Annotated in this window: 66 protein-coding genes and 5 pseudogenes (2 of these 71 only partly in view); 53 read left to right on the top strand and 18 right to left on the bottom strand. The window is 51.7% G+C overall.

Going from position 1 to position 55,235, the window contains the following annotated elements; all coding sequences use genetic code 11:
• A protein-coding gene (locus N438_RS05110; protein WP_116696168.1) for an ATP-binding cassette domain-containing protein crosses the window boundary here: on the top strand, window positions 1-766 show its 3' portion. Its footprint begins 248 nt before the window's first position; the window shows 766 of its 1,014 coding nt (coding positions 249-1,014); its start codon lies beyond the left edge, outside the window; the stop codon is at window positions 764-766.
• The gene (locus tag N438_RS05105; RefSeq protein WP_004892563.1) at window positions 759-1,427 is read left to right on the top strand and encodes a methionine ABC transporter permease; all 669 of its coding nucleotides are present in this window, start codon (window positions 759-761) and stop codon (window positions 1,425-1,427) included. The genes N438_RS05110 and N438_RS05105 overlap by 8 nt, the downstream gene beginning before the upstream one ends.
• Before the next feature lie 44 nt (window positions 1,428-1,471).
• Here N438_RS05105 and N438_RS05100 read toward each other — a convergent pair whose 3' ends face one another.
• The 3 genes from N438_RS05100 to N438_RS05090 form a co-directional block, all read right to left on the bottom strand.
• The gene (locus N438_RS05100) at window positions 1,472-2,671 is read right to left on the bottom strand and encodes an amino acid aminotransferase (RefSeq protein ID WP_046621253.1); all 1,200 of its coding nucleotides are present in this window, start codon (window positions 2,669-2,671) and stop codon (window positions 1,472-1,474) included.
• Window positions 2,672-2,709: 38 nt separating this feature from the next.
• On the bottom strand, window positions 2,710-3,324 hold the full coding sequence (locus N438_RS05095; RefSeq protein WP_002902402.1) for a YitT family protein: 615 nt from the start codon (window positions 3,322-3,324) through the stop codon (window positions 2,710-2,712).
• A gap of 250 nt (window positions 3,325-3,574) precedes the next feature.
• Window positions 3,575-4,054 carry an Lrp/AsnC family transcriptional regulator gene (locus N438_RS05090; protein WP_008805158.1) on the bottom strand — a complete coding sequence of 160 codons (480 nt, stop codon included), beginning with the start codon at window positions 4,052-4,054 and terminating at the stop codon, window positions 3,575-3,577.
• Between the two features lie 334 nt (window positions 4,055-4,388).
• Between N438_RS05090 and N438_RS05085 the strand changes: the two genes are divergently transcribed.
• Window positions 4,389-5,765, top strand: coding sequence for an amino acid permease (locus tag N438_RS05085; protein WP_064142435.1), 1,377 nt, complete (start codon window positions 4,389-4,391; stop codon window positions 5,763-5,765).
• Between the two features lie 235 nt (window positions 5,766-6,000).
• Window positions 6,001-6,750, top strand: coding sequence for a hypothetical protein (locus N438_RS05080; protein WP_008805156.1), 750 nt, complete (start codon window positions 6,001-6,003; stop codon window positions 6,748-6,750).
• A gap of 115 nt (window positions 6,751-6,865) precedes the next feature.
• On the opposite strand, the gene N438_RS05075 is transcribed toward N438_RS05080, so the two are convergent.
• From N438_RS05075 to N438_RS05065, 3 genes are all read right to left on the bottom strand, one after another.
• On the bottom strand, window positions 6,866-7,060 hold the full coding sequence (locus N438_RS05075) for a hypothetical protein (protein ID WP_008805155.1): 195 nt from the start codon (window positions 7,058-7,060) through the stop codon (window positions 6,866-6,868).
• Between the two features lie 236 nt (window positions 7,061-7,296).
• A complete protein-coding gene (locus N438_RS05070; protein WP_116696150.1) occupies window positions 7,297-8,415 on the bottom strand; it encodes an oxidoreductase in 1,119 nt (372 codons plus the stop codon).
• The gene (locus N438_RS05065) at window positions 8,378-9,121 is read right to left on the bottom strand and encodes a DeoR/GlpR family DNA-binding transcription regulator (protein WP_023322501.1); all 744 of its coding nucleotides are present in this window, start codon (window positions 9,119-9,121) and stop codon (window positions 8,378-8,380) included. The genes N438_RS05070 and N438_RS05065 overlap by 38 nt, the downstream gene beginning before the upstream one ends.
• A 278-nt stretch (window positions 9,122-9,399) precedes the next feature.
• Between N438_RS05065 and zntB the strand changes: the two genes are divergently transcribed.
• The 3 genes from zntB (at window position 9,400) to dbpA (ending at window position 12,285) form a co-directional block, all read left to right on the top strand.
• Window positions 9,400-10,383: a zinc transporter ZntB gene (gene zntB, locus N438_RS05055; RefSeq protein WP_008805152.1), complete on the top strand. Its 984-nt coding sequence runs from the start codon at window positions 9,400-9,402 to the stop codon at window positions 10,381-10,383.
• Window positions 10,384-10,699: 316 nt separating this feature from the next.
• Window positions 10,700-10,894: a hypothetical protein gene (locus N438_RS28960; protein ID WP_049245597.1), complete on the top strand. Its 195-nt coding sequence runs from the start codon at window positions 10,700-10,702 to the stop codon at window positions 10,892-10,894.
• A gap of 14 nt (window positions 10,895-10,908) precedes the next feature.
• On the top strand, window positions 10,909-12,285 hold the full coding sequence (gene dbpA, locus N438_RS05045) for an ATP-dependent RNA helicase DbpA (RefSeq protein ID WP_046621257.1): 1,377 nt from the start codon (window positions 10,909-10,911) through the stop codon (window positions 12,283-12,285).
• 45 nt (window positions 12,286-12,330) lie between these two features.
• On the opposite strand, the gene ttcA is transcribed toward dbpA, so the two are convergent.
• The 10 genes and pseudogenes from ttcA to N438_RS05000 form a co-directional block, all read right to left on the bottom strand.
• On the bottom strand, window positions 12,331-13,266 hold the full coding sequence (gene ttcA, locus N438_RS05040; protein ID WP_004203988.1) for a tRNA 2-thiocytidine(32) synthetase TtcA: 936 nt from the start codon (window positions 13,264-13,266) through the stop codon (window positions 12,331-12,333).
• 48 nt (window positions 13,267-13,314) lie between these two features.
• The gene (locus N438_RS05035; RefSeq protein ID WP_064168416.1) at window positions 13,315-14,553 is read right to left on the bottom strand and encodes a site-specific integrase; all 1,239 of its coding nucleotides are present in this window, start codon (window positions 14,551-14,553) and stop codon (window positions 13,315-13,317) included.
• Entirely contained in the window at window positions 14,554-14,766 is a 213-nt protein-coding gene (gene xisR, locus N438_RS05030) for an excisionase family protein (protein ID WP_004179593.1), read from the bottom strand.
• Window positions 14,767-14,830: 64 nt separating this feature from the next.
• Complete coding sequence (locus tag N438_RS05025; RefSeq protein WP_023282473.1) at window positions 14,831-15,070, bottom strand: DUF4060 family protein; 240 nt, start codon at window positions 15,068-15,070, stop codon at window positions 14,831-14,833.
• Window positions 15,071-15,110: 40 nt separating this feature from the next.
• Window positions 15,111-16,270: pseudogene (locus N438_RS05020) on the bottom strand (RecT family recombinase).
• Window positions 16,233-19,493: a RecE family exodeoxyribonuclease gene (locus N438_RS05015; protein WP_116696148.1), complete on the bottom strand. Its 3,261-nt coding sequence runs from the start codon at window positions 19,491-19,493 to the stop codon at window positions 16,233-16,235. The pseudogene N438_RS05020 and the gene N438_RS05015 overlap by 38 nt, the downstream one beginning before the upstream one ends.
• Before the next feature lie 137 nt (window positions 19,494-19,630).
• Complete coding sequence (locus N438_RS05010) at window positions 19,631-19,786, bottom strand: YdaE family protein (RefSeq protein ID WP_023282477.1); 156 nt, start codon at window positions 19,784-19,786, stop codon at window positions 19,631-19,633.
• An 8-nt stretch (window positions 19,787-19,794) separates the two neighbouring features.
• Complete coding sequence (locus tag N438_RS05005) at window positions 19,795-19,986, bottom strand: YebW family protein (protein WP_004179600.1); 192 nt, start codon at window positions 19,984-19,986, stop codon at window positions 19,795-19,797.
• Window positions 19,983-20,096 (bottom strand): annotated as a pseudogene (locus N438_RS28715) (hypothetical protein); the annotation flags it as partial. The gene N438_RS05005 and the pseudogene N438_RS28715, both read right to left, overlap by 4 nt.
• A 406-nt stretch (window positions 20,097-20,502) precedes the next feature.
• On the bottom strand, window positions 20,503-21,255 hold the full coding sequence (locus tag N438_RS05000) for a S24 family peptidase (RefSeq protein WP_023282478.1): 753 nt from the start codon (window positions 21,253-21,255) through the stop codon (window positions 20,503-20,505).
• Window positions 21,256-21,296: 41 nt separating this feature from the next.
• Here N438_RS05000 and N438_RS04995 point away from each other — a divergent pair, with 41 nt between their 5' ends.
• The 17 genes and pseudogenes from N438_RS04995 (at window position 21,297) to N438_RS27800 (ending at window position 34,002) form a co-directional block, all read left to right on the top strand.
• On the top strand, window positions 21,297-21,530 hold the full coding sequence (locus N438_RS04995) for a hypothetical protein (protein WP_023282479.1): 234 nt from the start codon (window positions 21,297-21,299) through the stop codon (window positions 21,528-21,530).
• A 17-nt stretch (window positions 21,531-21,547) separates the two neighbouring features.
• The gene (locus tag N438_RS04990; protein WP_023282480.1) at window positions 21,548-22,084 is read left to right on the top strand and encodes a toxin YdaT domain-containing protein; all 537 of its coding nucleotides are present in this window, start codon (window positions 21,548-21,550) and stop codon (window positions 22,082-22,084) included.
• Between the two features lie 343 nt (window positions 22,085-22,427).
• Complete coding sequence (locus N438_RS04985) at window positions 22,428-23,348, top strand: replication protein (RefSeq protein ID WP_080895640.1); 921 nt, start codon at window positions 22,428-22,430, stop codon at window positions 23,346-23,348.
• A complete protein-coding gene (locus N438_RS04980; protein ID WP_080895639.1) occupies window positions 23,345-24,037 on the top strand; it encodes a replication protein P in 693 nt (230 codons plus the stop codon). Before N438_RS04985 ends, N438_RS04980 begins: the two co-directional genes overlap by 4 nt.
• 1 nt (window position 24,038) lies before the next feature.
• Window positions 24,039-24,284: a transcriptional regulator gene (locus N438_RS04975; protein WP_116696147.1), complete on the top strand. Its 246-nt coding sequence runs from the start codon at window positions 24,039-24,041 to the stop codon at window positions 24,282-24,284.
• Window positions 24,285-24,293: 9 nt separating this feature from the next.
• Window positions 24,294-24,377 (top strand): annotated as a pseudogene (locus N438_RS29065) (transcriptional regulator); the annotation flags it as partial.
• A 387-nt stretch (window positions 24,378-24,764) separates the two neighbouring features.
• Entirely contained in the window at window positions 24,765-25,751 is a 987-nt protein-coding gene (locus N438_RS04960; protein WP_243414552.1) for a hypothetical protein, read from the top strand.
• A 1-nt stretch (window position 25,752) separates the two neighbouring features.
• The gene (locus N438_RS04955; RefSeq protein ID WP_065800877.1) at window positions 25,753-26,364 is read left to right on the top strand and encodes an NADAR family protein; all 612 of its coding nucleotides are present in this window, start codon (window positions 25,753-25,755) and stop codon (window positions 26,362-26,364) included.
• Between the two features lie 398 nt (window positions 26,365-26,762).
• On the top strand, window positions 26,763-27,899 hold the full coding sequence (locus tag N438_RS04950; protein WP_065800600.1) for a tail fiber domain-containing protein: 1,137 nt from the start codon (window positions 26,763-26,765) through the stop codon (window positions 27,897-27,899).
• Window positions 27,899-29,758 carry an S-type pyocin domain-containing protein gene (locus N438_RS28710; protein ID WP_050484056.1) on the top strand — a complete coding sequence of 620 codons (1,860 nt, stop codon included), beginning with the start codon at window positions 27,899-27,901 and terminating at the stop codon, window positions 29,756-29,758. The genes N438_RS04950 and N438_RS28710 overlap by 1 nt, the downstream gene beginning before the upstream one ends.
• A 9-nt stretch (window positions 29,759-29,767) precedes the next feature.
• Complete coding sequence (locus N438_RS04940; protein ID WP_023282492.1) at window positions 29,768-30,022, top strand: colicin E3-like toxin immunity protein; 255 nt, start codon at window positions 29,768-29,770, stop codon at window positions 30,020-30,022.
• A gap of 235 nt (window positions 30,023-30,257) precedes the next feature.
• Window positions 30,258-31,073, top strand: coding sequence for an antitermination protein (locus tag N438_RS04935; protein ID WP_080895635.1), 816 nt, complete (start codon window positions 30,258-30,260; stop codon window positions 31,071-31,073).
• A gap of 252 nt (window positions 31,074-31,325) precedes the next feature.
• Window positions 31,326-31,952, top strand: coding sequence for a YagU family protein (locus N438_RS04930; RefSeq protein WP_065800602.1), 627 nt, complete (start codon window positions 31,326-31,328; stop codon window positions 31,950-31,952).
• A 576-nt stretch (window positions 31,953-32,528) separates the two neighbouring features.
• Window positions 32,529-32,924 carry a phage holin family protein gene (locus N438_RS04925; RefSeq protein ID WP_165818785.1) on the top strand — a complete coding sequence of 132 codons (396 nt, stop codon included), beginning with the start codon at window positions 32,529-32,531 and terminating at the stop codon, window positions 32,922-32,924.
• On the top strand, window positions 32,911-33,192 hold the full coding sequence (locus N438_RS04920) for a phage holin family protein (protein WP_008806056.1): 282 nt from the start codon (window positions 32,911-32,913) through the stop codon (window positions 33,190-33,192). Before N438_RS04925 ends, N438_RS04920 begins: the two co-directional genes overlap by 14 nt.
• A complete protein-coding gene (locus N438_RS04915) occupies window positions 33,192-33,818 on the top strand; it encodes a glycoside hydrolase family 19 protein (RefSeq protein ID WP_065811852.1) in 627 nt (208 codons plus the stop codon). The genes N438_RS04920 and N438_RS04915 overlap by 1 nt, the downstream gene beginning before the upstream one ends.
• A gap of 7 nt (window positions 33,819-33,825) precedes the next feature.
• A complete protein-coding gene (locus N438_RS27800; protein WP_165818784.1) occupies window positions 33,826-34,002 on the top strand; it encodes a hypothetical protein in 177 nt (58 codons plus the stop codon).
• A 21-nt stretch (window positions 34,003-34,023) separates the two neighbouring features.
• Here the strand turns inward: N438_RS27800 and N438_RS04910 are convergent, their stop codons facing one another.
• A complete protein-coding gene (locus N438_RS04910) occupies window positions 34,024-34,206 on the bottom strand; it encodes a hypothetical protein (protein ID WP_080895633.1) in 183 nt (60 codons plus the stop codon).
• Between the two features lie 85 nt (window positions 34,207-34,291).
• On the opposite strand from N438_RS04910, the gene N438_RS04905 reads away from it, so the two are divergent.
• The 22 genes and pseudogenes from N438_RS04905 (at window position 34,292) to N438_RS04805 (ending at window position 48,607) form a co-directional block, all read left to right on the top strand.
• Window positions 34,292-34,576 (top strand): hypothetical protein, encoded by a 285-nt coding sequence (locus tag N438_RS04905; RefSeq protein ID WP_032735912.1) that lies wholly within the window; start codon window positions 34,292-34,294, stop codon window positions 34,574-34,576.
• Between the two features lie 97 nt (window positions 34,577-34,673).
• Window positions 34,674-34,946: a hypothetical protein gene (locus N438_RS27795; protein WP_080895631.1), complete on the top strand. Its 273-nt coding sequence runs from the start codon at window positions 34,674-34,676 to the stop codon at window positions 34,944-34,946.
• Window positions 34,947-35,416: 470 nt separating this feature from the next.
• Window positions 35,417-35,629: a hypothetical protein gene (locus tag N438_RS27460; protein WP_133246601.1), complete on the top strand. Its 213-nt coding sequence runs from the start codon at window positions 35,417-35,419 to the stop codon at window positions 35,627-35,629.
• A 209-nt stretch (window positions 35,630-35,838) separates the two neighbouring features.
• Window positions 35,839-36,038 (top strand): annotated as a pseudogene (locus N438_RS28705) (hypothetical protein).
• Between the two features lie 122 nt (window positions 36,039-36,160).
• The gene (locus N438_RS04890; protein WP_243414551.1) at window positions 36,161-36,496 is read left to right on the top strand and encodes a TonB family protein; all 336 of its coding nucleotides are present in this window, start codon (window positions 36,161-36,163) and stop codon (window positions 36,494-36,496) included.
• 148 nt (window positions 36,497-36,644) lie between these two features.
• Window positions 36,645-36,890, top strand: a complete 246-nt coding sequence (locus tag N438_RS04885; protein WP_023304777.1) for a DUF2560 family protein — start codon at window positions 36,645-36,647, stop codon at window positions 36,888-36,890.
• 349 nt (window positions 36,891-37,239) lie between these two features.
• Window positions 37,240-38,244 (top strand): terminase small subunit, encoded by a 1,005-nt coding sequence (locus N438_RS04880; RefSeq protein WP_080895629.1) that lies wholly within the window; start codon window positions 37,240-37,242, stop codon window positions 38,242-38,244.
• On the top strand, window positions 38,222-39,526 hold the full coding sequence (locus N438_RS04875) for a terminase family protein (RefSeq protein ID WP_116696145.1): 1,305 nt from the start codon (window positions 38,222-38,224) through the stop codon (window positions 39,524-39,526). Before N438_RS04880 ends, N438_RS04875 begins: the two co-directional genes overlap by 23 nt.
• A 4-nt stretch (window positions 39,527-39,530) precedes the next feature.
• Window positions 39,531-40,955 (top strand): DUF4055 domain-containing protein, encoded by a 1,425-nt coding sequence (locus tag N438_RS04870; RefSeq protein ID WP_116696144.1) that lies wholly within the window; start codon window positions 39,531-39,533, stop codon window positions 40,953-40,955.
• Window positions 40,939-42,051, top strand: coding sequence for a phage minor head protein (locus tag N438_RS04865; protein WP_004184466.1), 1,113 nt, complete (start codon window positions 40,939-40,941; stop codon window positions 42,049-42,051). The genes N438_RS04870 and N438_RS04865 overlap by 17 nt, the downstream gene beginning before the upstream one ends.
• A gap of 106 nt (window positions 42,052-42,157) precedes the next feature.
• On the top strand, window positions 42,158-42,922 hold the full coding sequence (locus N438_RS04860) for a DUF6651 domain-containing protein (protein ID WP_024359389.1): 765 nt from the start codon (window positions 42,158-42,160) through the stop codon (window positions 42,920-42,922).
• 87 nt (window positions 42,923-43,009) lie between these two features.
• Window positions 43,010-44,146, top strand: a complete 1,137-nt coding sequence (locus N438_RS04855; protein WP_116696143.1) for a P22 phage major capsid protein family protein — start codon at window positions 43,010-43,012, stop codon at window positions 44,144-44,146.
• Window positions 44,147-44,186: 40 nt separating this feature from the next.
• The gene (locus N438_RS04850; protein WP_110228730.1) at window positions 44,187-44,399 is read left to right on the top strand and encodes a hypothetical protein; all 213 of its coding nucleotides are present in this window, start codon (window positions 44,187-44,189) and stop codon (window positions 44,397-44,399) included.
• Between the two features lie 3 nt (window positions 44,400-44,402).
• Entirely contained in the window at window positions 44,403-44,813 is a 411-nt protein-coding gene (locus N438_RS04845) for a hypothetical protein (RefSeq protein ID WP_048324643.1), read from the top strand.
• Between the two features lies 1 nt (window position 44,814).
• On the top strand, window positions 44,815-45,198 hold the full coding sequence (locus N438_RS04840; RefSeq protein WP_116696142.1) for a glutamate 5-kinase: 384 nt from the start codon (window positions 44,815-44,817) through the stop codon (window positions 45,196-45,198).
• Window position 45,199: 1 nt separating this feature from the next.
• Window positions 45,200-45,751 carry a hypothetical protein gene (locus N438_RS04835; protein ID WP_012967909.1) on the top strand — a complete coding sequence of 184 codons (552 nt, stop codon included), beginning with the start codon at window positions 45,200-45,202 and terminating at the stop codon, window positions 45,749-45,751.
• A complete protein-coding gene (locus N438_RS04830) occupies window positions 45,748-46,140 on the top strand; it encodes a phage tail terminator-like protein (protein ID WP_116696141.1) in 393 nt (130 codons plus the stop codon). The genes N438_RS04835 and N438_RS04830 overlap by 4 nt, the downstream gene beginning before the upstream one ends.
• A gap of 23 nt (window positions 46,141-46,163) precedes the next feature.
• Window positions 46,164-47,096, top strand: a complete 933-nt coding sequence (locus tag N438_RS04825) for a phage tail tube protein (protein ID WP_116696140.1) — start codon at window positions 46,164-46,166, stop codon at window positions 47,094-47,096.
• A gap of 39 nt (window positions 47,097-47,135) precedes the next feature.
• The gene (locus N438_RS04820; RefSeq protein ID WP_026005925.1) at window positions 47,136-47,618 is read left to right on the top strand and encodes a hypothetical protein; all 483 of its coding nucleotides are present in this window, start codon (window positions 47,136-47,138) and stop codon (window positions 47,616-47,618) included.
• Window positions 47,619-47,785: 167 nt separating this feature from the next.
• On the top strand, window positions 47,786-47,947 hold the full coding sequence (locus N438_RS04815; protein WP_116696139.1) for a hypothetical protein: 162 nt from the start codon (window positions 47,786-47,788) through the stop codon (window positions 47,945-47,947).
• Between the two features lie 137 nt (window positions 47,948-48,084).
• Window positions 48,085-48,309 (top strand): ribbon-helix-helix protein, CopG family, encoded by a 225-nt coding sequence (locus N438_RS04810; RefSeq protein ID WP_116696166.1) that lies wholly within the window; start codon window positions 48,085-48,087, stop codon window positions 48,307-48,309.
• Window positions 48,302-48,607, top strand: a complete 306-nt coding sequence (locus N438_RS04805; RefSeq protein ID WP_116696138.1) for a hypothetical protein — start codon at window positions 48,302-48,304, stop codon at window positions 48,605-48,607. The genes N438_RS04810 and N438_RS04805 overlap by 8 nt, the downstream gene beginning before the upstream one ends.
• Window positions 48,608-48,642: 35 nt before the next feature.
• On the opposite strand, the gene N438_RS04800 is transcribed toward N438_RS04805, so the two are convergent.
• Entirely contained in the window at window positions 48,643-49,113 is a 471-nt protein-coding gene (locus N438_RS04800; protein WP_243414549.1) for a hypothetical protein, read from the bottom strand.
• Between the two features lie 162 nt (window positions 49,114-49,275).
• On the opposite strand from N438_RS04800, the pseudogene N438_RS28700 reads away from it, so the two are divergent.
• From N438_RS28700 to N438_RS04765, 7 genes and pseudogenes are all read left to right on the top strand, one after another.
• A pseudogene (locus tag N438_RS28700) lies at window positions 49,276-49,467 on the top strand (DNA translocase FtsK); the annotation flags it as partial.
• 719 nt (window positions 49,468-50,186) lie between these two features.
• Entirely contained in the window at window positions 50,187-50,690 is a 504-nt protein-coding gene (locus tag N438_RS04790; protein WP_080876410.1) for a type VI secretion system-associated protein TagO, read from the top strand.
• A 178-nt stretch (window positions 50,691-50,868) separates the two neighbouring features.
• Window positions 50,869-53,466, top strand: a complete 2,598-nt coding sequence (locus N438_RS04785; protein ID WP_116696136.1) for a hypothetical protein — start codon at window positions 50,869-50,871, stop codon at window positions 53,464-53,466.
• Window positions 53,467-53,549: 83 nt separating this feature from the next.
• Window positions 53,550-53,885, top strand: coding sequence for a hypothetical protein (locus tag N438_RS04780; RefSeq protein WP_116696135.1), 336 nt, complete (start codon window positions 53,550-53,552; stop codon window positions 53,883-53,885).
• 314 nt (window positions 53,886-54,199) lie between these two features.
• Window positions 54,200-54,673: a hypothetical protein gene (locus tag N438_RS04775; protein ID WP_023159427.1), complete on the top strand. Its 474-nt coding sequence runs from the start codon at window positions 54,200-54,202 to the stop codon at window positions 54,671-54,673.
• Window positions 54,660-55,142, top strand: coding sequence for a DUF1833 family protein (locus N438_RS04770; protein ID WP_040199617.1), 483 nt, complete (start codon window positions 54,660-54,662; stop codon window positions 55,140-55,142). The genes N438_RS04775 and N438_RS04770 overlap by 14 nt, the downstream gene beginning before the upstream one ends.
• 10 nt (window positions 55,143-55,152) lie before the next feature.
• A protein-coding gene (locus N438_RS04765; RefSeq protein WP_023341367.1) for a hypothetical protein crosses the window boundary here: on the top strand, window positions 55,153-55,235 show its 5' end (the start). 298 nt of this gene lie beyond the right edge of the window; the window shows 83 of its 381 coding nt (coding positions 1-83); it begins with the start codon at window positions 55,153-55,155; its stop codon lies beyond the right edge, outside the window.

The raw sequence follows: 55,235 nt of genomic DNA, 5'->3' as shown, positions 1-55,235 counted from the left end.
TATCGGCATGATCTTTCAGAATTTTAATCTGCTGAATTCGAAAACCGTTTTCCATAACATCGCCATCCCGCTGATTTTACAAGGCCGCGACAAGGCCTTTATCCAGGCGCGGGTGGCGGAACTGCTGGCGTTCGTCGATCTGAGCGACAAAATCCACAGCTACCCTAATGAGCTGTCGGGTGGACAAAAGCAGCGGGTCGGTATTGCCCGGGCGCTCGCCACCAACCCGTCGGTGCTGCTGTGCGATGAAGCCACCTCGGCGCTCGATCCCCACACCACGGTGCAGATCTTACTGCTCTTGCAGGAGATTAATCGCCGCTATGGCATCACCATCGTACTGATCACCCATGAGATGTCGGTGATCCAGAAAATCTGTCACAAGGTGGCGGTGATGCAGGCGGGCCGTATCGTTGAGCAGGGGACGGTTTTCGACCTCTTTGCCCAGCCGCAGCATCCGGTAACGGCCAGTTTCGTGCAGTCGGTGGTGCACGATCGTCTGCCGCAGCGGGTGGAGTCGCTCCTGCAGCGCGATAACGGCGCCCGGGCTATACGCCTCGAATTTATCGGCGCGACGGCGCAGCAGCCGATCATTAACCACCTGATCCGCGAGTATGCTGTCGAGGTGAATATCCTGTTTGCCAGCATGTCTGAAGTTCAGGGCCGGATTCTGGGATTTATGATTGTGCAACTCCTCGGCGAGCCTGACGAAACCGACCGCGCCATCACCCATCTGGCCGATGCAGGAGTGAAAATCACCCATGTTTGATCTTATTGATACCGCCATTACCGGCGATCAGTTTCTGCTGGCGCTGCATGACACGCTGATTATGGTCGCCGTCTCGCTGGGCTTTGGCGCGCTGATCGGCGTACCGTTAGGGATTGTGCTGGTGGTTTGCCGTCCCGGCGGCATCGTGGCCAACCCGGTGGTGCATCAGGCGCTGAATCCGCTGATTAACGTGCTGCGTTCGCTGCCGTTTATCATTTTGCTGATTGTGATCCTGCCCTTTACCCGACTGCTGGTGGGCACCACTATCGGCACCGCGGGGGCCATCGTGCCGCTGATCGTTTTTGTCGCCCCCTACATTGCCCGGCTGGTGGAGAGCTCACTGCTGGAGGTGGATGAGGGGATCCTCGAAGCCGCGGATGCGATGGGCGCAACCCCCCTGCAGACGGTCTGGCATTTTATGCTGCCGGAGGCGGCAGCGTCGCTGATTCTGGCCCTTACCACGGCGACCATCGGCCTGCTTGGTGCGACCGCCATGGCAGGAACGGTGGGCGGCGGCGGTATTGGCGACCTGGCGATCACCTATGGCTATCAGCGCTTCGACGCCTTTGCCACCCTCACCACCGCCCTGGTGCTGATTGTGATTGTCCAGCTCATTCAGACGCTGGGCACCCGCCTGGCTCGCCGACTGCGTCGCGAATAACCGTCGTCCCGCCGCGGGGTAACCGCGGTTCGCGGGACAGCGGCTTAGCGCGTGGAGACCGCGGCAAAGGCATGGGCGACTCGCGCAATATTCCCGTGGTTGAGCCCGGCCACGCAGACCCGACCGCTGGCGATCAGGTAAATGCCGTGCTCTTCACGCAGGATGTCCACCTGCCGGGTGCTAAAGCCGGTATAACTGAACATGCCGCGCTGGGTCAGCAGATAGGAAAAATCACCCTCCGGCTGGGCGGCCTGCAGGGCCGTCACCAGCGCGACGCGCATGGCGCTGATGCGGGTGCGCATGGCTTCCACTTCTTCCTGCCACAAGGCGTTCAGCGCGGGAGCGTTGAGCACCTGCGATACCACCTGGGCGCCAAACCCCGGCGGGCTGGAGTAGTTGCGCCGCACGGTGGCTTTCAGCTGGCCCAGCACGCGCCCGGCGATATCGGCATTGTCGCAGACCACTGACAGGCCGCCAACCCGCTCGCCATACAGCGAAAATATCTTGGAAAACGAGTTGCTGACCAGCGCCGTCAGCCCGGCGCTGGCGATGGCGCGAATGGCATAGGCATCCTCGTCCAGTCCGCGGCCGAAGCCCTGGTAGGCGATATCAAGGAATGGGATCAGCTCCCGGGCGATCAGCACCTCAATCACGCGATCCCACTGCTCGCGGGTGAGATCGGCCCCCGTCGGGTTATGGCAGCAAGGGTGAAGCAGCACAATGCTGCGCGGCGGCAGCTGCTGGAGGGCGGCGAGCATAGCGGGGAAATTCACCCCGCGGGTGGCGCTGTCGAACCAGGGATAGGTATGTACCTCAAAGCCGGCGCCGGCAAAGATGGCAACGTGGTTCTCCCAGGTTGGATCGCTGACCCAGACCGCGGAGTCGGGGAAGTAGCGCTTGAGGAAATCAGCGCCCACCTTTAGCGCGCCGGAGCCCCCCAGCGTCTGGATGGTGGCGATGCGTCCGGCACGCAACGCCGGATGATTGTCGCCAAACAGCAGGGTCTGGACCGCACGGCGATAGGGCGCCAGCCCCTCCATCGGCAGATAAAGGCTGGCCTTTTGCTGCTGACTCTGCAGCCGGTCAGCGGCCTGACGGACCGCCTCCAGCTGGGGAATAATGGCCTGCTCGTTATAGTACAGCCCGATGCTGAGGTTAACTTTGTCTGCCCGGGGATCCTGTTGAAAGGCTTCCATCAGCGACAGGATAGGATCGCCCGCATAGGCGTCAACGTTCTGAAACACAGTGGTTACTCCTGAAATGACCGTCAAAGGTGAAGCCATTACACCGCGTAGCGTCCGGGACGGTGGTTCATGGCGATAATCGAATTCAAAATCACGGCGCCGAGGATAGAGACCAGCAGCATCGGCAGGCTTACTACCCACAGCGAGGCGGTGACGATGCAGGCGTCAACCACCATCTGGAATTTACCGGCGCGGATGCCGCTTTTGTCCTGCAGATAGAGGGCCAGAATATTAACGCCGCCGAGGCTCGCTTTATGGCGAAACAGCACCACAAAGCCGATGCCGACCATGATGTTGCCGAAGAGGGTGGCGTAATAGGGGTTCAGGCGATCGACATGAATAAAGTAACCGTGCAGGTCAGAGAACAGGGACACCAGTCCGACCGCGCAGAAGGTTTTCAGCGTGAAGGCGGCGCCCATCCGCCGGACGGAGAGCCAATAGAAAGGCAGGTTAATGACGAAGAAGACCACGCCAAACGGCAGGTGGGTGGCATAGTGGATCAGAAAGGCCATACCTGCCGTTCCGCCGGTCAGGGCGCCGGCCTGGCGAAATAAAATAATGCCAAAGGAGATCATCAGCGTGCCGAACAGCAGCGCCAGGGTATCCTCCAGCCAGGTGTGGGTCAGTTTTTCGGGGGAAAGGATATTATCCATAAATAAGCACTATCTTTTCGTTAACAAGGATAAGTCCTTGTTTGCAAAAATCGCACCAGAGGAGGGGGCCGGGCGATCGTTTGCGGAAAAAACAGGCGCTATTCAGCCTAACGTATTGTTATGCCAAAAATAGAAAATTGCACGACTCATGCGATTTTCTGCAATCCATTGCGCAAACCGTGCAAATTATCACGCTGTGATGCATTGACTAACCCTGCGTTTGCACCAGCGCAGGGCATCATGCCCTGATTCAGCGCAGCGGATCCGGGCCCGGCATCAGTTGGCCATTCTCTTTAAGGCGGTTGAGTATCACCGCGGTTTTCAGGTGGGCGACCCCTTTGTTTTGCGCCAGAATATGGCTGATCAAATGGCTCAGACCGGGCAGGTCCGGGACCGTCACCCGCAGCAGATAATCGGCGTCGCCGGTGGTTTTCCAGGCATCCAGAATGGCGTCCACTTCACTGAGCATCTGGTGAAAGCTCTCCACGCATTGCGGGGTGTGATTCAGCAAGCGCACTTCTATCAGGCCCAGCATTTCCTGCCCGGCAGCATCCGGCGCCAGCCGCGCATGATAGCCGAGGATAAGCTGCGCCTGTTCAAGGGCGATGCGGCGCCGTGAACACTGGGAGGCGGACAGGCCGATGAGATCGCTCAGTTCCTGATTGGTCAAACGGCCATTGGCCTGCAGCAGGGTGAGAATTTTCAAATCATAGTCGTCGATGTTGTACATGGTGGCCACTAATGGAACGTCAGAGTGATTAACAGCCTAACAGCTTTTTGCCCGCCGTGAAGTCTGACGACAGGGCGGCGACGCCGGCGCACCAAAACGGGTCAGCTTTATGCATGAGAAGGCTGTTTTTCTCATGATATGTGCAATTTCAGGCGGTTTATTGCGCGTTATGTTTGGCCTGGCGGCGCATGACTCACGCCCCAGAACAGACGGATAAATAATATTTTAATAAAATTCAATATATTGCTCTTGCTCTTATGGCGGGATGCTGCGCCCTGGCCTGAAAGTTGCTATCGCCGAAGGTGACTTTTTTACAGACAGGGGCAGGTCAGAGATGACAACGCAGCAAGAGCATCAGTTAAAACGTGGGTTAAAAAACCGCCACATCCAGTTGATCGCCCTCGGGGGCGCGGTCGGCACCGGACTGTTTTTAGGTATCGCGCAGACGATCCGTATGGCAGGCCCCTCGGTCCTGCTGGGCTACGCCATCGCCGGAGCGATCGCCTTCTTCATCATGCGACAACTTGGCGAGATGGTGGTAGAGGAGCCGGTGGCGGGGTCGTTCAGCCATTTCGCCAACCGCTACTGGGGGCCTTTCGCCGGGTTTATGTCCGGCTGGAATTACTGGGTGTTGTATGTGCTGGTGAGCATGGCGGAGCTGACGGCGGTGGGGATCTATATTCAGTACTGGTGGCCGGAAGTACCCGCCTGGCTGTCGGCGGCGATCTTCTTCGTGGCGATCAACGCCATCAACCTGACGAATGTCAAAGTGTATGGCGAGCTGGAGTTTTGGTTCTCGATTGTCAAAGTGGCCGCCATCATCAGCATGATCGCCTTTGGCAGCTATCTGTTATTTAGCGGCCACGGCGGCCCGGCGGCGACGGTGGCCAACCTGTGGCAGGACGGGGGATTTTTCCCTAACGGTATCACGGGCTTAGTAATGGCGATGGCGGTAATCATGTTCTCCTTCGGCGGGCTTGAGCTGGTGGGGATCACCGCGGCGGAAGCCGACGAACCGCATAAAACCATTCCCAAAGCCACCAACCAGGTGATCTACCGTATTCTGCTGTTTTATGTGGGTTCGCTGGCGGTCCTGCTGTCACTCTATCCCTGGCGTAACGTCGTGGAGGGGGGTAGCCCCTTTGTGCTGATCTTTCATGCCATTGACAGCAATATTGTGGCCAACGCTCTCAATCTGGTGGTGCTCACCGCCGCGCTGTCGGTCTACAACAGCTGTGTGTACTGCAACAGCCGGATGCTGTTCGGCCTGGCTCAGCAGGGCAATGCTCCGCGGGCGCTGCTGCGGGTTAACCGCCGGGGGATCCCGTTGACCGCGCTGGCGGTATCTGCCGTCGCCACGGCGCTTTGCGTGGTGATTAACTATGTGATGCCTGGTAAAGCGTTTGGCCTGCTGATGGCGCTGGTGGTGGCGGCCCTGGTGATTAACTGGGCGATGATCTGCATCACCCATCTCAAGTTTCGTCGCGCTATGCAGCGGGTCGGGAAGGTAACGGCCTTCCAAAGCCTCGGCTATCCCCTGACTAACTGGCTGTGCCTGCTGTTTCTCGCCGGGATCCTCGTGGTGATGTATCTGACTCCCGACATCCGCATCTCCGTCTGCCTGATCCCGGTATGGCTGCTGATCCTCGCCGCAGGCTATCTGCTGCGGAAGAAAAGCGCCCCGGCGCTGGTGGCGATGAAAGAAGGTTAATCGCCAACACCCTGCCGGGCGGCAGGGTGATATTCTCATCGTGAAAATAACGTCAATACTTCTAGTGGATTTTATAATTCCTATAAATGATAACCGGACATGTTAATCTGGGAATAGATGACATGAACATGCTTTTTATTGATCTTGCGTGGCGCTTTGGTAATATCCCGACGGCATTCAGGTTTATTTTATAATGCCACCGAATGGAATAGTAAAATACATAATGGAGTATGGGATGAAGCATGTTCATAAACTGGTCTGGATAGGCCTGTTCGTCAATATTATTATCTGTTTTGTCGCGCGAAATTTATTACTCGATGAAGGACAGCTGAACTTTCATCATCGGGCGGACAGCATGTGGTCCTGGCTGGTGCTCGCTCTGTTTATCGCCGTGGTGGTTCAGGCCGTCAGTATTATGTTGTCGGGCCGCTATCCTTATCTGGCCATCGTGCTGGCGTTTATTGGCGGTATCGTGATGGTGCCCGCCAGCATGATCTTTCTGGTTGGCTGTATGTTCAGCTTTCAAACGCGGATTAACGCCGGTTTTACCCCGTGGCGGTCAACAACCGGGGCGATGGGCCGCGACGATAATCACCAGCTATTAACCTTTAATGCATCCGGTTTTTATCCGCAGGGGGCGCTGGCGCTCATCGCCGGCATTATTATCTTAATGATTGGCATGGGTATTGGCGGGGTATTTATTGCCGCCGGCATTGTTGCGCTGTGCAATGGCTATCGTCTGCAGAATCGGGTGGTGATTGGCGTGAGCGGCGAGTCGATGATATTTACACCGGGGCTCTATGCCGATACCTACGTTATTCCGTTAGGTGACGTTGTGCTGGCTGAGCGCGGGAATAATGATGCGAAAGTTCGGCTACGGATCCGTTCCAGCGGCAGAAGCTTCACGTTGCGTAAAAAACTGCTCGCCGGCGATAACGTTAATGATGCCTTCGCCGCCATTCTGGCCAAACTGTCCACGGTTTAAGGCCGACGGGGAAGGGAAGCCGCCAGGAGAGAAACACCTGGCGGCGAAAGCGTGGGTTAGCATGCGCGTTCATCGCGCCAGCCTGCACCCACGCCCTACAACACCAGGTTGCATGTTAATCCACGTTGGTAAAATAATCGCGCGCGGCGGTCTCGACGCGTTTCGCATCCAGCCCGGTCTTCTCAGTGATCTGTTCGATAAACGGTTTAAATTTCTCGTCCATCACGTTACCCCCGTCCCAGTGGGCGACGTAAAATTTGCACTGATAGCGATAAAAATGGAGAGTGGTATCTCCTAACGTGTAGTACATGAGCTTCTCCTGTCCATTAATGCGGTCGCCGCGTCCACAGCGTCAGCAACCCTTTTCTCATCACGATCGATCTGCTCTCTATCCTCCTCCCAATTGGCTGAAATTTCCAGCGGTGCTTTGCGCTATAAAGCAGGATAAAAGAGGGTTAGATTGCGGACGAGTAGTGATTTTTTCTGAAATGGAACGGAGGAACCGGTTACCTGCGGGATGCGCAGATAACCGGAGAGCAGGCAGGATTAGCGCAGCGCGTTGCGCTCGTCGTCGGTCAGGTCCAGGGTCTGCACCATGCCGCTTTCTGCAGCGCGCACCGCCGCTTCCAGAACGGCCATTACCGCCAGCGCTTCAATCGGCGGCACCGGATTGGCGATCTGACCCTTCAGCACGTCGCGGATCTGCATATAGTACTGGCGCTGATCGCCCTGCGGGGTGGCCTGAGAGTGGGCCTGCAGCGAGGCGTCATAGATCACCAGCTTGTCATCATCCTGACCCCAGCCGGCGCTTCCGGGCTCCACGCCCGCCAGCAGCTGGCTCTCCTGCTGGTCGGCCCGCGCTTTGATAACGCTGCCTTTATCGCCGTGCACGGTGAAGCGCGAGGAGCCGCCCGCGACCAGCATGCTGCAGTGCAGGATCGCTTTATGCGCCGGGTAGTTTAATACCACATGCGCCCAGTCGTTGATCTCCGCGCCGTCGCGCAGGGTGGCGATATTGCCTTGTACCGACTGCGGCAAACCAAACAGCTGCAGCGCCTGGTCGATCAGGTGGGGCCCCAGATCGAACCATAAACCACTGCCCGGGACGTTCTGCTCACGCCAGCGGACGCGGACTTCCGGACGGAAGCGGTCAAAATGCGACTCGAAGTGTTTCACCGTGCCAATGGCGCCCTGCTCAATGACCTGACGGATCCCCTGGTAGTCGCTGTCCCAGCGGCGGTTATGGAAGACCGAGAGCAGGCGCTGTTTCTCCTCAGCCAGGGCGATCAGCTCCCTGGCTTCCTGCATATCGAGGGTAAAAGGTTTATCCACCACCACATGCTTGCCGGCGTTCAGCGCCAGGCGGGCCAGCGGCGCGTGGGTGGCGTTGGGGGAGGCGATGACCACCAGATCGACATCCGGATGCTGAACCGCTGCCTCCGGGGAAGCGATGACCGTGACATCCGGCAGGTCGCGTTTGACTTTCTCTTCATCGCGCGAGGCGACGAACGCCAGATTCAGACCCGGCACTGAACGGATAAGCGGCGCGTGGAAGGTCTTACCGACGAAGCCATAGCCAATCAGGGCGATATTTATTGTGTTGTTACTCATCAGGTTCTCCACGCGGTTAAGCGTCAGCAATGTGTACAGAGAGGGCGGGGTCATCCCCCAGCTCAGCCCAGGGACGATCAAGAAAAAGATGGTGAATATCGCTGAGCCCGGCCACCAGCCACGGCTCGCAATGGTTGACTTTGGTATGGTCTGCCACCAGCCAGTGCTCTGCGCTGGCGGCCAGCATGGCGCGCTTCACGTCAGCATCGGCCTCCTGGCTGGCGCTCAGCCCCAGCCCGGCATGAAGCGCGCAGGCGCCGAGAATGGCGATGTCGGCCCGGTAGCGGGCGACCAGCGACAGCGTAGCGCTGCCGGCGAACAGCCGCTGTTCACTGTCCCACTGGCCGCCAAGCAGGATCAGCTGGATATCGGTACGGTCGCTAAACAGCTGGGCGATATCCAGCGAAGGCGTGATCACGGTCATCGGCCCTTTAAGCTGAGCGGCGACCGCCAGCACCGTGCTTCCGGCGTCGAGAAACAGCGTCGAGCCGAGGGGGATGCGCGCGGCGACCTGCTGACCCAGGCGCTGCTTGGTCTGGGGGAGCAGGGCGTTTCGACCCTGGCGCGTCATCGCCGGGACGTTAAGAGCGATGGCGCCGCCGTGGTTTTTCTGCAGGACACCCTGTTTTTCCAGCTCGCTCAGATCCCGGCGAATGGTATCGGCCGAGACCTGTAGCCCTTCGACCAGTTCGCTGATGCTTAGCTGGCCGTTTTCACTCAGCCTGTCGAGGATGTGTTTTTGTCTGGCGAGCTTATGCATGGCAAGCGACTCCGCAAATTAACGCAATAAACAGCATAATACAGCAATGAGTGGCAAAATAAACCGCAAAAAGACGCATTGAGATCGGCAAAACGGGAAGAACTTGATTTCACTACGCTTTAACGTTAAATGAGGAGTGCAGCGCGACCCGGGGCGAAAGCGCTTTTTAATGAAGCTATTAGCCCTACTTACCGGGCAATAAAAAGCGAAAAAGCGCGCTTTCGCGTACCTTATAGAGAGTGCGCGCAATGTGACAGGTATGGATTAACGGAGGTTGAGTGGACGCGATTAAAGGCTCGGAGTTGCAAATACCGGACGCGATCTTCGCGTGGGTGCTCGACGGGCAGGGGGGCGTGAAGCCGCTCACCGATAACGATATTATCGACAAAGACAAGCCCTGCTGGCTGCATCTGAATTATACCCACAGCGACAGCGCCGACTGGCTGGCGGCCACCCCGTTGCTGCCCAACAACGTGCGTGACGCCCTGGCGGGGGAGAGCACCCGGCCACGGGTGACGCGGATCGGCGACGGGGCGCTGATCACCCTGCGCTGCATTAACGGCAGTACCGATGAGCGTCCCGACCAGCTGGTGGCGATGCGTCTGTATATGGACGAGCGGCTGATCGTCTCCACCCGTCAGCGCAAGGTGCTGGCGCTGGACGATGTGCTGGGTGACCTGAAGGAGGGCAATGGCCCGACGGACGGCGGCAGCTGGCTGGTGGAAGTCTGCGATGCGCTGACCGATCATGCCAGCGAGTTTATCGAACAGCTGCACGACCGCATTATCGACCTGGAAGATGACCTGCTTGACCAACAGGTGCCACCGCGGGGTTTTCTCGCGCTGCTGCGTAAGCAACTGATTGTGATGCGCCGCTATATGGCGCCGCAGCGCGACGTTTACGCCCGACTGGCCAGCGAGCGGCTGCCGTGGATGAGTGACGATCAGCGGCGGCGGATGCAGGATATCGCTGAGCGGCTGGGGCGCGGTCTGGATGAGATCGACAGCTGTATCGCCCGGACGGCGATCATGAGCGACGAGATCGCCCAGATTATGCAGGAGTCGCTGGCGCGGCGGACCTACACGATGTCGTTGATGGCGATGGTGTTTCTGCCCAGCACCTTTTTAACCGGCCTGTTCGGCGTCAACCTTGGCGGGATCCCGGGAAACAGCTGGCATCTGGGGTTTAGCCTCTTCTGCCTGATGTTAGTTGTTGTCATCGGTGGTGTTGCGTGGTGGTTACATCGCAGTAAATGGTTGTAAAGAATCGCCTTTTAGCGGCCGCATTGCCGGGAAAACCCGGCAATGTTTGAGCGAAATCAATAAACCACCTACCCATTCAGGGCAATATCTCTCTCGCAGGTGAATGCAACGTCAAGCGATGGGCGTTGCGCTCCATATTGTCTTACTTCCTTTTTTGAATTACTGCATAGCACAATTGATTCGTACGACGCCGACTTTGTTGAGTCGGCTTTTTTTTTGCGCTCTCCGGACCAGCTTCTACGCTTACTAAGACACCCGACGGTCTTCAGGCCGTTAAGCCTGCGGGTACGCCCGTATTACTCTCCGGGAGGCCTCTATGCATTACGCTTCAGGGCTGACAGCCCAGTCTATCCCCATCTCACCCGAGCCGAACGATCCGGCTCCTTTACCCGACCCACGACCGCGTCCGCAGCCGCAGCCCGATCCGCCGCCTGACGAAGAGCCGATTAAATTGTCGCATCAGGCGCGGAGATCTGCGAGGATACGCGCCTGCAGATTGTCCGTCCTTTAATACGAGAATACATTGTGACCGCTTTTTCTACCCTGACTGTTTTACCTGCCGCCCAATTAGCCAACCTTAATGAGCTGGGTTATCTGTCGATGACTCCGGTTCAGGCCGCCGCCCTGCCGGCGATCCTTGCGGGGAAAGATGTGCGCGTGCAGGCAAAAACCGGCAGCGGAAAAACGGCCGCATTCGGGCTGGGTCTGCTGCAGCATATCGATCCGGCGCGCTTTGAGACCCAGTCGCTGGTGTTGTGTCCGACCCGCGAGCTGGCCGATCAGGTTGCCGGTGAGCTGCGTCGCCTGGCGCGCTGCCTGCCGAACATCAAGATTCTGATGCTCTGCGGCGGGCAGCCCTTTGGCGCCCAGCGAGATTCACTCCAGCACGCCCCGCATATCATCGTCGCCACCCCGGGCCGTCTGCTCGATCATCTGCAGAAGGGGACGGTCTCCCTTGACGCGTTGCAGACCCTGGTGATGGATGAAGCGGACCGCATGCTCGATATGGGCTTCAGCGACGACATCGACGAGGTGATCCGCTTCGCGCCGGCTGACCGGCAGACCCTGCTGTTTTCCGCCACCTGGCCCGCGGCAATCGCGGCGATCAGCGGCCGGGTACAGCGCAATCCGCAGACAATTGAGATCGACACTGTCGATGCGCTCCCGGCGATTGAGCAGCAGTTCTTTGAAGTTTCCCGCCACGGTAAGATTGCCCTGCTGCAGCGCCTGCTCAGCCAGCATCAACCCGCATCCTGTGTGGTGTTCTGCAACACCAAACGCGATTGCCAGGCGGTCTGCGATGCGCTCAACGCCGCCGGGCAGAGCGCCTTGTCGCTGCACGGTGATCTCGAGCAGCGCGACCGCGATCAGACGCTGGTGCGCTTCGCCAACGGCAGCGTCCGGGTTCTGGTGGCGACCGACGTCGCCGCCCGCGGCCTCGACATCAAATCCCTCGCGCTGGTGGTGAACTTCGAGCTGGCCTGGGATCCGGAGGTGCATGTTCACCGCATCGGCCGTACCGCCCGCGCCGGCGAACAAGGGCTGGCCATCAGCTTCTGCGCGCCGGAAGAGGCGCAACGCGCCACTATCCTGGCCGACATGCTGCAGCTTTCCCTGAACTGGCTGCCGGCGCCGACGGGCAACACCACCATCGCGCCGCTGACGGCGGAGATGGCCACGCTGTGTATCGACGGCGGTAAAAAGGCGAAAATGCGCCCGGGAGATGTGCTGGGAGCCCTGACCGGGGATATGGGTTTTGATGGCGCCGATATCGGTAAAATTACCGTCCATCCGGCTCATGTCTATGTGGCGATCCGCCAGAATATGGCGCAGAAGGCGTATAAGCAGTTACAAAATGGCAAGATTAAGGGCAAAGCCTGCCGCGTTCGACTGCTGAAGTAAGGGCAGGTTAGTGCGTCTCAGGCGGCTGCCTGAGACGCGTGAGGGTTACTTCACTTCCACCACGTTCAGACGCAGTTCATCGAGACGGGCGTCTTCTTCTTCGGGCTGCCAGCCGGCAGGCTGCAGGGGAATCTCTTCCCGGTCAAACGCCAGATCGCCACCGTCCACCACCTCGGAGCCGTGGGTGATACCTTTAAAGTCAAACAGATTGACATCGCTCAGATGCGAAGGCACCACGTTCTGCATCGCGCTGAACATGGTTTCAATGCGCCCAGGATAACGCTTATCCCAGTCGCGGAGCATATCGGCGATCACCTGACGCTGCAGATTTGGCTGCGAACCGCACAGGTTGCACGGAATAATCGGGAAGCCTTTGGCCTGGGAGAAGCGCTCGATGTCCTTTTCGCGGCAGTACGCCAGCGGGCGGATGACGATGTGTTTGCCGTCGTCGCTCATTAGCTTCGGCGGCATCCCTTTCATTTTGCCGCCGTAGAACATATTCAGGAACAGCGTTTGCAGGATGTCATCGCGATGATGGCCGAGGGCGATCTTGGTCGCCCCGAGCTCGGTGGCGGTACGGTAGAGGATGCCGCGACGCAGGCGAGAGCACAGCGAGCAGGTGGTTTTCCCTTCCGGGATCTTCTCTTTGACGATGCCGTAGGTATTCTCTTCGACAATCTTGTATTCCACGCCCAGCTGCTCAAGATACGCCGGCAGAATATGCTCCGGGAACCCAGGCTGTTTCTGATCGAGGTTCACCGCCACCAGCGAGAAGGAGATGGGCGCGCTTTTCTGCAGATTACGCAGGATCTCCAGCATGGTATAGCTGTCCTTGCCGCCAGAAAGACAAACCATAATGCGGTCGCCCTCTTCAATCATATTGAAGTCGGCAATCGCCTCACCGACGTTGCGGCGCAGACGTTTCTGCAGCTTATCGATGTTGTATTTCTCTTTCTTTGTAAGTTCTTGATTTTCTTGCATTGTTAACATTCTCAAAATCTAAAAGGGGCATATAGGGGGCAAGACGTGTTAAAGCCCAAGCCGGGAATTCAACATAGAAACCTGGTCGCCGTTCATCTCTTCTATCCATGTACTATAAACGTCGTACACCATTTGCGCGTTTTCATGCCCCATCTGATTGGCTATAAAAGACGGGTTTGCGCCAGCCGTCAGGAGCCAGCAGGCAAAAGTATGCCGCGTATGGTACGGATTCCTGCGGCGAATGCCAGCGCGTTTTACTGCAGCTTCCCATCTGCTGCCTATGCTGCTGTGCGAATAGCAGGGTTTTTGCTCGCCTTTCCGTCTCCGCGGCATGAAAACAAATCGCAAATTCTGTTCCTCGCTTGAGCCGTATTCCCTGTGGTGAAACGTGATAGTGGATACCGGATGTCCAGCTGTCAGTTCATGCTGCGCTTTCAGCGCGTCCAGGGCAGGGCCGAGCAATTGTATCGTCCGGTTTCCTGCCGCTGTTTTTGGTGGGCCGAACATGCCGTTTGCTGTCAGATTCCGGCAAACGTGTATCACGCCCTTATCCAGATCGACATCTTCCCATGCCAGAGCCGCCAGCTCACCATGCCGCACACCAGAATAGACGGCGAATTTCCACATGTTCTGGCTTTGGCCTCGTTCACTTGCCATGAGGGCTGCAAATTCCTCTCTTGTAAGTGGGTCAGGTTTAGCCCTTGTTTTACGTAGGCTTTTTACGCTCTCAAATGGTTTATGTTGGATAAAACCCGACATGTACGCAAAATTCAGAATAGAGCACAGTAAAGAAACATAATTGTTGACAGTCGAAACTGTTCTGCCTTTTTTATTTTTACGCTTGTTTTTTGAATAGAAGGTTTCTCCTGTTAGCAATTCGTTTCTACAATTAAGAACGTCACTATATCCAATAGCAGTGAGCATAGTGTTTCCGTTCATGATTTTTATTATTGTATCAACCTGGGATTTTGTTTTCTTTAGAGTATTGGCGCTGATTTCAGTTTCTTTAATTTTAAGCCACAGTTCACACAGTTCATGAAATGTGCTCACCTGTAACGTGGTGTTAATCGCTACTGCCTTTTTGGATGAGGGGAATCGACGCCCGTAATCAAATTCCCCCATGTTTATTTCGCTGGTAATTACCGCTCTTAAATTACCAGCTTTTTTTATGTTTGCGGGGCTTACAATCCACCCCTTTAACACTTCGCGGCAGCGCTTACCTTTATACATAAACCAGACGCATATTCTGTTACCACGAATCTCCACGCCTGTAGGTAGTGTTGCCATTTACGAATCCCGGATAAATTTATTAATTTCCGGATAGTTGTACCAGGTAGTTCCGCGCAAAGTTTTTTCGCCAGAAGGGGAAACTCTTTTGAAGTGAACGCCTTCTATCCAGGCTCCTTGTCGGTAACTTTCAATCTGCCGGGCTCCAAGGCCAGTTCGTGCCATCAGAGCCTTTTCAACCATCCACTCTTCATTAAAAATGATCTGCGCCATATAAACCTCTCTGGCGACATGCCGAGTATAAGCATGCGCGCCGTAGTGGATTGATAATTCGTTATCAGGCGACCTGCCCGGGGAGGGCTCTCAACCGGCGCATGCCGGTCATAGCCGTGGCCACGTAACTCGCTTTACGGTTCACCACCTCCACCCAGACCTTTACTCCTTCAATCTGCACCGTATACGTCTCTTTCATCTGGCTGCGTCCGTAATCGCCGTAACGTTCTACGTGCTTAGCCAGCGCCGCATCGCACGCCTGGCGGCCCAGAGGGGAGTGTTTGCTCCGATTAATCAATCGCATATACATTCCTTAATCGGGAGAGTTTCCCCTCCCAAGCTGGTTAGCCCACGTATTCCGGTTTCATGTCGTCCAGGGTGATGCGGAACTGGTCATACAGTTCATCACCGAGGTGGCGTTTCGCGCCGTTGAGAATGCCTTCAGCTTTAGCGAACAGTTCGACGGCTTCCGGTTCTCCGGGATTAGGTAGAGAGTTGATCGCGGCCTCAACTTTGTTTCTGGCGTCAACCATGAAATAACGCTGCACGGCTTTACCTTTCAGCTCGGTGAAGAGAACAGTGCCCAGCACAGCTTTCTCTTTATCCAGATCCGCCCTGATGGCTTTTGCTGCATCGACCGATTCGGCGCGCTCAATGCGGTCACGGAAATCATCTGCCAGGGAATCAATATTGAGAGCTGAATCCTGCGCGCTGGTGGTGATGTCTGTTCCGCTGGCGATCTCTGCCACAGACATTCTTTGCGCCGGCGTCGGGTTTATTTCTCGCTCGGTCCTTTGTTCAACTTCATCCGGGCTGTAAACACCCAGGATGACTTCCGGGCAATACAGCCGCGCCCAGTATTTCACGCCCAGATAAGCGATTTGCTGTTTCGGGTTAGAAACCCACAAAGGAGAATTACGTGTGACGACTCCAGAGAGATAAAGTGGCTCCCCCCAGGTGATTTCTGATTCACCGCGCAGAATCGCGCCGACCTGGACGAATAACCCGATTTCGTCCTCATCTGTCCAGCCTCGTACACGCTCAGTGACATTGTATTTCCCGTTTTTGCCGTGCTTTTCCCGGGTGACCTCTTGAGTCCTGGTGCAGCGCTCCCAGTCGCCGCCGTAACGATAGTGAAAGCGGCCATGAATGGCGCTTGAGCTGGCGATTACCGCATTGACTAACTGGGCTTCATACCCAAGCACACCGTTTACCAGATGCGTTTTTTGCGCTACTGCGTAGGGATTCATGCCCCATTGCATTGCCTGCATAACGATCGCCATGCAATCGGCTGGTTTACCCGCGAGGTGTGCAGGTACCGTCACCTGAGAATCTGCCATCAGGTTTGCAAATGCCGTTAGCTGGCCGAGCGCCTGCACGTTGAAGATGGTGTTACTGGCAGAAATGGTATTTGGAGCCTGTTGCTCAGTGGTAACAATATTGGTGTTTTCCATTGTCATATCCCCTTATGCCTGTACGCGCAGTGCTTCGAGACGGCGCACATCAAAATCGTTGAGTTCTTCGGCGTAATCCTCAGTAATCGGCGCCGGCCAGTCGCCAGTGTCGAAACCGTTCGCAATGGCGCGCATAGCTTTGCGGTATTCCAACATGCCGAGTTCCAGTAGTTCTTCGGATGCCTCGATGATGGCGATCCAGTGGTAGTTCTCGTCTTTGTTGACGAATATCCAGAAGAACTGGTCAAGGGCTGCGGTTTCGCAGTACATAGCCGCGCTCAGGTGGTAATCGCGCTCGATGATTTCCCGGTGCAGTTTCGCGCGTAGGCCTTCCTGCTTGATGTTCCACATGCTGATGGTTTTAAGGTCTGCACCGATGCGCAGGCCACCCATGTCTATCTCAAGGTCAGGACGCACGCGAACTTCCAGCCCGGTTTCCTCATCAATGCCGAAATAGCTCACCTCGACGGCACGGCTCGGGTGCGTCAACAACTTGCCGGCGGTCGGGTGATTCAACAGTGCTTTTTGAATGGCCAGTGCCGTAGCCAGCTGCTGGCGGGTAACCAGCACTTTTCCTTCCGGGTTTTCGCGCCATGCATCCAGTAACTCATCGGCAAACACGGCATCCGGTTTAACCGATTTCACGGCCTGAATCAGATCCGCCTTAGTACCTGATACTTTCAGCGGCTGCGACTTCTGCACTTCCTGAGCAACCATGTCAGGATTGATAATCGCCAGTTGCTCCAGCATGGCATCACGACTTCCGCTGGTTTTAACTGGTGAGGGCTTCTGCATTTCCTGAGCAACCAGATCCGGATTAATGATTGCCAGAGTTTCCATCAGCGTTTCCCGGCTGCCACTGGTTTTGAGCTGTGGCGGCAGGGTGGCGTTAAATTCCTTGATACAGGCTTTCATTGCAGATGCGGTCTGTTTCTGGCCTTCTTCAATGCGCTGGAAATCAACTGGCAGAGACATGTAGCTCTGTCCTGTTTCGTTGATATCGTTCCCCAGAGCGGTCTGCGCTGGCAGACTAGCGTTGTGTTCTTCAATGAGTGCTTTGATCTCATCGGTGCTGAGGGGGGCGATCAGGCTGGCGTTGTGCGCCTCCAGCAGCGCCTTGATGTCGTCAGCACTCAACAGCGGCGGTAGCCCGTTGTTGTATTCGTCGATAAACGCGCGGATCGTCGCAGTCGTGGTGAAGGCGCCTTCCGGGATTTCCGGCTCGATGCTGAATTCTTTTTCCAGCTGCTCAGGCTGCAGCGCCAGTGCATGCACCAGGTTGCCCATATCCAGAACAGGGGAGCGTACCTTCTGGATGGTTTTGGATACGTGGCGCGCCTCGAAATACATCAGCGATACCCGGGCATCTTTAACCATCGTGGAGCTGATGCCGTTAGCGGCGTGGTAGACCTCATTTGGCACACCTTCATATCGACCAGGCTCGAAATACTCCGGCCATGCTGGCGCTGCTTGTTCAGCCTCTTCCTCTTCATCGCTATGAGCACTCTCGGAAACCTGGCTTTTCAGCTCTTCGGCGGTAAGATCCGGGCAGCGTTCAGCCAGTATTTCTCTCATGTTCACGGCAGTTGTTTGCGCAGGAGGTTCATCAGCGCCTTCGCCTGCTGATACCGCATTATCATTTTCGTCTTCGACCGGCTGAGCCGTTTCCATCTGCACATTGCTGGTGGTTTCCCCGGAATTAGCTGGATGTAATTTTTCTTCTGCAGCGCGCTGGCGCGCCTGGTCCACGATAGAAAGTGCTGGTGCTGGTGCTGGTGATGTCTGGCTATCCATCAGACCATCAATCGAAAAAACACCATTGCCCATGTTTGAAACTTCAGGCTGTTTGGGCTTGGTCAGGTCTTCGGTTATCCACTTCGGATCCGTGGGGTCACTGATACCTTCGACATATTCGCCACGTTCGGCGGCCAGAACCTGATTAGCGTCAGGTCGTTTCTTTTGAGCTTCTTTCACAAGTTCGGTGCCAATTACCTGAAAGTCAGTTGGGAGAGTTTCCAGGTCAGGCACATCTTCATCTCCATCGATAGCCTTTTTCACAGCGTCCAGAGTGACGGCGGCAGATGAAACATGACCGGCTTTTTCAAGCGTCTCAGCAGAAGGGACGTCATGCTTATGCTCGGTCAGGTTCGCATTGATATAGGTCTGCAGGCTTACAGGGAAATGGTGAATATCGCTGGTGGCGCCACGAATAAGGGCAAAAATGGCTGCGCGTGAATAATCCAGGATGCCTGCGACCTTGCGCAGCGCTGCAGACCATTCCTTGAACGGACTTTCTTTCTTCTGGACTATCTCTTTGGCCCGGCGGTGAATTGATGCCGGGAAATTGTAGATATCGAAATCCATCGGCATTGTGGCCAGAGCTATTTCTACATCGAGCGTATCAAGGGTATGGGTGTAGTCAGGATTGCGATCGGTTTTATTAGCGCCGCCAGCATTCGTACCTGCATCAGTTTTCATAACTGAAGAAATACAGTTACCGGCAGCCCATTCCCTGGTGAGAATGCCGCGGTCAATCGCGTTCGTGGCGAACCACAGCTTTGCAAACTGGATACGCTTGCCGAGCTCATGCCGTTTCCCTTCGGGGAAGACTTTTTTATTGGCACTTGTGAATTTCCAGAGTGCCGGCATATCGTATTTTTTGATTTCAGGAATATTCTCGGCGGCCAGAATCAGATCCTGGACGGCAGCATTATCAGTGTCCATTTCAAGAACTGACAGCTCCTGCCGGTGAGGCATGCTGATATGATAAACGTGACTTTCTTCGGCCATATACTGCGCCAGCAGCTGAGCGCGAAAGGGGAGTTCTGCCACGTTAAAAAGCGCGCTCGAATCGTCCTGGTATTCATCGCTACCGAAAGTTTCCACGGTCTCACCTTGTGCCGCGTCGCCAGTAGTATTGGCATCAACCAGCACGCCACTAACGGGCTCAGCGGATACTCCGGCATCATCGATGTGATGATCCGCAGGCGCCTGACCTGGCTTCAGAGCCCAGGTGCGGCCATCATCGCCGAGCTGGTAGCGTTCGCACCATGAGTAATTGAGAACGCCTTCCGCTGGTAGGTCATTGAATACCGGGAAATCGGTGCGAATTGGTTTTTGATAGTCTTTGCCGCGGCCTGTTTCGATCCCAGCGTCTTCCAGATCGACGTCCAGTTGTAGAAGGGCGCGAGCTTCTGATTTATTAGTGCGCCAGATTACGGCATCAGCTTTACCCGATTTTTGAGTCGCTTTTATCAGATAAAAATATTCCATGTGATAGCCTCTATTTTGGATGTAGAATCCCCCGGGCCATTGGTAGCGCCCATTCAGGGTGGTCATTGGTTTTGGTAATTTCCGGTGTAACTTTGGTCGGTGGCACCGGACGTACAGCCCGCTTCGGCGGGTTTACGTTAGCCCTCGTGAGCCATCTGGTCGTGAGAGGCGCAACGTTCTGAGCAATACTCTTTTTCTTTCCGTGCGAGCTGGTTCCCCTGGAGGTACAACAGGGTGCTTACCACTGGTTTTCCCTCGATAGCTTTGCGGCAATAACCGCATTTCTTCTGCATTCTTCCCCCTACATTTGCACCGTGAACCCTGCCGGATGCTCGTCCAGTACACCTTTCAGCGGATAACATTCAGCTTTCACATGTTGCTCTTCTGCAGCTGCCTTGCAGTCATTCTCAGTGTCGTAAACGCCGAGCAGGACATCCTGATTACCGCCCGTCAGCATGCTGACGGTGAGAACCAGAGCGAACATCGTGCTCATGAAGGGTCTCCTTTTTGCGCGAGCATGTAGCACACCCGGCGGATGAAAGCTGACAGCGGACTTAAACGAACAGCCTGCTGACGAGCGGGTTTGCGTGCGAAATCAATCATGTAAATAACTCCCTCAGTGCGCAGAAAAGCGCGATCCAGATGAAGAGCCCAATTACTGCTGAAATGACCATGGCTATGATGCCTTGCTTACTCATTTCAACCTCAGCCATTACGTGGCCAGCGGAACAAGAAATACTTCTGCGCTTAATGTAAGACGGTGGATGGCCGTCGGTTGTTATCACCGAGTCCTCTCGGCTTGACTCTAATTACTACATATCTGTGATGTTGCAACGTGGTAAATTTAGCGTGTCGCTAAATTTCACGCAATAGCAAAATGCTAAATTATCTGGTGTGTTGTTTTAGCGTATTGATTAATAATGGATTTAAGTTCTGTCGATAACGAGGAGGGACATTGAGGAGACAAAAAAGCCCGCGCAAAGGCGGGCTAAGGAGTCCAAATAGGAGTTTAGGGAATATTCAGAATTTTAGCGTCAACGACAACCCCAATGATTTTGCAGTTGCCGTTAACTTCGATCATCGGATAAGCAGGGTTAAGGGGTTTTAGAAAGCGTCTGCCAGCATCGATAACTAGTTTCTTAAAAGTAGCTTCATTATCGCCATCTAGTTTGGCAACCACTAATTTTCCATTTCGAGGCTCTACTTCAGGATCTACCAGAATAGCAGCCCCTTCAGGTATGCTCAGACCTGCAGGAGAGGTCATTGAATCTCCTTTTACATCCAGCCAGAAGGAGTCCTCAGAGCATACAACAGTCGTATCGTACCAACGATCGATCGCTCGTCGGTGATATGGTTCTACAGCTTCCATCCATTGCCCCGCGCTTACCCAGCTGATTACAGGATAACTTCCTTTCGTCTCATTCAATCCTCGAAACGAAACGTTCGAAGATGTTTCTTTGGCATGTAAAACATCCATCCAGCCAAAAGGCAGATTAAGCGCAGACTCAATTTTGCGGGCCATCTTATCGCCAATATTGCGATGAGGATTTGGACCCAGAAGCTGGCTAAGAGCTGCCGGGCTTGTCTCAATGAGTTCGGCGAACTGTGCCTTTGTCATTCCAGACTCGCTCTGGCGCTTCTCGTACAGAGATTCCAGGTTGGCTTTTCTGATTTCTTTATTTTCCATCCCTGCATTGTTGTCGTTTTTAGCAAAATGATAAATGCGCAAATTGCTAAATGTTGCTTGCGTAGTATTTAGCATAAAGCTAAACTCCAAAATTGTTGACTCAACCGGAGACACCAATGAGTACAGAACTACACCGCTGGCGTAAGGGCGCCACAACTGACGAATGGGCACAACTAGCGAAGCTGGCGAATACGACCCCGGGCTATCTGGATCAGATTGCCTACGGTAATCGCCGTGCATCTCCCGAAATGGCATCCGCAATTGAAGATGCTACAAGATTTTTTCACAGCCAGGCCCCGGTGCTCAAAGAAAGCCTTGTATTCGTCACTCCGCGTAATACGGCACTCTGAACATTAAAGGGAAAATCATGCGTTCACTTACCTATCAACAAAATACCGGATTCAACACCGGTGCCTTGATAAAGCGAAATCAGCTGAGAGAGTTAGATCACGACGGTATTCGCTCTGCCGTTCGCGCCTGGGCAGCAGCTGAAGGGCAGGATGTTGTCTCGGCATACATCATCGATGAGTGGCGACAGCAGGGCGGCGAGGAGATCGCGTTTCCTGATGATATCAGCCGTGCCAGACAGAAGCTTTTTCGCTACCTGGACAACCCGGCCGAGTCTGAGCGCTATCGCGAGTACGTCCGCCTTCTTACCCCGGCAATCATGACCGTTCTTCCGTTGGAGTTCCGCCATCGCCTGATGCCTCAGGACGATATTTTGTCGCGCCTATCTTCGGCCATGAAGGAATGCGCTGAAGCAAAGCAGGCGGTGATGCTGAATGCGCCAGAGCACCAGAAGCTGAAGGAGGTGAGCGAGGGAATAGCGTCACTTTTCAGGCTAATGCCTGAGCAGACAGGAGCGCTGATGACGATCGTGAGCTCAATGCTTGGCGTGATGTAAGCGGGGTATCCATGAATCACATCGAATTTATTCAGAAGAACGTCCGCGAGGAACTTCTTCGCAAAGGCTTCACGCAAGCAGTGGCTCAGGGGGGGCGTACTAGGCGGTCGATATGTACAAGCGGATGTCACAGGCAAGCCGCAAGGGGGAATGTTTGACGATGTTATGCGACACGCAAAGTTATGGGCAGAGAAGCAGACCAGCGCAGCTGAACGCCGGGAAGCAAAGCGCAAAGTGCGAAAGGGCGCGACCAGGCTGGGTTGTTCTGAAAGGGTGAAGACTGTTGTGCGCCAACACAGCCAGTCTTCGGGTGAATTAATTGGGTCAATTCACGGGATGAAGTATGTCAAATACCGCTGAAGTTATCAATTTTCCGATTAAAACCGAGCGTTCGGGAGGTCAAATGGCCGACCTGGCTAACGGGTATACCAAGATCGCAAACGAGATACAGAAGCTCAAGCCACGTCTGCGGATGTCTGGTCGTGAGTGGCAGTGTCTTGAGGCTGTTATCTGGCTTACCTATGGATGGAACAAGAAGCAGGACCGAGTAACAAACACGGTGATTGCTGAGCTGACAGACCTCGGAGAGTCGCATATTTCCGACACAATCAAATCTCTCGCGGAGCGGAAAATTATCTTCGCTCATAAGCAGGGAGTGATGAAAATTGTCGGTATAAATACTGAGCTATCTGAGTGGATTTTAGACAAACCGAAAACGGGAAAACTCTCCCCGGAATCGGAAAAAGTGTTACCGAAAACGGGAAAACCTTTCCCGGAAACGGGAGACACCCAATACAAGAAAAAGAACAATAGTAAAAGATCTTCTTCGTTTCGGAATTCTAAAGAATCCCGAAACGAGGAAACTTTGAAGTTTCTCTCTCGTCATCCAGAAGCGGCCGATGGGATTTATACCCCTGCGGGTAAATCCTGGGGAACAGCTGACGACCTCAAAGCCGCGCGATGGATTTTCGATAAAGCCCTCACCGTGAATGCCTCCCTCTCTGAGCCGAACTGGGTTGAATGGGCGAACACCATCCGCCTGATGCGCCTGCAGGACAAGCGCACTCACTATGAAATCTGCGAACTGTTCAAGTGGGCAAATGAGGACGGTTTCTGGCAGGAAAACATCCTTTGCCCCTCAAAACTACGTAAGAAATGGGATCAGCTCACAACTAAACGCCTGCGCAGCCATGGTCCATCCAGAAGCGCATCAGGCGCAAGTGCGCTGGACAACACAGACTGGATCAACGGGGTACTCGAGTGAAATCTATCGCAGAAAGCATGCACAACTTCGACCGTGAAAACTTCCAGCGAGTGGCTGCCGGGCTTCCGGAAATGCAGGACGAGCAGGCAGGAAAGCGCCAGGCGGCCAAGACTGCGGAGATCTTCAACGAGCTTTTCCGCCAGTTGCTCGCCGTATTCCCGGTGCTGGCCAACAAATCTGCGGAAGACCTCAACGAGATGCGTCGCCAGTGGTTGTTGGCGTTCAAAGAGAACGGGATCACCACGGTTGAGCAGATTAACGCAGGGATGCGGGTTGCGCGCAAACAGGAAAAACCCTTCATGCCGTCGCCGGGGCAGTTCGTCGCCTGGTGCAAACAGAGCGGCGGCGCGCTGGGTACCACCGTTGACCAGGTGATCGCCGAATACTGGGACTGGCGTAACCGCTCGTTCGAATTTACCTCCAGCGAGCAATTCCCCTGGTCGCAGCCGGTCATGTACCACATCTGCATCGAACTGCGCCACCGTAGCACGGAGCGCCAGTTAACGCATAGTCAGCTGGCGCGCGAGGCGGGCGACCTTCTGGACATGTGGGAGAAGCGCGCCACCGAGGGTAAGCCGGTTCCGCCTGTGCGTCGGGCAATTGCGGCGCCGGCTACCGAGCACGGGCTGACCCCGATCCAACTGCTTCAGGCGAAGTACAATCGCAACAAGTCGAACGGGATGGTGTGAGATGGCGACAACAATTCGTGACCAACTGATGGCTGCATTGAGTAACAACCCAGGCCTCAATTCTGCACTTCTGGCCTCCCTGGTCGCCATGACCAGCAATATTACATCGGGAGCGATTGGCTCTTTGCTGGCTGATGCCCTGATTTCATGTGAGGGACGCTACGGACAGCGCCTTTACCGATTGACCAGTTACGGAATGCGACATGCGGCCGACACCGCACCCGCCAGATGTATTGGCACTACGTAACTGGTACAGCGAACAGAGGTGAACGTTATCTGTCAGGAGTGCCGAAACAGTGCGGCTATGAAGCGAGTATTGATGGTTTGGGGGAGGGAGGGGTATGAAAATCGAGGATTTCAGAAATATGCAGTTTTCTTCAATTTGAACGGCAAGATGGCAGTGTTAGGTATGGAGCCTGAGCAGAAGCGGTTCATCGCATTAATGGCCCTGAACACTGCGGATGGTCGGGTGGAACTGATTGAAGTATCGCTTGTTCAACTGCAGAGATATTTACGGCTTCGCTGACGAAGGTATCAAAGCGATACTCCTGTTGTGGCTATGAGCCATGCTATACCCAACAACTTATTAAATGTGAAATATGTGATTCAAGTAACATAATGAATTCTGGTAGTTTTATTTTCATTTTTTGGGAGTAATCTGATTTTTTTGCATTTTAAAGTTAGGATGAACTCAATGTGCGTCAACAGCATCACAGATGAAGATCTCATGGGCCAGATTGCAAGTAAGCTCACTGATTATCGATATCCGCCACAAGGCGGTATGAATATTGCGCATGTTAGTCGCTGGATTCAACAATTCGATCAAGCCGATAGGCGATTTGTTTTAGAAGAAACTGATCGGTTAATGGGGCTAGGTTATATTCGCGAGAGCGCTTATCACAACGCAGCTTGTCAAACAGCTAGTGAACCTAGAAACGAACAAGTTTTTAGCAACGCAGCTTTTCTCGATATCCAAGTGCAGGGCTCAAGTCAGCATGAATACTTGGATTTGCTTCAATCTTTTCGAGAAAATGATTTGAATATCGTAAATAGGAATTCTGACGTTCATTGGGTTCACTCTTTTCACGAATTTGTATATATAGATGACGTTTCCTTCTCAGGAGCAAAAGCGATAACTGATTTAGCTTGGTTCATTGAACATTTTAACTTAAATAATATAAATATATGTATTTCTTTTATAGTACTGCACACCTTTTCTGAGTGGAAAATTAAAGATCAGCTCGAAAGTCAATTTTCCGATAGGAATATCCGGATTGGTGTCGGTGGCGGGGATTTCGGACGCATTGAAAATCAGCGTCGAAACTCCTCTCAGTCGGGGGTTTTTTGGCCAAAAGCTGAAAGTGTGTCTATGCCTTTATGGGCGACAGAAACACTAAATTATAGAGGAACCTATCGGGATGGCTATATTGCAAATAATATCTTTCCAGATGAAAACAGACGTGACAGATTTGAAGCTATTCTAACTAAAATTGGTTTTATGATCCTTGGATACAGTCAAACTCGAAGTCCTGTAATAAAACCTTTAGGTTTTTCAACATTTAGAGGTGTTGGCTTTGGCGGAACAATATTCACATTTAGAAATTGTCCAAACAATGCACCGCTTGCTTTTTGGTGGGGTACTTATCACGAAACCGGTCAACCAGCATTGGACTGCTGGTATCCACTTATGAGACGTAATGGGTATAATGCGTGACATGAGCTATAGATTATACCCACTTAAGAATGCAGTTGCTTTTAGGAAAACCACCGAGAAATGGGGCGGTCTTTCTAACATGGCTAAAGGTTACCCATTGTTAATCAATGGGTTGCCAATCCAATCGAGTGAAATCCTATACCAAGCATGCCGGTACCCTGACTACCCAGAGATACAAAAGGCCATCATTACTCAAGGCAACCCATACGAAGCTAAGCAGACTGCAAGATTGTTTGAAGCGAAGACGCGTTCAGGCTGGGAAAAGAATCGGGTTTCGATTATGAAGTGGTGCGTATGCGTTAAACTTTGCCAGAACTGGGAAAAATTTTTCGCTCTTTTGGATAGCACTGGTGAGCATGACATCGTTGAACACTCAGATAAGGATCAATTTTGGGGAGCGAGTAAAGACTCCGAAGGTAACTTTTACGGAATGAACGTGTTAGGCCGTATTCTTATGGACGCGAGAGACGTTGCAAGAAGGAAGGGGCACGCAGGTTTTACTACTATACCGCCGCTCTCCTTGGATAAGTTTCTTCTACTCGGCGAGCAAATTCGCGATGTCACTTTCACTCCGCCACTGGCGGACACAGGGCAAAGCTTATCGCTTTTTTAATACGGATTTGTCCTTTAACGGCCGCGCCTGATCCTCAAACCCGCTTCTGCGGGTTTTTTATTTCTATGTTGTTAAGCATTCCTCATCAATAGACCTCCGAGTGGCACTCTCTCGGCATGAATTATGTCAAAGATAGGTTGACTACTGTCTGCTGCAACAGAGGCCGCAACCCTCCAACCGATTGCTCTCACCTAAATGCTCAGTATTAAGTCCTAAAGAACAGCACTATTGGGTTAATGCTCAGGGGCTTACCTCTGCATCTAGCTAAAGGACCGACTCGTATCCGGATACTAAACCGACGTTGACGAGTTGAAAAACCAGGTGTATAACCACTGTATAAATACACAGCTGTGTATTTATACAGTGGTTATTTTTAGCAATCGACAAGGAAAATGGAAATGGTTGATCAAAAAATCAATGCACAAGTTTTAAGCGGTGTTAACGACGATATTTCGGAAATGAAATCACTGACTACGTTGCGTAAACGTGTTGTAACTGATGGTGAAGTGGTTTCTAAATCTCAGAACGCTTTTCGTCTGGCGGGTGGTAAAACGGGAGTTATTCTGCGCAATGACGGTAATGACTTTTATGCTCTTGTAACTCCAGAAGATCAGGCGCAAGACGGGCAATGGAACACCCTTCGCCCATTATCTTTCAATCTCAAAACTGGTCGTGTTTCTCTCCGTAATGGCGTGGACATTTCTGGTGGGGCTGTAGTTTCGCATGATGCAGGCATTTCGGCGCGTACGACCGGCCCGTCGCCGATCATAAATGGACAGACCTATTCATCCCCATCCATTCATACCGATTTTACAAGCGGTAATATCACCACCCAAATGATGATGTGCGCCAGGGTAGAAGCAGGCAAGCAAGATTACGGTCTACTCTCTTATCGTGACTGGCAGGGTAGCTGGAACGAACTGCGCGTTCGATCAAATGCCGAACTGGATGCCGGGCAGTTTACCAAACGCAATTCAGAGGGATGGATTAAAGCTGCAGGTAACCGTAACGTCAACAATGATAAAGACCGTAAAACCAATGCGTTATGGATTCAGGGCGCGGGGGATTTATCCGCAGACTTTTATCACTATGAGCGTATTGGTCAGCATCATTTCCTCGGACTACATGTAGCTAATGGTGGCGCGCAGGGGTGGTTTGAATTCCGTAATGATGGCCATGCTTACACCAATGGTGCCTGGAACAGTAGCTCTGATGCGCGAATGAAAACCCAGGTCGAGAAAATCGATAATGCGTTAGAAAAGCTCGATTGTATTAGTGGTTACACCTATCTGAAGCAGGGCGTTACCGAAGCTGGTGTAATCGCTCAGGAATTGGAGGAAGTCCTTCCACAGGCTGTTTCAAAGACGGAACTTACACTCAATGACGGCAGTGTGTTGAAGGATGCTCGCAGCATCAATATCAATGGAGTGGTAGCACTACTTATTGAAGCGCTTAAGGAAGAACGTCAGGCTCGACTTGCCCTGGAAAATCGTTTAGCCGATCTGGAAGCTCGTAGTGGTCAGGAGACAGAGTGATGGCAGATAATCAACCGGTTCCTCTTACCCCCGCACCACCTGGAATGGTATCACTTGGCGTCAATGAAAACGGCGAAGAGGAGATGACTGTCATTGGTGGAGATGGCAGCGGCACAGGGTTTTCTGGGAATGAAGCACCTATTATTCCTGGAAGTGGTAGCCTCCAGGCCGACTTAGGTAAAAAGTCTCTAACCCGACTACAGGCTGAAAGTTCAGCAGCAATTCATGCGACTGCAAAATGGACTACAGAGAATCTTGCAAAAACGCAGGCTGCGCAGGCTGAAAGGGCCAAGGCTGCCATGCTTTCTCAGCAGGCAGCAAAAGCAAAACAGGCCAAACTCACGCAACATCTGAAAGATGTAGTGGATCGAGCGCTTCAGAACAACAAAACGCGGCCTACTGTTATTGATCTTGCTCATCAGAATAACCAACAAATGGCCGCAATGGCCGAGTTTATAGGCCGTCAAAAGGCAATTGAAGAAGCTCGTAAAAAGGCTGAAAGGGAAGCCAAAAGGGCTGAAGAAGCTTATCAGGCTGCTTTGAGAGCGCAGGAAGAAGAACAGCGCAAGCAGGCAGAAATTGAACGGAAATTGCAGGAGGCAAGGAAGCAAGAGGCAGCGGCAAAAGCAAAAGCTGAAGCTGACAGAATTGCGGCTGAGAAAGCTGAAGCAGAGGCAAGAGCTAAAGCGGAAGCTGAGCGGCGGAAAGCAGAGGAGGCTCGAAAGGCGCTTTTTGCAAAGGCTGGGATTAAGGACACTCCTGTTTATACACTGGAGATGACAAAAGCAGCCACTACGTTGTTTTTAACACCGGGTGTTAGGTTACTGAATCGTGCTCCAGCGATGATACAGTTATCCGCTTTGGCTGCAGAAATTAATGGCGTCTTAACTACTGCTGCTAGTGCAGTAATGACGGCTACTGCTGAATTCTCAGGTTGGATTGCCTCAGCGTTATGGCGAGGTGTAGCTGGTGTTGCAACAGCTAGTACTGTTGGTCCCATGGTTGCCGCAGCATCGACGCTATTCTTTTCACCTCGCGCAGGTGGCGGAAGCGACAGTAAGGTTCCTGGTAGGGATATCGAGATGTTGGCTGCGCAAGCCAGGTTGTTCACGGCGGGTAAGCTGAGTATCGAACCGGGCATGAAGAGCGTCAACCTCCCGGTACGTGGCTTCATCTCTTCGGAAACTGATGGGCGCCAGTCTCTGATGCTTGTAAAAACCGGTTCTGATGGAGTACCTTCCACTGTTCCTGTATTGGATGCTGTACGTGACAGTACTACTGGCCTTGATAAAATAACGGTACCGGCGATGTCTGGTGCGCCGTCGCGGACCATCCTCGTGAATCCGGTTCCAATTGGCCCTGCTGCTCCGTGGCATACCGGCAATAGCGGGCCAGTGCCAGTAACACCTGTTCACACCGGTACAGAGGTGAAGCAGGCTGACAGTATCGTCACGACAACTTTGCCGATTGCAGACATTCCGCCACTACAGGACTTCATCTACTGGCAGCCGGATGCTTCTGGGACAGGTGTTGAACCTATTTATGTAATGACTAGTCAACCCAGGAAAGGAGTAAAAGACTACGGACATGATTATCATCCGGCTCCAAAAACTGAAGAAATTAAGGGGTTGGGGGAGTTGATTGAGTCTCGGAAAAAAACTCCAAAACAAGGGGGAGGTGGACGACGAGATCGATGGGTGGGAGATAAAGGACGAAAAATCTATGAGTGGGATTCGCAGCATGGAGAACTTGAAGGTTACAGAGCTAGCGACGGCTCTCATCTTGGAGCATTTGATCCAAACACCGGCAAGCAACTTAAAGGTCCGGACCCTAAACGTAACATCAAAAAATATCTTTGAGGTGAATTAATGGGACTGAAATTACGATTGGAATGGTTTAATAAGCAAACAGATTTATTAGTTGGCAAAGAGTACTCTAAGGATTTTGGTGATGATGGTTCGGTTATCGAAAGCCTTGGTATTCCTTTAAAGGATAATATCAATAATGGTGGCTTTGATTTAGAAGAGAGTTGGATTCCTTTATTGCAACCTCATTTTAAAAATAAAATTGAAACTGATAAAAATCTTTACCAGATTTCATTTGATTATCGTGATAGTTGGTAATATGCCTACCTAAGAAAATATAGCCAGCCTTCGTGGTTGGCTATATTTGTAGTTGATTTACAGTTATCAACCAGCCATAATCATGTCATCGGAGCCTGAACAACTCTGGTGACTTCTGCGCTTTGAGGGGACTCAAAGTGCAAACGACATTCAGAACACCTTTCAACCAGTCACAGATGCAGAAATGCATCTGCGTTTTATTACATTCAGTGTTTTACCTCTTTGGAGGTGAAGCATGAAACTCGAAGCATCCTTAAAACATTTCAGCCCTCAGGGCATGCATATCAGCGACGATGTGAAAAGCACATCACCTGACCGTCTCAACGGTACGGATGTTATGGCTGGTATTGGGGTGACAAGCAGCAGGGCAAGGTTCGGACTGTCTGCTTTCTTCGGAAAGGCTGGTATCAGCAAGACAGATCAGCAATTGGCCGTCCAGGCGCTAGCGCGGTATGCGATTGAAACTGCACCGAAGAACGTACGCAAAACAGCGGGTAAAGAGTTGGGTCGCTGCTGCCTGATTTTGGCGCAGTTTGCTTTTGCGGAATATTCCCGGTCCGCGGAAACAACGGGAGCCTGCAGGGTATGTAATGGAACCGGACAGATTGAAACTTCTACCACAGAACGCAAAGTTTCTAATCCGTGGGGCAAAGCACCATATTGGGCTAAAAAATCCCGTGCTGTCCGTCCTTCCGACTGGGATAAGTGGACTGAAGTAACAGCCAGCATAAGCGCTAAATGTGAAGCCTGTGACGGTAAGGGGAAAGTAAACGCTCGCTGCCGCTGTGGTGGTTCTGGCCGGGTTCTGGATCGCAAAGCGACAAAAGAGCAGGGAGCACCGGTATATAAAATCTGTGAGCGCTGTTCGGGGAATGGCTTTTCAACGATGCCGTCTACTGCTGCTTACAAAGCGATTCTGATGCTTATCCCAGACCTGCACATCAGAACATGGACACGTAACTGGAAACCTTTCTGTGATGCGCTGGTGGACCAATGCTGGAAGGAAGAGGAGAGGGCAGATAAAGAGTTTCAACGAGCAACAGCTGATTGAGTAAATGGTCGCATTATTTTGCATTTTAAGCGCACGATGCTTGATTTTGTCCGAATTTGTCGTGTATATTTTGAATCGTGGAATAAAACGCCTGAACGAAACCATTCATATAAACCCTGCTACTGCAGGGTTTTGTGTTTTTGAAAACAAATGCCTGAAATCGGCTATAAAGTGTGATCTGAATCAAAATGCCATGCGCCAATCTTAAGGAATATTAAGGAACTGTAAATATTCTTTATAGGTGATGGTCTTATGGCGTTAAAAGATATTTTTGTGCGAACCGAACCTTGCAGACGGCATTATGGCGTTGCATTGTTTATCGGGCTTATTTCTGGGGTGGTTTCTGCATTTGTTAAATGGGGTGCTGAAGTACCATTACCACCTCGTAGCCCTGTCGACATGTTTACCAGTGCCTGTGGACCAGAGTCATTAATTCGAGCTGCCGGGCAAATTGATTGTTCCAGAAACTTCCTTAACCCTCCTTATATTTTTCTGCGTGACTGGTTAGGGTTAGCCGATCCAAATGCGGCTGTCTATACCTTCGCCGGACATGTGTTTAACTGGGTAGGTGTAACGCATATCATATTCTCCATCGTGTTTGCGGTTGGGTATTGTGTAGTTGCTGAGGTGTTTCCAAAAATCAAGCTGTGGCAGGGTTTGCTTGCAGGTGCACTCGCACAACTGTTTGTCCATATGATTTCGTTCCCGCTTATGGGCCTAACCCCACCGTTGTTCGAACTACCATGGTATGAAAACGTTTCTGAAATATTTGGACACCTGGTGTGGTTCTGGTCAATTGAGATAATTCGCCGGGATCTCAGAAACAGAATTACGCACGAACCTGATGCTGAGGTTTCTCTGAATTCAGCATTCAGATAATCCAGGCTGTAAAAGCCAGACCCGCATAAAATGCGGGTTTTTTATGCCTGCGATTGGTAGCTGTTCGACAGTGCTGTTCGCTGTGATGGCAGCCGTAATATCGGCATCTTTCACAGTCGTTGTATTGACGCTGGCTATGTTTGCAGCATAACGTATTTATGTGGTGAATCCCCCTATGCGGAGGGGCGACCAGTCAGTTACAGAAACCTGTAAATGCAGCGCGGGCCATGCCGACTGGGGCATGCTCATCGGGAGGCACCCGGCACCACATTGCCACTAAACATATTTAAGATTTATGGCAGGTTTACTTTTGCGGTTGCCCTTCTATGTTTATAGAACGTAACGGCAAAAGTGAATGCTTCCTGGTAAATCGGTAGCTCGGACTATTAGGAGTGCCTTCGATTCGTTACTACCTAGAATGCCTACTTTCTGCCCGCCTTCAGGCGGGCTTTTTTACGCCATCAATAAGGCGTTTCAGTAAGCAAAGGAAAACATTATTTGAAGGCTGCGCTTATGCGTGGCCTTTTCTTTTTCCCCTCAATTCTGAGAGGACTCACAGCAATAAGAGGGTGCTTAATGTCCGATCCTTTAACTGGTACCGGCCTGATTTTTGGCGGCTGTTTAATTGGTTCCGTCGTATATGGCGTTATCACCCATACCGATTTTGGTGTAGTATTTGGGGCTTTTGGCGGCGCGGTGTTTTATGTGGCAACGACCGCAAACCTGACACGTGGAAGGCAAATAGCTTACTTCATGACGTCGTTTATTGTCGGTGTTCTGGCTGCCGGATTATTAGGCTCAAAATTTACTACCTGGACAGGCTATACAGATCGCCCTCTAGACGCGCTCGGAGCGGTGGTGGCATCTGCTGTCACCATCAAGGTCCTGACTTTCATTAACAGCCAGGACTTGAGCAGCCTGTTCGGATTACTTTCCCGATTAAGGGGAGGAGGTTCGAGTGGTAATAAATGACCCGGCAGCGCTGGTCAATGCGGTTATATGTGCCGTTATTGTCTGCGCTTTGATGTTTTATCAACGTCGCGGTGCCAGGCATCGTCCTGGTATCTCCATTCTTGCTTACTTACTGGTATTGATTTACGCGAGTATTCCTTTCCAATTTATCTTCGGTCTTTACGTACAGTCCCACTGGCTGGTGGTAATGGCAAACGTGATGATATGCGCCGCCGTGCTATGGGCTCGGGGTAACGTGGCGCGTCTGGTCGATACACTGAGGCACTAATGAATCAAACACAATTCCAGAAGGCGGCTGGCATCAGCGCCGGGTTAGCTGCGCGCTGGTTTCCGCATATTACAGCCGCGATGAAAGAGTTTGGTATAACAGAAGCTATCGATCAGGCGATGTTCATTGCCCAGGTAGGGCATGAAAGCATGGGATTTACCCAGCTTGTTGAGAGCTTCAATTATAGCGTGGCCGGGTTGAGTAGTTTTGTCCGCGCCGGGCGGCTGACGCAGGGTCAGGCTAATTCGCTCGGCCGCCGGCAGGGTGAACCATCGTTGCCACTGGAGAGGCAACGAGCAATCGCCAATCTGGTGTACAGCAAACGCATGGGGAATAACGGGGCAACAGACGGCTGGTTTTACCGCGGGCGCGGGCTCATCCAGACCACTGGCCTGAACAATTACCGCGACTGCGGGGATGCTTTGAAGATTGATCTGGTTAAACAGCCTGAATTGCTGGCACAGGATGAGTATGCGGCGTGCAGTGCTGCCTGGTTCTATACCTCACGCGGCTGTTTGCGTTATCCCGGTGACCTTACACGCGTCACTCAGATTATCAACGGCGGACAGAACGGCATTGATGACCGCAAAGCCCGCTATCTCCTGGCAAAAAGTATTCTTGTTTGAGGGAAACATGAACTATCTCATTAATCGACTGAAAGAGCCGTCAACCTGGCGCGGCATCATCCTGGTCATCGCCGGTGTCTTCGGCTATAAGATGCCTCCGGGCATTCAGGAAACCGTCATCGCTGGCGGCGTAGCGCTGGCTGGGGTTGTTGGCGCGGTGATGCCGGACAGCGTTAAGAAGTAAGCAGGCTAGCAACCTGCAGGGCTACAGAAACCCGCTTTCCTTTAGTTTTTTAGCCAATAAGTAATTGGTGATTACTCCAAGAGAAACCCCAACAATCCACGGCACAGATGAATTAAGCATTAGCGAGTTGTTCACATTAATGCTGGCGGTGATGCAGGCATAGGTATTTGTAAAAGCAAACCATGTAAAAAGTATCTGTTTCATTTGGTTATCTCCATGCTTTCCATCCCATCAATATCAACCTACGAGCCAGTAAAAGCAAATTAGGTACAACCGAAAGGGCTACGAAATGAGTGAAGCTAAACCGCAGGACGGCAGCACTGTAAAAGGCTACCGCACATTAACCGCTGGCGACATTGAGCGGATGAACCGCCTTAAAGGTGTCAGCCGGCATTTTTGCAGTCTGCTCGATACTGAGCGAGAGGTTACAACGGCTGAAGTTGTCGAGCGTGGTAGTCAGGCCGAAACCGAGAGAGCAGAGGCTTTGCGCTGCATGGCTATCGCGCGCACCAAAATGCAGGAAGCCTGTATGTGGGCATGCCGTGCAATAGCAAGGCCTGATAGCGATTGTTGATGCCGTGACATGTCACAACAAGCCCACCGATACGTTGGCTTTTTTTGTCATCTTATTTGATATCATCACCAATAATAACAATCAGGGTGAGACGACAATGAAACAGAAAATTGCTGATGCATTTGTTAATTTTACTCATGAGTGGAACTCAGCACTTCATGAATCCATTGAAAGGAAAATAAGGGAGGGCTACGACAAATCATTCCCTCATGCTGATGACATTGAGCATCGAATATCGACAGAAAAAACCATTCGAGAGTTTTACTATCAGCGGATGATGAATACGGCCTCGTTGCTGCTCACTGGTGTGTCACTATTGGTGGCATTGGTTGCACTGTTCGTAGCGATAGTGGCAATTAAGTACTCGTAGGTCCTCGGGGCATACTTGCTGGTCACGTTGGGTTGTTTACCGCAGGCAGCAGGGAAATCTGAGTGTTTCTTCACACCATATGCGAACGTCAGAAGCAGCGCATCACCCTTGCCTGATGGCCGGCCGATACTGAGCGCTAACCCCACTAAGGGATAAATCACTAGTTATCCCCACCCGAGGATAAAGTCATGAAGCAATAAGCGGAAAGACCGCAGCCGAAAGGCAATGTAGCAGTCGTGATGCTGCCCCGAGTCGCTTAATGGCGAGCCTATATGGTGGTGATGGGTAAGGGTTCATAAATAACACAAGCCCCGGTAAAGCAGCGCGAATGCCAGACGTGCACCGGAATAAGCGGCAATGATGCGACAGCGACTCAAGGGCATGAGCACGAACCACTGTGAGAGTGTGTCTTTACTTCCCTCGGATAGGTCTTATAGCTATTATCTCTTGGGGTTTACATAGGAGGGAATATGGAAGATTTAGCTAATAATGAATTACCTAGTGGCATGACTTATAGGCAGTGGCTTGTTGGCATGGCATTGCAGGGGCTTTTGGCTGGTGATATCGAAGACAAATTATCTGCCGAAGCCTGTGCAAATGCTGCTTTTAGATATGCGGATGCAGTAATCAATAAGATGATTGCTGCTGAGTATGCTAATACATCAAGTGCACCCTCAGAATAAAGACCTTATAGTTAACAATGAGTCTGCAGAGTTGAAGCCATCTTATATTTAGGTGGCTTTTTTATTAAGCATCGCACGTTCCACTTAAAGAGAGTCTTTAGGTAGTGAGCTTGGGTAACGTCGCCCAGTAGCCAAGCCTGATGCTGACTGCTAACCATACTAGGGGAAAACTGGAATATAAACCCCTCAAGGTGGTAAACGAGGAAACTATGATTCCATTAGTCCTTAAAGCCGAGCAAATCAAGGTTTTGCAGACTTCACTGAGCAGGACGGTCAACCCGCTTACACGATCACTCAGGCTAGCATCCCCGAATTTGAAGCTGATGACGGCAGCACTGTTCCGGGTTACGAGGGGCTTATCGCTTACTCAGAATCAGAAGAACACGGCGTGCTTCAGCTGGAAGATTAAACACTAAAGAAGCTACTTTTTGGATGAAAGGCTTTGATGTCTACCATTAATAGGTGTTCTCCTCTACACGTTAAAGCTGTACCTTGATAATGTTGATTTACATTAACGGTATTGGTGTTTTCATGAAAAAGGGATTTATCGGTACGATCTTCCTGTGTGGTATGCTTCTGGGGTGTTCCAGCTCCACTAAAAACCCTCAACCAAAGCTGCTATATTCGCCGCATCCTGCATATCCGTATTACGCACTGGCTAACAGGATTGAAGGAGGTGTGGCGGTTAGATATAACGTAGGTGTTGATGGCAAGATATCAAAGGTTTGGATCCTAAAATCAGAACCTCAGCACCTATTCGACTCTGCAGTCATTGCGGCAATGGCCCAATGGCGTTATGAAAACAATAAACCGAGCCAAGGCTTAACAAAAACAATATATTTTAAAATCAAAGCTCCGTCCGAATAAATTAGAGAGCAGAGTGTTGATACTTTTTCATTAATACCGCATTCATTGTCATCGCAAAGGCCACCTACGGGTGGTTTTTTTATGGCATTACGGAGCATCTACAAGATATGCCTTCGATAATGCTCCCCACATCGCACAGAGGTAAGACATGTCAGAGATCACCGCATCCGAGCAAATCCGCCTGGATATCATCAAGAAAGTGAATTACGACACCGCAGCGGCCAAGCTGGCCATTGACTGGGTTGGTGACAGCTATCTGAAGTCTGAGCTTTTCGCAGACTCCTTTGATCGAGTTTACACGGAAAGCGAGATTGTCTCGAAGACCCGCAAGGCCATCCAGGAAGCGACCGAAGCGCTGGCGCTGTTTGATACCGGCGCTGAGCAGGCCAGCTAAGGCATTACTGTCGGTGCATATGGAAGTATCGTTTCTCGTTCAGGAAAGGTGGTATCGACCGATACCACCTGATACGAACAGGCCCTTTTCAGAGTCTGTTGTAATTAACGCAAACCCGGACCATGTGAGAACCCGCCGCCAGGACCACCACCATGTCCGCCGCCCGGGCCTCCCGGAGGCAAAATGCATCCTGAAAGAGACAGCGCACCACAGATAACAAAAACAACAAGCATAATTCTTTTCATAATAACTCCTGAACTAAAGAGCCTTGATTCCAAAACATAAAAGTGAATATTTTATGGAGAATCAGTAATTCCTTTTTCTCCCTCACGTTAAATAGGAATAATCCATGGCAAAACCGGACTGGGGCGAGCTTCAGCAACGGTTCCTGTCCGATCATGCCGCAACCGGCGTATCACCGAAGGATTGGTGTGAAGCGCAGGGACTGAATTACGCTACTGCCCGCCGATACATCAAGAAACCCACTGCGCAAACTGCGCAAAAACCTGCGCAGAAGAAACTGCGCACTGCGCAAAAGGAAAAGTGCGCAGAAGAGCTGGTGGTGGATGATGGCCTCACCGATCAACAACGTTTATTTGTCGCGGAATACCTGAAGGACAACAACGCCACGCAGGCCGCCATTCGAGCCGGGTATAGCAAGAAGACTGCTGAACAAATTGGTTATCAGCTGCTTCAGAAAACTTCAGTTGCGCAGGCCATTGCGCAGCAGCAGAAAGCATCCATTGTGCGCACGCTCGGCAGCGCCGATGAAGTGCTTGAGCAGATATGGCGCCTGGCCACCTTCGACGCCAACCAGCTATCACAGTATCGACGCGGGAGTTGCCGCTATTGCTGGGGCTTCGGTCACCAGTATCAATGGCGTGACGCTGTTGAGTACGAAGAGAAGCGACTCGAAGCGCTTGAGCGAAAACGTCGCGAGCCCGTCGATGTTGGTGGCTACGGTTACGACCACACCAGCGCACCTAACCCGGAATGCCCTCGCTGTAATGGAGATGGCGTCGGCCAGCCTTTCTTCGCTGATACGCGCAAGCTGGCGCCTGATGCTGCGCTTGCCTATTCCGGTGTGAAGCTTGGGAAGAATGGCGTGGAGATTACCGCTATTAGCCGTGAGCGAATGTACGAGGCGGTGATGAAACGTCTCGGCCTGGCTGATAGCGAGTTCGCCCAGCGTCTGCAGCTGATTGAAATTGAGCGCCGGCAGCTGGAGGTTGAAAAATTACGCAAAGAGCTGGCCACTGATCCGGAGGATGACGAACCAACGCCAGTTGCAATCAATATCAACGTAGTCGATGCACGAGTGAGGGAAGAGGATGGCGATAGCACCGACGCTTAACATCCCTCAGGCCAAATTCCTTGCGATGCAGTACAAGTTTAAGGCCTACGTCGCCGGCTTCGGTTCTGGCAAGACGTGGGTCGGCTGCGGTGGTATCTGCAAAGGGATGTGGGAACACCCCAAAATCAACCAGGGTTACTTTGCGCCAACGTATCCGCAGATCCGTGACATCTTTTATCCCACTGTTGAGGAGGTGGCCCACGACTGGGGGCTGAATGTCAAAATCAACGAGGGAAACAAAGAGGTTCACTTCTACGCCGGGCGCCAGTACCGAGGAACGACGATTTGCCGCTCGATGGAGAAACCGCAAACCATCGTTGGTTTTAAAATCGGTAATGCGCTGATTGATGAGCTGGACGTAATGCCCGCCAAAAAGGCGCAGTTAGCCTGGCGAAAAATCATTGCTCGTATGCGTTACAACGTGGCCGGTCTTCGTAACGGGATCGACGTCACCACGACGCCGGAAGGGTTTAAATTCGTTTATCAGCAGTTCGCAAAAGCTGTACGAGATAAGCCTTCGCTCTCAATGCTGTATGGCCTGGTGCAGGCCTCGACGTTCGACAACGAAAAGAATCTGCCGCCGGACTATATCCCGTCGCTGATGGAGTCATACCCGCCGGAGCTGATCAAGGCTTATCTCCGTGGCCAGTTCACCAATCTGACCAGCGGGACGATTTACCATCAGTTTGACCGTAAGCTGAATAACTGCCGGGAGGAAGAACAACCCGGTGAGCCGCTGTATATCGGTATGGATTTCAACGTCGGGAAGATGGCCGGGGTTGTTCATGTGTTACGTCTGGGGCTTCCGTTTGCGGTGAATGAAATTGTGAAGGCTTACGACACCCCTGACATGATCCGCATCATCAAAGAACGGTTCTGGCTGTATGACGGCAACAATTATCGCAAGGTGCGGGAAATCTATATTTACCCGGACGCTTCCGGCGATTCCCGCAAATCCAGCAATGCCAGCGCCACGGATATCGCTCAGCTTAAGCAGGCCGGCTTCAATGTGGTTGTTAATGCATCAAACCCGCCAGTGAAAGACCGCATCAACGCGATGAATGCCATGTTCTGCAATGGTAACGGTGAACGTCGCTACAAAGTGAATGTAAAGCGGTGCCCGGTGTACACCGAATCGCTTGAGCAACAGGTTTGGGGCGAAAACGGTGAGCCGGATAAAACGGCGGATAACGATCACCCCAACGATGCCGGTGGGTATTTCATTGTGAAGCAATTCCCGATCATCAAACCGACTGGAAAAGTCACCCAACTGCGGATGTAAAACCATGCCTGATATTTCAACGCCCAACCTCGACTATAACGACATGGTTGAGGCATGGGATATTAATGATGCGCTGATGGGCGGCACGTTGGAAATGCGCCGGCAGGGCAAGAAGTATCTCCCGAAATGGCCGAACGAAGATCCTGAAAGTTATAAGGAGCGTTTGGCTTCGGCAACGTTACTCCCTGCCTATGAAGAGGCCATTAAACAAAACATCGGGCGAGTGTTTGCTGAGCCGACGGTATTGAGTGAGGATTCTCCTGAACAAATACGGGAGCTGTCGCCGGATATTGATATGGAAGGAAACCGGCTCGATGTCTGGGCGCAGCAATTTTTCAGCATCGGATTCCAGTATGGCCTGGTACATGCGCTGGTGGATTTCCCGAAAATTGACCGGGAGGCAGTAAAAACTAAAGCCGACGAAAAAGCCGCGGGATCCCGCCCGTATGCCACGATGTTAAATCCTCGCCAGGTCATCGGCTGGAAATCGAAAGTGGTTAAAGGGAAAGTGATGCTGACCGATCTGCGTATCAGAGAGGTCATCATTATTGATGGCGACGATTACGGGCAAACGAAAGTTGAGCAAATACGCCATATCATGCCGGGCAAGGTTGAAATTTATCGCCGAAATAAAGGTGATAACGGCGAAAGCCAGTGGCAGATTCACGACGAGTGGGAAACCAGTCGCGATGATATTCCCCTGGTGACGCTTTACACGAAACGCACAGGCTTTATGCGCGGTTCACCGCCACTGCTTAATCTCGCCTTACTGAATATCAAGCACTGGCAGAGTCAGAGTGAACAGGACAACATTCTTCATGTCGCTCGCGTGCCGTTGCTGGTGGCTTACGGTCTGGCTGATGGCGAAACGTTGACGATAGGTTCTTCCTCTGCGACTCGTTTCGATGACCGACAGCGGCAGGGACTGGAATATGTCGAGCATACCGGGGCTGCGATTGAAGCCGGTAAGATTTCCCTTGAGGATCTGGAAAACCAGATGCGTCAGACCGGCGCAAAACTGCTGCGCGCGGAAAACACATCGACTAAATCCTTAGACCAGACTCACGAAGAGCGGATGCAGGAGAATTCACCTCTCTACACCATGGCAAGCTCGCTTGAGGATGCGCTCGATAATATCCTGCAGATTATGGCGGAATGGCTGGGCGAGAAAGAAGGCGGCAATGTCGATGTACGCACCGAACTGGATGTTTCAGCCCAGACGTTTGATGCCGCAGCTGCAACAGCTGTTCAGTCGCTCCGCCAGGGTGGTGATATACGTCAGGTCGATGCTGTTCGCGTTTTGCAGGCCCTAAAATTTATCGATCCGGATGCGAAGCCCGAAGAGGTAATCGACGAGCTGCGAAATCAGCAGGTCACGCTGGCCGGCGGACTGAGTAACCCGGGTGGTGCAAATGGCAACGGCGAATGACAAGCTTCAGGATGAATCGATAGCGCATGCGATATGGATAGCGCGGTACAGCACCAGTGTTGCAAACAGGATGATAAAAATCCTGAATGACAGCGATGCGGAACTGACAGCCAGATTGCTGGTAGCGATGGATAGCCTGGATGCTGACAGCTTTACCGTGTCGCGACTGGAAGCGCTGCTCGTTAGTGTCAGAGCTCTCAATCGCGAGGCTGTGCAGTCAATGTACGCGGGACTATCTGATGAGCTGCAGCAACTCGCTCAGCACGAAGCAGGCTTTCAGCTGAGCCTGTTCCAGTTTGCGATCCCCGATGATGTGCTATCGCTTCACCCGCTGGTGGGCATTTCACCGGATGCCGTTTACGCAACTGCGATGGCACAGCCGTTTCAGGGGCGCCTGCTTTCGGAGTGGGCAGATAACCTTGAAGCTGACAGGATGGCAAGAATTTCCAATACAGTGCGGCAGGGTTTTCTCCTGGGCGATACGCATGAGCAAATCGCCAGAAAGGTCCGTGGTCATGCTAACCGTGGCTATCAGGATGGCGCGCTGCAGATGAGCCGAACCAATGCCGGCAGTATTGCAAAAACGGCTGTGGGGCATCTTGCTTCTACAGCCAGGAAAAGCTTTGCAGATGCGAACGATGACATTTTGAAGGGTAAGCAGTGGTTATCCACTTTGGATAACCGTACATCAAAAGACTGTCGGATTCGCGACCGCCTCAAGTACACACTGGATAACAAGCCGATCGGCCATAAGGTGCCGTATCTGCAGGGACCCGGGAAAATCCATTTCTGCTGTCGCAGCGTCGAAACCTACATCCTGAAATCGTCTGATGAGCTGGGTATTGCTGTTGGGCAAATATCAGATAGCTCACGTGCCAGCATGGACGGGCAGGTGCCTTCGGATACCGATTATCAGGGCTGGTTCTCGCGCCAGTCGTTCACGCGACAGTCCCAGATCGTTGGCGTAACCCGGGCCCGGCTGATTCGTGACGGCGGCATGTCGCCCGATGACTTCTACAACGACAAGGGCGAATGGCTGACTCTGGAGCAACTTCGTAACCTGGATGCTCAGGCGTTCAGTAACGCCAGACTTTAAAGCTTTTTAAGTCTTCCATCAGGCTGCCTCCGGGCGGCCTTTTTTATTGCCGTGATCCGGATGGTGAGCGGTGCAACGGTCGGATGACCACCGAAAAGGTAACCACATGAAACTGAAAACAGTCGAAGTTAACGGCAAAAGCTATGCAGAAGTCGATTCCAGCGGTTTACCCGTCTACGTCCACGATGACGGCCAGGAAGTTGGTTTTGATGCTGTGCAGGCCGTTGGGAAAATCTCTTCTCTGAATGGCGAGGCGAAATCTCATCGTGAAGCCAAAGAAGCCGCTGAAGCCGGTCTGGCTAAGTTTGCCAAAATCGGCGATCCGGCAAAGGCGCTCGAAGCGCTGGAGATGATGACTAAAATCGACCAGAAAAAACTGATCGACGCAGGCGCCGTTGATCAGGTTAAAGCGGATATCACCAAATCATTCCAGGCCCAGCTTGATGAAGCTACTCAGCGTGCGACGACCCTTGAAGGCCAGCTTTATCAGGAAATGATCGGCGGCCGGTTCTCTGGCTCGAAATTCATCGCAGATAAAGTGGCAATTCCGGCAGATATGCTTCAAGCGCGGTTCGGTCAGTCCTTCAAAGTCGAGGACGGCAAAGTCGTTGCCTATGATGGCTCTGGCAACAAAATTTACTCCCGCTCGAAGCCGGGCGAACTGGCGGCCTTTGATGAGGCGCTGGAGTTCCTGGTGGAGCAGTACCCACAGAAAGACCACATTCTGAAGGCCAGCGGCAACCAGGGAGGCGGCTCACGGCAGTCTCAGCATTCACTCGGGCAGAAAACAATGAAACGCGATGCGTTTACCAGTTTGAGTCCGACAGATCAGCAATCAACTCTCAAAGACGGTATCACCATCGTCGATTAATTCTTTGCCCGCCGCCGGATGGCTGCTGGTGCCGGAGCTGGATAGCTCAACCAACCCTATATTTTAATTTCCAAGGAATCCATACACATGGCTAATACGCTTACCGGGTTGATCCCGACTATCTTCACGGCTCTGGATACCGTATCTCGCGAACAGGTCGGTTTTATCCCGGCTGTATCGCGCAATGCTAAAGCTGATGCGGCGGCGAAGGACCAGACTGTTACTGCGCCGGTTGCGCCACCGGCAACCACTGTTGATATTACCCCGGGGGCTACTGCGCCAAATGACGGCGACCAGACGATCGGCACCGTTGATGTCAAAATCACCAAATCTAAAATGGCCCCGGTCAAATGGAACGGTGAGGAACAACTGGCACTGGGGCCCGCAGGGACATACAACACCATCCTTGCTGATCAGTTTAAGCAGGCTTTTCGCGCGCTGGCTAATGAGATGGATGCAGATCTTGCAGCTCTGTATTTCGCATCCTCCCGTGCTGTTGGTACGGCCGGCACCGCTCCTTTCGGTATTGCAGGTGATTTGTCGGATGCGGCAAATGCGCGCCAGGTTCTCTCTGACAACGGTTCGCCGACAACAGATCTGCAGATGGTTCTCGGTTCTTCGGCTATCGCAAACCTCCGCGGTAAACAGTCTGTTCTGTTCAAAGTAAACGAGTCCGGTACTGATGCGCTTCTGCGTGAAGGTATTGTGGGGCGACTTGAAGGTTTCAACATCCACGAATCCGCGCATGTTAAGAAACGCGCTGCATCTCCGGCTGCCGGATACCTGGTGAATGGAGCAAAAGCTGAAGGCGAAATTCTGATTGCCATTGATACCGGCACAGGTGCTTTTGCAGCAGGTGACATCGTGACGTTTGACGGGGACAGCAATAAATACCTTGTTGCTGCTGCGACGGCCACAGCAATCACCCTGGCTGCTCCTGGCTTACGTCAGGCACTGGCCGACAACACCGCTATTACCGCTGGTGGCGCCTACACCGCAAACATGGCGTTTGATCGCAATGCATTCCTGCTTGCATCCCGAACTCCGGCAATGCCGCAGGGCGGCGATACCGCGGATGATGTGATGAACGTTACTGACCCGGTATCTGGCATTACTTACCAGGTAGCACTGTACCGCCAGTATCGCCAGGTGCGTTACGAAGTCGGTTTGTCCTGGGGCGTAGCGGCGGTTAAGTCCGCGCACTCTGCGTTGTTGCTGGGCTGATAAACAGGGGCTTCGGCCCCTTTTTTTTAGTGGAGGGCTAATGGCCGGATTAACAAAAGAGCAGCGCGCCCAACGAGCTGCTGAGCAAACTGCGTCTACGAAGGTGGATAACAACGTACCCGTAACGACCACATCGCTGCTGGTGGCGATGTTTACCGATTTCCCGGCATTCCCGGGTGCGCCCAATACCGCCAACGTTCACCCTGATGAAGTGGAGAACTGGAAGGCGCACGGCTGGAAAGAAATGGAGTGATGCATGATCACTTTCATCACCGTTGAAGATGTCAATTCGATTCTCGGTGCCACCTGGACAGATGAAAGCAAAAAAGCCAAATCTGTGCTGATGGCCAATACCTGGGTGAATGGACTTAACCTGAAACTACCGTGCAATAAGGCAACTCACGAAACCATTATTCCTGACGATGTGAAACAGGCTGGCGCCTATGCGGCGCTGTCGGCGGCAAATGGCGGGCTGTATCAGCAGAAAACTGATTCGGGGGTATTGCTGAGTAAGGCGGTTGACGCTGACGACGTTTCTGTTTCAAAGACCTTCGCAGAACTCGGTACCAACAGTTCGGCATTGCTTGATTCGGACCTGCAGCTGGCGCTGGCCATGCTTAAGCCCTATGGCGTTAGTCAGTCACAGGTGCGGCTGGTGAGGGGGTGATATGGGCATTCGTGACGAGTTGCAGACCGATGTAGCCGCAGCCTTCGATACAGACCTGCAGGATGCCGTTAAGGATTTCACTGGGTCATACACCGTTCGAGGTGCCTGGGACCCGGTGACGGAAACCGGCACTGAAACGCAGGTGACTTACTCGGGGCGTGGAGTGCTGGCGCGCTATAAACTCCACCGTATCGATGGCGTTAATATTCTGCATGGTGATGTGAAGCTAACCGCCCTGGTTAACGAGGTGACTGATAAGCCGGCAGTCGGGCATTTCATCACGGCGCCGGATCCGATTACGGGTGAGCTTCAGCGTTACGACATCATAACCGCTTCTGCCGACTCTGCTGGCGCTGCGTACTCCATTCAACTGCGGAGGGCGTGATATGGCTAAGGGCTGGAACATTGACCCGGCGGCATTCGCCGGGCTGGTGGCCGAAGATGTCAAACTACGCCAGCGGACAATCGCCATTCAACTGCTGAATGAAATTGTTCAACGGTCGCCGGTAGGAAACCCGGAGCTGTGGGCTATCAACGCGACCGCGGTTCAATACAACAAAGCTGTTGGGGAATGGAACGAATCTCTTTATGCCGACCCTGCTAACCTGACCAAAACCGGAAGGCTCAGGAAGAAAGTCCGTGTTAATGACAGCATGGATATCAGGCGGCCGGCTGAGTATCGCGCAGGAACCTTCAGGGCATCGCATTTTGTCAGCATCGGCGAACCCGATCACTCCGTCCCGACCGAGCCGGATCCGCGTGGGACAATGACATTTCTTAATGGCAAAAATATCATTGACCAGGCGCCAGCCTACTCGGTGATTTACATTCAGTCGAACCTGCCTTACTCCGTGCCTCTGGAGAATGGTCACTCAACGCAGGCGCCAACAGGCGTCTATGCCGTCTCGTTTAATGGTGTGATTCAGGCCTACAAATGACCCTTACAGAAATCAGAAACGCTGTCATTTCCCGAATGGCGGCACAGACCGCTATTGCCTCTGATTCGGTGGATTATCCCAATGGTCCGGTATTTGACCCCAGCAACCGCGATATCTGGGCCCGCCTCACCAACATTGCAGGACAGGCTGGCGCAACCGAGATCGGGGATGGGCCAGTCGTCCACAGGACGGGCTTACTCATCATTCAGCTATTTGTTCCGGTTGGCTCCGGGACGTTGCTTATCTCCCGGACGGCTGATCAGCTAACGGAGTTATTCGAGTTCAGGGACGACGGAAAACTTAGTTATTTCGCTGTTTCTGCTGTGCCGGCGGGTGAGACCGATGGCTGGTTACAGCTCAATCTTCAAATTCCTTATCGCGCTCTGTAGCGCACAAAAAACAGGAGGCTCCTGTGAGCTCAGGTGCAAAAGTAGTAGCCGCGTTTATTCGCGAGACAACGCCAGGAATCACGCCAACAGCAGGGGCGTGGAACCTGCTGCGCCGTTCTTCATTTGGTCTGAAACCAACGCAGAACACCAACGACAATGACGAAATCGCTGGTGACCGTATGGCGCAGGGTGTTTCACGCGGCACAGTGGATGTCGGCGGCGATGTCGGCACACGGTTTCGCTGGAATCAGCATGACGATTTTCTTGCCAGCTGTTTCGGCGCCGAATGGGTAAATAACGTGCTGACGATGGGTAATGGTCGTATTACGTTCTCCGTGGCGACCTTTTCCAGTGATGTGGGGATCGCCCAGATTGCCCGCGGTTGCCAGGTTGGTACCTTCCAGATGGAAATCCCGGCCGATGGTGATATCACTGCAACCATTACGTTTGCAGGGCTGGACTGGGAGACGAAGGGGGACGATACCAGCTTTTTCACCACGCCAGTGGATTTAGCGGGGGCGCTGCGTTACTCCTTCAAAGAGGTCACAAACATCCGGCTAAATGGTATTGATGGCGGGACAGGCTTCTGCGTCGACACCTTTAACATTCAGTTCAACAACAATATGCAGACTCAGCGCTGCATCGGTACCGGTTCGGCGTTCGCCGGCGCAAACATTCCGACAACCTTTACCCCGTCAGGTCAAATCACGCTGTCATGGTCAAAGGCTGCCTGGGAGGTTTACAAAAAAACGTTCACCGGCGAAACGGTGCCGTTTAGCTTCACGCTGGAGAATGCTGAAGGCGCCTATACCTTCGATTTCCCGGAAGTGCAGATCTCCGGCGACTGGCCGGATGCGGGGAGCACTGACATTGTTCAGGTTCAGCTGGATATCACCGCGGCCAATACTCCGCCAACTATTACTCGCGTTCCTGCCACTACTGGCGGTGGTGATTAACATTGGCCCTCTTTGGAGGGTTTTTTTATGGAGTTTTTTATGCTGATTGTTACCCCGAAAATTGATTTAAATGGCGAGCGCTGGTTTTATCCCTACAAAAAGCCAGAAGGCAGCAAAAAGGAATTCTCGCCGGAAGAAGAATCGCTGTTCAAACTTCGCCTGCTGGTGGCCAGCAGCGAGAATCCGCAATATCGCTCTCGTAACGCGCTGGTGCGCCGCCACATCGATAAGATGGACGCAGGTTATAAGGTGGGGACAACGGATTTTAATCTCGCCAGCGTGGACGATATAGACTCTGTTGATGACCTGCTGATCGATAACGCCGCTCGGTTCCTGCTGAAAGGCTGGGAGGGAGTAGGTAAGTTAGTCGACGGCATAGAGGTTGCTCTCGACTACACCCCAGAACTTGGGGCTGCCATGCTGAAACAGCACCCGGCGCTATACTGGCTGATACTGGCTGAGGCGGCAAATATTGCTCAGGGTAAGGAGCAGCAGACTCAGGAAACCGTAAAAAAGCCATAGAGGCCCAAAAGTGGCTAAAGGATTTCGCTGGCGAGCAGGGCGAGAAAGCAAAGTGGCGCAGGGAGAAGCTAAATCTCCCGCCCATACCTGAGCCCGAGATTGATGCTGTCACGGGGGAGATCCTCAACGCTTACGCCATGATATCGCGCGGCAGGAAGTATGCGGGCATGGCCGGAGTACCGCTCCCTCTATCCCTGAATGATATCGAGCTTTACCTGGCTTCGCGCACCATCCTGATCGACCGCATTGAGTTTGATGCAGCGATACTGGCCCTTGATGATGTCTGGAGGGCTGAGTGGTCGAAAGAACAGAGGAAGAACAGTAAGTAAAATGAGGCTCGGCATGGAACTCCAACCCTTTTAGCATTACATGCAGGCCTTAAAATTCAAAAACATCATCCAATGAGTTGAAAAAATGAACGAAGTGCACCACAATAGATGCATAAGTGATGCTGTTTGGAGGTTTTATGGCTCGTTTAAGTGTTACGCTTTCCCCAGAGATGGAAGCTTTGATTCAAAAAGTATCCTCAAAGAGGGGGATATCCAGAGCGCAAGCGGTACGCCGAGCATTTGCTTTGCTACAAATTTCCGAAGAACAAATGGAAAACGGAAGAGAGTTGGGAATTATAAAAGATGAAGGTGGCGAAATTAAGGCTGTAGGAAAAATTGCAGGCTTGAAAAGCCATGGCTGATTCTTATGGTAAGGAACCATCGGGAAAGGAACCATTTACTGTTAATTTGGCGGATGAGGAGCAAGAGGTTGGAGATATCCAGTTCAATCTTCCTCTTGCCCGTTTTCAGATGGCAAAATGGGTGTTAATTTGTCTTTTCGGACTGATTGTGTTCCTGATATTTTGGCGAATTGCGCCTGATGCACAACCAAAACAAGATATTATAGAGGTCTTTAATAAGGTCTTTGATAGTGTTATACCTATAGGGTCATTGATTCTTGGTTATTATTTCGGCAGTTCAAATAAGACCAATGAATAACCCGCTACTTGCGGGTTTTTGTTCTATAGATCAAATCATTGTCCGAGTAACTTTGTTAAACCTGCGGTAGTCGCAGCTTGTACCACAGTTTTAAGTGCTTCCGTTGAAAGTTCAGCGAGCGTGGATTTTGCTTTTTCTTTCTGCTCATCGTTCATGTTCGAAATCGCGATGAGGTCTTCGAGGATGACTACGGCTTCTCGATGGAATTTGATGGTTTGAACGTTCAATATTGCACTAAGCCCACCATCATCCCGAATAAAGTCAATTCCTTTATTCGTTATTTTAGTGTTACCGAGCATAACAATATAAGCTCCGGACATGACTTGCTCTAAATGACAGTCTATCAACCCATGGTCACGAAGGTAGATAAGGTTTGCTACTAGGTTATCCTCATTACCAAATGCTGATTTATAGTGACCTTCTCGCTCATGGTTAATACCATACGGTGATGTTTCATATAGTTCTTTCAGCAGTTCACGCTGTACATTTCTGTCGAACTTATCCATGGTAATTCCTTTGTTGGGCTTTACTCTCTAAGTTACACTGATACAGACGAGGCTAACATCCTGATAAACGATCAGGTGATTTTGCCGCCTACGCGCATCCCTGTTAATCTGTGTGCAAATGTTAATGATGGGGATAGGGATGTGGAAAGCGATAACTTCGATGACCCTTTGTTTGATCAGGCAATTAGCTTTGTAATCGAAAAGCGGAAAGCATCCGTAGCTGGACTGCAGAGGCAGTTTAGAATCGGGTACAGCCGTGCATCGCGGTTAGTTGAACAAATGGAGGAGATTGGAGTCGTTAGCAACCAAGGGAGCGACGGAAACAGAGACGTCTTGGCGTCCTCGCAATTCGACATAGCCGCTCTTAACTTGAAAGCTCTTAGAGAGGAAAAGGAAAGGCGGCGTCAAGAAGAATTATCAAGGCAAGCCAAAATTGCAAATTCAGTCGATGAACAATTAAGGCTTTCAGCAATTACAAATAAGAGAATTGTAATTTGGCTCAAAGATACAGGAAATGTAGCGCCATCAGGCAATAAGGTGTTTATCCTCAAATCCTCATCGCCTTTTGAATATTTGGCGCAGCAACAGAAAAACAAATTAAAGCCAGGTGACGCAGAGTACAGTGAGATACTTGATGGATATAGGTTTTCTGCCACAATGCAGATGCGGACGCCTACCAGCGTTCTGTGTCAGCATGGCAGGATAGAAAAGCTTCCTGCTCATAAATTACCTCGTATTGTAAAGCAGGAGTGGCAAGGCGTATGGCTGCCGCACCTAAAGCCAGCCGCAGAGCTTGGAGCATGGGCAAGGGAGGTTAACGGGGCTATGGCTTCTGAAGTCGGTTATGTTCCTCAAGATGGTGGAGATTTCTTGCGATTTATGCTTCTGGCTCATCAAATTGTTGATGACGGGTTAGGTCATGATGAAGCCATAGAGTGGATGAAAATCTGTAGAGATATGGTAGGTAGCGATGGCGAGTCTATTGGTAAATTCATTGAACGTTATGGAAATACACCAGAGTCGGCATGGTTTCGCATCTCATCCATGATAAAGAACAATAGGGACTCATTAAAATGACAAAGAAAACTCGATGCATATATTTGATTATTATGTCACTTGTGTTTGCTGGTAATAGTTTTGCTGAGGATGTTGAGATGCTATCCGGGTGGGGGATCAGCAAGAAAAAGGACCCGATGACTGACAATATTAATGTTCTTGTTGCGTTACAGTCAGAACCATACAATAAAGCCGGGAGCAAGGCGGGGTTAGCAGTTAGATGCTTTAATAATAAGACGGAGTTTTTAATATCTGCTGAGGGTTATTACGGGCATCCAACATCTACTGTTATGATGAGATTCGATAAAGGAAAGGCCTCATCAAGCCAGTGGTCTGTGGCTCAAGGAGGGCGAGCGCTTTTTTCAATGAATCCGATAGATGAAGCTAAGAAACTCACTGAACATAAAAGGTTGCTCATTAGATTCCAGCCGTACGGACAAGGAGATATTGATGCGCAGTTTAACCTTGATGGTGCTGATTTAGCGATACATGAAGTACGAAAGGCGTGTTCATGGCCGTAAAAATTAACTAGCCCACTCAGGTGGGCTTTTTATCATAGATGATATAAGGATGACTGATTTCGCCACGGAAGTTGGCTAAAGAATCGCTGGTGGCTGTAGGTAGCCTTCACTAACTATCATCGTTTCAACGTTTTCTAACCCGCTTCGGCGGGTTTTTTTATTGCCCGGAGATCGCTAAATGACAGAACAAACCTCCCGCCTGGCCATTATTCTCGATAGCGTAGGGGCAAAACGTAATGCAGATAGCCTTTCTGATTCGCTAACTAAGCTCACAACAAACGGTGAAAAGACTGTTGCTGCCGTCGGTAAATTAGGTGCAGCTCTAACTGCTGCAGTTACTACTGGCGCACTCATGGCAGGAACGGCATTGGCGGCAATGATCAAGCACACGGCAGAGGCTGGTGTTGAGATTAGCCGGTTGTCAAAAATAGCTAATGCGTCTACTACTGATTTTCAGAAATACGCCATAGCTGCCAGTGCCGCGGGGATATCTCAGGAGAAGTTCTCCGACATAATGAAGGATGTTAATGATAAGGTTGGTGACTTCCTGAGCACCGGCGGGGGGGAGCTCCAGGATTTTTTTAAGACTATAGCTCCAAAGGTTGGTGTGACGGCTGAGCAGTTTAAGAATCTTTCAGGGCCAGCTGCAATGCAGCTATATGTTGATACCCTGCAAAAAGCCAATGTTTCACAAGCGCAGATGACTTTCTATATGGAGGCCATTGCCAACGATGCCACTGCTTTGATACCGATGTTTCAGAATGGCGGCAAAGTGATCAGTGAAATGGCCGATATATCGGAGAAGCTGGGTCTTATTCTCGACCAGAAAACAATTCGTGCGGCGCAGGAGTTGGAAACCACTGGCTGGCTGGTCAATTCCTCAATGCAGGGGCTAAGAACTCAGATTGCTGCGGGATTAATGCCAACGATCAGCGACCTAACAGGCGAGTTCACTACGTTCGCCGCAAAAGCAATAGATGTTACAGCCGTATCCCAAACACTGGATAGCTGGCTTAAAAATCTGGCTAAGGCCGCTGTAACTGTCGCAGGTGCTTTCATGGGTGTTACCAAGGCCATGGGAGGGATGGTTGACTTGTGGAATGGGATTAAGGATATAGACCTTTCACACCCCGTTGATGCCTATCATCAAATCAAAGATGTTTTCGCCAATGTGTCAGGCCAAGTAAACGGTGAGTTAGACAATATCCAGAAATGGGTGGATGAGGCTTGGGGGAAAATTAATGCTGCCGGAAAAAATGGAGGTAATGAGTTCATAAAGAACCTCACCGATATGCGTAATCAAATAAGTTTTGCGCAGGGGCATATCGGAACATTTTCCCCTGGAACAGGTAGTAAAACTAAAGCTTACTCTGAGGATGCAGGGCAGCGACTACTTAACCAGATTAACGAGCAAACTGCAGCATTCAATGCGCAGTTGGACGCTAGCGATAAATTATCAGTGGTCGCAATGCAGCGCCTGAAGTTTGAAGAGCAGATTAAGACTATTCAGGATCGACAGGCCAAAGGGCTGCCAGTTACCAAAGATCAACAGTCGCTGTTGTCTATGTCCAAAGAGATAGACGCAGCGTTCAAACGTCTAGAACTAAGTCAGAAAGCTACTGCAACCCTAGACGATTACCGGAAAATGCAGGAGCAAATTGCACCAAAGGAATTGCGCCAAAATGAGACGTTGCAAAAACGCCTCGAAATTCTTCAAAAGATGGTTGAGCTGAAGAAACTGACGCCGGAGGCTGCTGGGAAGCAGGCGAGTGACCTGATTAGTAAATCAGTGCTTCCGGATTCAGTTATCTCTGGGGTAAACAAGGCCGGTGGAACGCTCACGTCAGGTGCGACGAATAGTGACCTGGCAGGGCAAGGCCTGAATATGATAGGTCTGCAGATTGACCCTCAGCTTGAAATCATCGAAAAGCTGAAACAGGCGCAGACCGATTATGCTCTCTGGCTTAACGACCAGGAAAAAATCATCACCCAGAATAGCCAGTTGAATGCTCAGCAGCGCCAGCAGGCTCTCTCTGAACTTCATGAAAACGGCATGAGGAACCAGCAGGCCATCAGTACCGCTGTATATGCAGCCGAAATGCAGTCAGCTCAGAATGCATTTTCATCCATCACTGACTCAATGGGCACCATGTTTAGCAATCAGTCAGCCGCATATAAGGCGGCTTTTGCAGTGAGTAAGGCGTTTTCTATCGCTCAGGCATCGTTGAACATGTATACCGCCATCTCTCAGGCCATGGCAGACCCCTCAGCACTGACGATTTACCAGAAGCTCGCCAACTATGCTCTCGTTGCATCGTCAATGGCGGAAATAGTTTCAGGCATTCAGAGTATTGCAGGGGTTGGCTTCGCTGAGGGGGGGTATACCGGCCCCGGGGGTAAGTATCAGCCAGCGGGTATTGTTCACAAAGGAGAGTACGTCTTCGACCAGGCATCAACGAACCGGATCGGCGTGTCTCAGCTTGAGGCACTTCGAAATGGCCAACCGCTTGATGCAACTCTGGGGCGTACAGGGTTTGGTACTGGTGTTCAGAACGTTAACAGCGATAACCGTAGGCAAACAACTGTACACGCGCCGATTAATCAGGAGTTTCATCTCCAGGGTATTACTCCGGAGCAGTTGAGCGCTACACTCAATCAGAATAATCGACAGCTTTCCAGGCAGTTAAAAGGTGAACTCACAAAGGAGGTTACCATGCCACAAGGAGCTTTTGGCAACGCTCTAAAAGGAAACTATACACGACACGGTCCTAGGTAAGCTAAACTGCATTAGCTGAGACTTGATTAGGTAGGTAAGTCTAACAATCTGAGTAGGTGCAAGAAAACACAAGGATCTTATTAATGGAAGCGTTGTTAACATTTACATTTAAAGACTTTATAGCTTTTATGATTCCTCTTTTTATTGGCGGACTTATCTTCAATAGGAGACGTAAACGTAAGGAGGTCCGAGTGAAGTTTTCATTTCTTTGGCTTGTTTTGATAGTCGGTGGAATTCTTGAAATATGCGATGATATCTACACAACTTATTCCTATAGGTATAATCACTTATATAATAATGATACGCTTACAACCGTGTTTAACTATGATTTTGCAAAAATTGTTTTTTGTGGGGTTTTGATCTTTGTTTCTATTGCGCTTCTTCTTCAGGAGTTGCTTTTAAACAAGCAGTCACATTGACGTATATTGCCTGTCGGCGCATCGCCATTTTTTATTTTGATATGGGGCTGTGCCGAAACAATGTAAGCTCATATTAAAGTCAATAAAATTAATATATTGATAATGCTGTTTTTTTTGATTTCTTTTAGCTCTTGAGGTGAGTTGATAAATATATCGCCTTGTGTGTTTGTTTCGATTTAATAAGATTTTTATCTTCGTTAATTTTAACCAAAAAATCAGAGATTTCTTCGATTCCATAGTGCTTTATTCTGAAATGAATACCCTCCTGAGGTTAATGGTGAAATTTTATTCGAGATACTTTACCGGGAGACTGCATGACTGATATTTACTACCCACATGACAGCCTCCCTATGCCATTACAGGAAGGATACGGATTTCAGCCTGTGAGCCCGTTAAAACGAACCCAGTTAACCACCGGTCGCGCGAGGCAAAGGCGAGCTTTTACGTCCACGCCGACGCAGGCCAGCATCACCTGGTTTATGGAAACCGATGCGCAGGGCCTGGCGTTTGAGTCCTGGTTCCGTGATGCGTTATCTGACGGGGCAGCGTGGTTCATGATGAAGCTGCAGACGCCGGCGGGCATTAAGTTTTACAAATGCCGCTTCACAGATATTTATCAGGGACCGGTGCTGGTGGCCCCGATTTACTGGAAGTACACGGCAACGCTTGAATTATGGGAGCGCCCCCTTGCTCCTGCCCCATGGGGTAATTACCCGGAATGGATCGTCGGCAGCTCACTGCTGGATATTGCGCTGAATAAGGAGTGGCCGAAGCATGACGCAGATTAAACGCCTCTACGCCAGCAGCGGGCCGGAGGTGATCATTGAAACGCTGCAGATCACCATTGGTTCTGACGTCCATTATCTGTGCCAGGGTTACGAGAACATCACGGCAACGACGGAGAACGGCGATACCGTAACGTTTTCAGCCTGTGCGATAGACATTGCGCTGCCGGCGCGCAATGCGGACGGCACGCAGGACCTCAAATTTGCCCTGTGCAATATCGATGGTGTTGTGTCCACGGCGATCCGCTATGCCCTGGCTAACAGATTGCCTGCATGGCTGACGTACCGGAGTTATATCTCTACGGATTTAGCAGCGCCTGCGGCAGTGCCGTATACGCTGAAAATCAAGTCGGGCTCCTGGACGGCGACAGAGGTTCAGATCACTGCGGGCTACATGAATATCCTCGATACCGCCTGGCCGCGTTTCCGCTACACGCTCCCTGTATTCCCCGGACTGCGTTATATCAGCTAAGGAATCCATCATGTTTATTCCGGATAAATACCGTTCAGTCACTTGGCTGAAGGGCGGGCGCGTATATCCGCAGCTCGACTGTTTCGGCATTGT

Origin of the sequence: Klebsiella sp. GL120222-02 (genome assembly GCF_003097195.1) — a bacterium.
Lineage (GTDB): Bacteria > Pseudomonadota > Gammaproteobacteria > Enterobacterales > Enterobacteriaceae > Klebsiella > Klebsiella variicola.
This window is presented reverse-complemented; position numbering and strand designations above follow the sequence as displayed.

Excerpts from the sequence above, each read along its gene's own strand:
- N438_RS04820 (WP_026005925.1), top strand. The coding sequence starts at position 47,136 with ATGCTGATTGTTACCCCGAAAATTGATTTAAATGGCGAGCGCTGGTTT.
- N438_RS05090 (WP_008805158.1), bottom strand. The coding sequence starts at position 4,054 with ATGTACAACATCGACGACTATGATTTGAAAATTCTCACCCTGCTGCAG.
- N438_RS04770 (WP_040199617.1), top strand. The coding sequence starts at position 54,660 with ATGACGCAGATTAAACGCCTCTACGCCAGCAGCGGGCCGGAGGTGATC.
- N438_RS04800 (WP_243414549.1), bottom strand. The coding sequence starts at position 49,113 with ATGGATAAGTTCGACAGAAATGTACAGCGTGAACTGCTGAAAGAACTA.
- N438_RS05035 (WP_064168416.1), bottom strand. The coding sequence starts at position 14,553 with ATGGCAACACTACCTACAGGCGTGGAGATTCGTGGTAACAGAATATGC.
- N438_RS04855 (WP_116696143.1), top strand. The coding sequence starts at position 43,010 with ATGGCTAATACGCTTACCGGGTTGATCCCGACTATCTTCACGGCTCTG.
- N438_RS05010 (WP_023282477.1), bottom strand. The coding sequence starts at position 19,786 with ATGCAGAAGAAATGCGGTTATTGCCGCAAAGCTATCGAGGGAAAACCA.
- N438_RS05005 (WP_004179600.1), bottom strand. The coding sequence starts at position 19,986 with ATGAGCACGATGTTCGCTCTGGTTCTCACCGTCAGCATGCTGACGGGC.
- N438_RS05025 (WP_023282473.1), bottom strand. The coding sequence starts at position 15,070 with ATGCGATTGATTAATCGGAGCAAACACTCCCCTCTGGGCCGCCAGGCG.
- N438_RS04775 (WP_023159427.1), top strand. The coding sequence starts at position 54,200 with ATGACTGATATTTACTACCCACATGACAGCCTCCCTATGCCATTACAG.
- N438_RS04925 (WP_165818785.1), top strand. The coding sequence starts at position 32,529 with ATGTCCGATCCTTTAACTGGTACCGGCCTGATTTTTGGCGGCTGTTTA.
- N438_RS04960 (WP_243414552.1), top strand. The coding sequence starts at position 24,765 with ATGGGCCAGATTGCAAGTAAGCTCACTGATTATCGATATCCGCCACAA.
- N438_RS28960 (WP_049245597.1), top strand. The coding sequence starts at position 10,700 with ATGCATTACGCTTCAGGGCTGACAGCCCAGTCTATCCCCATCTCACCC.
- xisR (WP_004179593.1), bottom strand. The coding sequence starts at position 14,766 with ATGGCGCAGATCATTTTTAATGAAGAGTGGATGGTTGAAAAGGCTCTG.
- N438_RS05015 (WP_116696148.1), bottom strand. The coding sequence starts at position 19,493 with ATGGAATATTTTTATCTGATAAAAGCGACTCAAAAATCGGGTAAAGCT.
- N438_RS04990 (WP_023282480.1), top strand. The coding sequence starts at position 21,548 with ATGCGTTCACTTACCTATCAACAAAATACCGGATTCAACACCGGTGCC.
- N438_RS04815 (WP_116696139.1), top strand. The coding sequence starts at position 47,786 with ATGGCCGGAGTACCGCTCCCTCTATCCCTGAATGATATCGAGCTTTAC.
- N438_RS04950 (WP_065800600.1), top strand. The coding sequence starts at position 26,763 with ATGGTTGATCAAAAAATCAATGCACAAGTTTTAAGCGGTGTTAACGAC.
- N438_RS04910 (WP_080895633.1), bottom strand. The coding sequence starts at position 34,206 with ATGAAACAGATACTTTTTACATGGTTTGCTTTTACAAATACCTATGCC.
- N438_RS04785 (WP_116696136.1), top strand. The coding sequence starts at position 50,869 with ATGACAGAACAAACCTCCCGCCTGGCCATTATTCTCGATAGCGTAGGG.
- N438_RS04790 (WP_080876410.1), top strand. The coding sequence starts at position 50,187 with ATGACAAAGAAAACTCGATGCATATATTTGATTATTATGTCACTTGTG.
- N438_RS04915 (WP_065811852.1), top strand. The coding sequence starts at position 33,192 with ATGAATCAAACACAATTCCAGAAGGCGGCTGGCATCAGCGCCGGGTTA.
- N438_RS05075 (WP_008805155.1), bottom strand. The coding sequence starts at position 7,060 with ATGTACTACACGTTAGGAGATACCACTCTCCATTTTTATCGCTATCAG.
- N438_RS04875 (WP_116696145.1), top strand. The coding sequence starts at position 38,222 with ATGGCGATAGCACCGACGCTTAACATCCCTCAGGCCAAATTCCTTGCG.
- N438_RS04835 (WP_012967909.1), top strand. The coding sequence starts at position 45,200 with ATGGCTAAGGGCTGGAACATTGACCCGGCGGCATTCGCCGGGCTGGTG.
- N438_RS04885 (WP_023304777.1), top strand. The coding sequence starts at position 36,645 with ATGTCAGAGATCACCGCATCCGAGCAAATCCGCCTGGATATCATCAAG.
- N438_RS04780 (WP_116696135.1), top strand. The coding sequence starts at position 53,550 with ATGGAAGCGTTGTTAACATTTACATTTAAAGACTTTATAGCTTTTATG.
- N438_RS05095 (WP_002902402.1), bottom strand. The coding sequence starts at position 3,324 with ATGGATAATATCCTTTCCCCCGAAAAACTGACCCACACCTGGCTGGAG.
- N438_RS04905 (WP_032735912.1), top strand. The coding sequence starts at position 34,292 with ATGAGTGAAGCTAAACCGCAGGACGGCAGCACTGTAAAAGGCTACCGC.
- N438_RS27800 (WP_165818784.1), top strand. The coding sequence starts at position 33,826 with ATGAACTATCTCATTAATCGACTGAAAGAGCCGTCAACCTGGCGCGGC.
- N438_RS04890 (WP_243414551.1), top strand. The coding sequence starts at position 36,161 with ATGAAAAAGGGATTTATCGGTACGATCTTCCTGTGTGGTATGCTTCTG.
- N438_RS04880 (WP_080895629.1), top strand. The coding sequence starts at position 37,240 with ATGGCAAAACCGGACTGGGGCGAGCTTCAGCAACGGTTCCTGTCCGAT.
- N438_RS04940 (WP_023282492.1), top strand. The coding sequence starts at position 29,768 with ATGGGACTGAAATTACGATTGGAATGGTTTAATAAGCAAACAGATTTA.
- N438_RS27795 (WP_080895631.1), top strand. The coding sequence starts at position 34,674 with ATGAAACAGAAAATTGCTGATGCATTTGTTAATTTTACTCATGAGTGG.
- N438_RS28710 (WP_050484056.1), top strand. The coding sequence starts at position 27,899 with ATGGCAGATAATCAACCGGTTCCTCTTACCCCCGCACCACCTGGAATG.
- N438_RS04840 (WP_116696142.1), top strand. The coding sequence starts at position 44,815 with ATGGGCATTCGTGACGAGTTGCAGACCGATGTAGCCGCAGCCTTCGAT.
- N438_RS04935 (WP_080895635.1), top strand. The coding sequence starts at position 30,258 with ATGAAACTCGAAGCATCCTTAAAACATTTCAGCCCTCAGGGCATGCAT.
- N438_RS04930 (WP_065800602.1), top strand. The coding sequence starts at position 31,326 with ATGGCGTTAAAAGATATTTTTGTGCGAACCGAACCTTGCAGACGGCAT.
- N438_RS04830 (WP_116696141.1), top strand. The coding sequence starts at position 45,748 with ATGACCCTTACAGAAATCAGAAACGCTGTCATTTCCCGAATGGCGGCA.
- N438_RS04865 (WP_004184466.1), top strand. The coding sequence starts at position 40,939 with ATGGCAACGGCGAATGACAAGCTTCAGGATGAATCGATAGCGCATGCG.
- N438_RS04955 (WP_065800877.1), top strand. The coding sequence starts at position 25,753 with ATGAGCTATAGATTATACCCACTTAAGAATGCAGTTGCTTTTAGGAAA.
- N438_RS04975 (WP_116696147.1), top strand. The coding sequence starts at position 24,039 with ATGGCGACAACAATTCGTGACCAACTGATGGCTGCATTGAGTAACAAC.
- N438_RS05065 (WP_023322501.1), bottom strand. The coding sequence starts at position 9,121 with ATGCATAAGCTCGCCAGACAAAAACACATCCTCGACAGGCTGAGTGAA.
- N438_RS27460 (WP_133246601.1), top strand. The coding sequence starts at position 35,417 with ATGGAAGATTTAGCTAATAATGAATTACCTAGTGGCATGACTTATAGG.
- N438_RS04860 (WP_024359389.1), top strand. The coding sequence starts at position 42,158 with ATGAAACTGAAAACAGTCGAAGTTAACGGCAAAAGCTATGCAGAAGTC.
- N438_RS05080 (WP_008805156.1), top strand. The coding sequence starts at position 6,001 with ATGAAGCATGTTCATAAACTGGTCTGGATAGGCCTGTTCGTCAATATT.
- N438_RS04995 (WP_023282479.1), top strand. The coding sequence starts at position 21,297 with ATGAGTACAGAACTACACCGCTGGCGTAAGGGCGCCACAACTGACGAA.
- N438_RS04870 (WP_116696144.1), top strand. The coding sequence starts at position 39,531 with ATGCCTGATATTTCAACGCCCAACCTCGACTATAACGACATGGTTGAG.
- N438_RS04845 (WP_048324643.1), top strand. The coding sequence starts at position 44,403 with ATGATCACTTTCATCACCGTTGAAGATGTCAATTCGATTCTCGGTGCC.
- N438_RS05000 (WP_023282478.1), bottom strand. The coding sequence starts at position 21,255 with ATGCTAAATACTACGCAAGCAACATTTAGCAATTTGCGCATTTATCAT.
- N438_RS05105 (WP_004892563.1), top strand. The coding sequence starts at position 759 with ATGTTTGATCTTATTGATACCGCCATTACCGGCGATCAGTTTCTGCTG.
- N438_RS04805 (WP_116696138.1), top strand. The coding sequence starts at position 48,302 with ATGGCTGATTCTTATGGTAAGGAACCATCGGGAAAGGAACCATTTACT.
- N438_RS04850 (WP_110228730.1), top strand. The coding sequence starts at position 44,187 with ATGGCCGGATTAACAAAAGAGCAGCGCGCCCAACGAGCTGCTGAGCAA.
- N438_RS05070 (WP_116696150.1), bottom strand. The coding sequence starts at position 8,415 with ATGACCCCGCCCTCTCTGTACACATTGCTGACGCTTAACCGCGTGGAG.
- N438_RS05085 (WP_064142435.1), top strand. The coding sequence starts at position 4,389 with ATGACAACGCAGCAAGAGCATCAGTTAAAACGTGGGTTAAAAAACCGC.
- N438_RS04985 (WP_080895640.1), top strand. The coding sequence starts at position 22,428 with ATGTCAAATACCGCTGAAGTTATCAATTTTCCGATTAAAACCGAGCGT.
- N438_RS04810 (WP_116696166.1), top strand. The coding sequence starts at position 48,085 with ATGGCTCGTTTAAGTGTTACGCTTTCCCCAGAGATGGAAGCTTTGATT.
- ttcA (WP_004203988.1), bottom strand. The coding sequence starts at position 13,266 with ATGCAAGAAAATCAAGAACTTACAAAGAAAGAGAAATACAACATCGAT.